63 protein-coding genes and 4 tRNA genes (2 of these 67 only partly in view) are annotated in these 56,497 nt (G+C 52.9%); 28 read left to right on the top strand and 39 right to left on the bottom strand.

The genetic code is table 11. From position 1 onward, the window contains the following. A protein-coding gene (gene pheA / locus J1782_RS23140; RefSeq protein WP_208951528.1) for a bifunctional chorismate mutase/prephenate dehydratase crosses the window boundary here: on the top strand, positions 1-282 show its 3' portion. It extends 873 nt beyond the left edge of the window; the window shows 282 of its 1,155 coding nt (coding positions 874-1,155); the start codon falls outside the window, past its left edge; the stop codon is at positions 280-282. 72 nt (positions 283-354) lie between these two features. Here pheA and tyrA read toward each other — a convergent pair whose 3' ends face one another. From tyrA to J1782_RS23125, 3 genes are all read right to left on the bottom strand, one after another. After that, positions 355-1,476, bottom strand: a complete 1,122-nt coding sequence (gene tyrA, locus J1782_RS23135) for a bifunctional chorismate mutase/prephenate dehydrogenase (protein WP_101078506.1) — start codon at positions 1,474-1,476, stop codon at positions 355-357. Between the two features lie 6 nt (positions 1,477-1,482). Beyond that, positions 1,483-2,559 (bottom strand): 3-deoxy-7-phosphoheptulonate synthase, encoded by a 1,077-nt coding sequence (locus tag J1782_RS23130; protein WP_152323974.1) that lies wholly within the window; start codon positions 2,557-2,559, stop codon positions 1,483-1,485. Between the two features lie 296 nt (positions 2,560-2,855). Next, on the bottom strand, positions 2,856-3,446 hold the full coding sequence (locus J1782_RS23125) for a phage repressor protein CI (protein ID WP_152323975.1): 591 nt from the start codon (positions 3,444-3,446) through the stop codon (positions 2,856-2,858). Positions 3,447-3,646: 200 nt separating this feature from the next. Between J1782_RS23125 and J1782_RS23120 the strand changes: the two genes are divergently transcribed. From J1782_RS23120 to J1782_RS23015, 23 genes are all read left to right on the top strand, one after another. After that, entirely contained in the window at positions 3,647-3,922 is a 276-nt protein-coding gene (locus J1782_RS23120) for a DUF5347 family protein (RefSeq protein ID WP_217153969.1), read from the top strand. Next, entirely contained in the window at positions 3,922-4,146 is a 225-nt protein-coding gene (locus J1782_RS23115; RefSeq protein ID WP_217153968.1) for a TraR/DksA family transcriptional regulator, read from the top strand. Before J1782_RS23120 ends, J1782_RS23115 begins: the two co-directional genes overlap by 1 nt. A gap of 103 nt (positions 4,147-4,249) precedes the next feature. Continuing rightward, a complete protein-coding gene (locus tag J1782_RS23110; protein ID WP_217153967.1) occupies positions 4,250-6,133 on the top strand; it encodes a replication endonuclease in 1,884 nt (627 codons plus the stop codon). Between the two features lie 145 nt (positions 6,134-6,278). Then, entirely contained in the window at positions 6,279-6,473 is a 195-nt protein-coding gene (locus J1782_RS23105; protein WP_217153966.1) for a hypothetical protein, read from the top strand. 201 nt (positions 6,474-6,674) lie between these two features. Beyond that, a complete protein-coding gene (locus J1782_RS23100) occupies positions 6,675-6,878 on the top strand; it encodes a tail protein X (RefSeq protein WP_152323980.1) in 204 nt (67 codons plus the stop codon). Further along, on the top strand, positions 6,869-7,090 hold the full coding sequence (locus J1782_RS23095) for an HP1 family phage holin (RefSeq protein WP_152323981.1): 222 nt from the start codon (positions 6,869-6,871) through the stop codon (positions 7,088-7,090). The genes J1782_RS23100 and J1782_RS23095 overlap by 10 nt, the downstream gene beginning before the upstream one ends. Then, the gene (locus tag J1782_RS23090; protein WP_217153965.1) at positions 7,071-7,583 is read left to right on the top strand and encodes a lysozyme; all 513 of its coding nucleotides are present in this window, start codon (positions 7,071-7,073) and stop codon (positions 7,581-7,583) included. Before J1782_RS23095 ends, J1782_RS23090 begins: the two co-directional genes overlap by 20 nt. Then, positions 7,580-8,005 (top strand): Rz-like lysis system protein LysB, encoded by a 426-nt coding sequence (gene lysB, locus J1782_RS26430; RefSeq protein WP_165061588.1) that lies wholly within the window; start codon positions 7,580-7,582, stop codon positions 8,003-8,005. The genes J1782_RS23090 and lysB overlap by 4 nt, the downstream gene beginning before the upstream one ends. Beyond that, entirely contained in the window at positions 7,896-8,138 is a 243-nt protein-coding gene (gene lysC / locus J1782_RS23085) for an Rz1-like lysis system protein LysC (protein WP_229893707.1), read from the top strand. The genes lysB and lysC overlap by 110 nt, the downstream gene beginning before the upstream one ends. Further along, positions 8,101-8,565: a phage tail protein gene (locus J1782_RS23080; RefSeq protein ID WP_217153963.1), complete on the top strand. Its 465-nt coding sequence runs from the start codon at positions 8,101-8,103 to the stop codon at positions 8,563-8,565. Before lysC ends, J1782_RS23080 begins: the two co-directional genes overlap by 38 nt. A gap of 81 nt (positions 8,566-8,646) precedes the next feature. Continuing rightward, positions 8,647-9,288, top strand: coding sequence for a phage baseplate assembly protein V (locus J1782_RS23075; protein ID WP_165061583.1), 642 nt, complete (start codon positions 8,647-8,649; stop codon positions 9,286-9,288). Further along, on the top strand, positions 9,285-9,635 hold the full coding sequence (locus J1782_RS23070) for a GPW/gp25 family protein (RefSeq protein WP_165061580.1): 351 nt from the start codon (positions 9,285-9,287) through the stop codon (positions 9,633-9,635). Before J1782_RS23075 ends, J1782_RS23070 begins: the two co-directional genes overlap by 4 nt. 4 nt (positions 9,636-9,639) lie before the next feature. Continuing rightward, positions 9,640-10,548, top strand: a complete 909-nt coding sequence (locus J1782_RS23065) for a baseplate assembly protein (protein ID WP_217153962.1) — start codon at positions 9,640-9,642, stop codon at positions 10,546-10,548. Next, on the top strand, positions 10,541-11,155 hold the full coding sequence (locus J1782_RS23060; RefSeq protein WP_217153961.1) for a phage tail protein I: 615 nt from the start codon (positions 10,541-10,543) through the stop codon (positions 11,153-11,155). The genes J1782_RS23065 and J1782_RS23060 overlap by 8 nt, the downstream gene beginning before the upstream one ends. After that, positions 11,145-12,104 carry a phage tail protein gene (locus J1782_RS23055; protein ID WP_217153960.1) on the top strand — a complete coding sequence of 320 codons (960 nt, stop codon included), beginning with the start codon at positions 11,145-11,147 and terminating at the stop codon, positions 12,102-12,104. The genes J1782_RS23060 and J1782_RS23055 overlap by 11 nt, the downstream gene beginning before the upstream one ends. 171 nt (positions 12,105-12,275) lie before the next feature. After that, positions 12,276-13,445 carry a phage tail sheath protein gene (locus J1782_RS23050; protein WP_165061571.1) on the top strand — a complete coding sequence of 390 codons (1,170 nt, stop codon included), beginning with the start codon at positions 12,276-12,278 and terminating at the stop codon, positions 13,443-13,445. Positions 13,446-13,459: 14 nt separating this feature from the next. Further along, a complete protein-coding gene (locus J1782_RS23045; protein WP_152323991.1) occupies positions 13,460-13,969 on the top strand; it encodes a phage major tail tube protein in 510 nt (169 codons plus the stop codon). Between the two features lie 57 nt (positions 13,970-14,026). Further along, positions 14,027-14,308 (top strand): phage tail assembly protein, encoded by a 282-nt coding sequence (locus tag J1782_RS23040; protein ID WP_195816470.1) that lies wholly within the window; start codon positions 14,027-14,029, stop codon positions 14,306-14,308. Positions 14,309-14,340: 32 nt separating this feature from the next. Continuing rightward, entirely contained in the window at positions 14,341-14,463 is a 123-nt protein-coding gene (locus tag J1782_RS26480) for a GpE family phage tail protein (RefSeq protein ID WP_104924478.1), read from the top strand. Further along, positions 14,456-16,087 (top strand): phage tail tape measure protein, encoded by a 1,632-nt coding sequence (locus J1782_RS23030; RefSeq protein WP_217153959.1) that lies wholly within the window; start codon positions 14,456-14,458, stop codon positions 16,085-16,087. The genes J1782_RS26480 and J1782_RS23030 overlap by 8 nt, the downstream gene beginning before the upstream one ends. Continuing rightward, the gene (locus tag J1782_RS23025) at positions 16,084-16,554 is read left to right on the top strand and encodes a phage tail protein (RefSeq protein ID WP_152323994.1); all 471 of its coding nucleotides are present in this window, start codon (positions 16,084-16,086) and stop codon (positions 16,552-16,554) included. The genes J1782_RS23030 and J1782_RS23025 overlap by 4 nt, the downstream gene beginning before the upstream one ends. Positions 16,555-16,556: 2 nt before the next feature. Beyond that, a complete protein-coding gene (locus J1782_RS23020; protein WP_217153958.1) occupies positions 16,557-17,651 on the top strand; it encodes a contractile injection system protein, VgrG/Pvc8 family in 1,095 nt (364 codons plus the stop codon). Between the two features lie 71 nt (positions 17,652-17,722). Next, complete coding sequence (locus J1782_RS23015) at positions 17,723-17,902, top strand: ogr/Delta-like zinc finger family protein (protein ID WP_104924474.1); 180 nt, start codon at positions 17,723-17,725, stop codon at positions 17,900-17,902. Positions 17,903-17,993: 91 nt separating this feature from the next. On the opposite strand, the gene rplS is transcribed toward J1782_RS23015, so the two are convergent. From rplS to ffh, 5 genes are all read right to left on the bottom strand, one after another. Continuing rightward, a complete protein-coding gene (gene rplS, locus J1782_RS23010) occupies positions 17,994-18,341 on the bottom strand; it encodes a 50S ribosomal protein L19 (RefSeq protein WP_013574038.1) in 348 nt (115 codons plus the stop codon). Positions 18,342-18,395: 54 nt separating this feature from the next. After that, positions 18,396-19,163, bottom strand: a complete 768-nt coding sequence (trmD, locus tag J1782_RS23005; protein ID WP_104924473.1) for a tRNA (guanosine(37)-N1)-methyltransferase TrmD — start codon at positions 19,161-19,163, stop codon at positions 18,396-18,398. Positions 19,164-19,230: 67 nt separating this feature from the next. Continuing rightward, positions 19,231-19,779: a ribosome maturation factor RimM gene (gene rimM, locus J1782_RS23000; RefSeq protein ID WP_152323996.1), complete on the bottom strand. Its 549-nt coding sequence runs from the start codon at positions 19,777-19,779 to the stop codon at positions 19,231-19,233. Positions 19,780-19,797: 18 nt separating this feature from the next. Continuing rightward, positions 19,798-20,046 carry a 30S ribosomal protein S16 gene (gene rpsP, locus J1782_RS22995; RefSeq protein ID WP_152324071.1) on the bottom strand — a complete coding sequence of 83 codons (249 nt, stop codon included), beginning with the start codon at positions 20,044-20,046 and terminating at the stop codon, positions 19,798-19,800. A gap of 178 nt (positions 20,047-20,224) precedes the next feature. Continuing rightward, complete coding sequence (gene ffh / locus J1782_RS22990; protein ID WP_152323997.1) at positions 20,225-21,586, bottom strand: signal recognition particle protein; 1,362 nt, start codon at positions 21,584-21,586, stop codon at positions 20,225-20,227. A 164-nt stretch (positions 21,587-21,750) separates the two neighbouring features. Here ffh and J1782_RS22985 point away from each other — a divergent pair, with 164 nt between their 5' ends. Continuing rightward, the gene (locus J1782_RS22985; protein WP_095923501.1) at positions 21,751-22,542 is read left to right on the top strand and encodes an inner membrane protein YpjD; all 792 of its coding nucleotides are present in this window, start codon (positions 21,751-21,753) and stop codon (positions 22,540-22,542) included. A gap of 16 nt (positions 22,543-22,558) precedes the next feature. Continuing rightward, positions 22,559-23,848: an HlyC/CorC family transporter gene (locus tag J1782_RS22980; protein WP_152323998.1), complete on the top strand. Its 1,290-nt coding sequence runs from the start codon at positions 22,559-22,561 to the stop codon at positions 23,846-23,848. Positions 23,849-23,916: 68 nt separating this feature from the next. Here J1782_RS22980 and luxS read toward each other — a convergent pair whose 3' ends face one another. The 14 genes from luxS to mltB all read right to left on the bottom strand — a co-directional run bounded on the left by luxS (position 23,917) and on the right by mltB (position 35,199). Next, entirely contained in the window at positions 23,917-24,432 is a 516-nt protein-coding gene (gene luxS / locus J1782_RS22975; protein WP_152323999.1) for an S-ribosylhomocysteine lyase, read from the bottom strand. Between the two features lie 157 nt (positions 24,433-24,589). Beyond that, positions 24,590-26,164, bottom strand: a complete 1,575-nt coding sequence (gene gshA, locus J1782_RS22970) for a glutamate--cysteine ligase (RefSeq protein ID WP_208951516.1) — start codon at positions 26,162-26,164, stop codon at positions 24,590-24,592. An 85-nt stretch (positions 26,165-26,249) separates the two neighbouring features. Then, on the bottom strand, positions 26,250-26,678 hold the full coding sequence (locus J1782_RS22965; protein WP_217153957.1) for a YqaA family protein: 429 nt from the start codon (positions 26,676-26,678) through the stop codon (positions 26,250-26,252). Beyond that, a complete protein-coding gene (gene yqaB, locus J1782_RS22960) occupies positions 26,675-27,241 on the bottom strand; it encodes a fructose-1-phosphate/6-phosphogluconate phosphatase (RefSeq protein WP_152324002.1) in 567 nt (188 codons plus the stop codon). Before yqaB ends, J1782_RS22965 begins: the two co-directional genes overlap by 4 nt. Positions 27,242-27,477: 236 nt before the next feature. Beyond that, a tRNA-Arg gene (locus tag J1782_RS22955) sits at positions 27,478-27,554 on the bottom strand. Positions 27,555-27,599: 45 nt separating this feature from the next. Next, positions 27,600-27,676, bottom strand: a tRNA-Arg gene (locus J1782_RS22950). A gap of 110 nt (positions 27,677-27,786) precedes the next feature. Beyond that, positions 27,787-27,863 (bottom strand) — tRNA-Arg (locus J1782_RS22945). An 8-nt stretch (positions 27,864-27,871) separates the two neighbouring features. Further along, positions 27,872-27,964: transfer RNA gene (locus tag J1782_RS22940), tRNA-Ser, on the bottom strand. Between the two features lie 325 nt (positions 27,965-28,289). After that, positions 28,290-28,475: a carbon storage regulator CsrA gene (gene csrA, locus J1782_RS22935; protein WP_013574027.1), complete on the bottom strand. Its 186-nt coding sequence runs from the start codon at positions 28,473-28,475 to the stop codon at positions 28,290-28,292. A gap of 254 nt (positions 28,476-28,729) precedes the next feature. Further along, positions 28,730-31,357 (bottom strand): alanine--tRNA ligase, encoded by a 2,628-nt coding sequence (gene alaS, locus J1782_RS22930; protein WP_217153956.1) that lies wholly within the window; start codon positions 31,355-31,357, stop codon positions 28,730-28,732. A 138-nt stretch (positions 31,358-31,495) separates the two neighbouring features. Next, on the bottom strand, positions 31,496-32,062 hold the full coding sequence (recX, locus tag J1782_RS22925) for a recombination regulator RecX (RefSeq protein WP_217153976.1): 567 nt from the start codon (positions 32,060-32,062) through the stop codon (positions 31,496-31,498). Between the two features lie 203 nt (positions 32,063-32,265). Further along, positions 32,266-33,330 carry a recombinase RecA gene (recA, locus tag J1782_RS22920; RefSeq protein WP_152324006.1) on the bottom strand — a complete coding sequence of 355 codons (1,065 nt, stop codon included), beginning with the start codon at positions 33,328-33,330 and terminating at the stop codon, positions 32,266-32,268. Positions 33,331-33,437: 107 nt separating this feature from the next. After that, positions 33,438-33,932 (bottom strand): nicotinamide-nucleotide amidase, encoded by a 495-nt coding sequence (gene pncC, locus J1782_RS22915; protein ID WP_165061545.1) that lies wholly within the window; start codon positions 33,930-33,932, stop codon positions 33,438-33,440. A 163-nt stretch (positions 33,933-34,095) separates the two neighbouring features. Then, positions 34,096-35,199 (bottom strand): lytic murein transglycosylase B, encoded by a 1,104-nt coding sequence (mltB, locus tag J1782_RS22910; RefSeq protein WP_165061542.1) that lies wholly within the window; start codon positions 35,197-35,199, stop codon positions 34,096-34,098. 263 nt (positions 35,200-35,462) lie between these two features. Here mltB and mutS point away from each other — a divergent pair, with 263 nt between their 5' ends. Beyond that, positions 35,463-38,009 carry a DNA mismatch repair protein MutS gene (mutS, locus tag J1782_RS22905; RefSeq protein WP_152324072.1) on the top strand — a complete coding sequence of 849 codons (2,547 nt, stop codon included), beginning with the start codon at positions 35,463-35,465 and terminating at the stop codon, positions 38,007-38,009. Between the two features lie 97 nt (positions 38,010-38,106). On the opposite strand, the gene rpoS is transcribed toward mutS, so the two are convergent. The 13 genes from rpoS to cysG form a co-directional block, all read right to left on the bottom strand. Next, positions 38,107-39,093, bottom strand: coding sequence for an RNA polymerase sigma factor RpoS (rpoS, locus tag J1782_RS22900; protein ID WP_095923512.1), 987 nt, complete (start codon positions 39,091-39,093; stop codon positions 38,107-38,109). Between the two features lie 51 nt (positions 39,094-39,144). Beyond that, positions 39,145-40,164, bottom strand: a complete 1,020-nt coding sequence (gene nlpD, locus J1782_RS22895; protein WP_152324009.1) for a murein hydrolase activator NlpD — start codon at positions 40,162-40,164, stop codon at positions 39,145-39,147. 233 nt (positions 40,165-40,397) lie between these two features. After that, entirely contained in the window at positions 40,398-41,024 is a 627-nt protein-coding gene (locus J1782_RS22890) for a protein-L-isoaspartate(D-aspartate) O-methyltransferase (protein WP_152324010.1), read from the bottom strand. Then, positions 41,014-41,778 carry a 5'/3'-nucleotidase SurE gene (gene surE / locus J1782_RS22885; RefSeq protein ID WP_165061540.1) on the bottom strand — a complete coding sequence of 255 codons (765 nt, stop codon included), beginning with the start codon at positions 41,776-41,778 and terminating at the stop codon, positions 41,014-41,016. Before surE ends, J1782_RS22890 begins: the two co-directional genes overlap by 11 nt. Next, positions 41,759-42,805, bottom strand: a complete 1,047-nt coding sequence (gene truD, locus J1782_RS22880; RefSeq protein ID WP_208952051.1) for a tRNA pseudouridine(13) synthase TruD — start codon at positions 42,803-42,805, stop codon at positions 41,759-41,761. Before truD ends, surE begins: the two co-directional genes overlap by 20 nt. A 22-nt stretch (positions 42,806-42,827) precedes the next feature. Next, the gene (gene ispF, locus J1782_RS22875; protein ID WP_152324012.1) at positions 42,828-43,301 is read right to left on the bottom strand and encodes a 2-C-methyl-D-erythritol 2,4-cyclodiphosphate synthase; all 474 of its coding nucleotides are present in this window, start codon (positions 43,299-43,301) and stop codon (positions 42,828-42,830) included. After that, complete coding sequence (gene ispD / locus J1782_RS22870; RefSeq protein ID WP_217153955.1) at positions 43,301-44,020, bottom strand: 2-C-methyl-D-erythritol 4-phosphate cytidylyltransferase; 720 nt, start codon at positions 44,018-44,020, stop codon at positions 43,301-43,303. The genes ispF and ispD overlap by 1 nt, the downstream gene beginning before the upstream one ends. A 2-nt stretch (positions 44,021-44,022) precedes the next feature. Then, on the bottom strand, positions 44,023-44,343 hold the full coding sequence (ftsB, locus tag J1782_RS22865) for a cell division protein FtsB (protein ID WP_152324014.1): 321 nt from the start codon (positions 44,341-44,343) through the stop codon (positions 44,023-44,025). A 224-nt stretch (positions 44,344-44,567) separates the two neighbouring features. After that, positions 44,568-44,933, bottom strand: coding sequence for a DUF3561 family protein (locus tag J1782_RS22860; protein ID WP_152324015.1), 366 nt, complete (start codon positions 44,931-44,933; stop codon positions 44,568-44,570). A gap of 59 nt (positions 44,934-44,992) precedes the next feature. After that, positions 44,993-45,616 (bottom strand): adenylyl-sulfate kinase, encoded by a 624-nt coding sequence (cysC, locus tag J1782_RS22855; protein WP_152324016.1) that lies wholly within the window; start codon positions 45,614-45,616, stop codon positions 44,993-44,995. A 1-nt stretch (position 45,617) separates the two neighbouring features. Further along, positions 45,618-47,045, bottom strand: coding sequence for a sulfate adenylyltransferase subunit CysN (gene cysN / locus J1782_RS22850; RefSeq protein WP_165061531.1), 1,428 nt, complete (start codon positions 47,043-47,045; stop codon positions 45,618-45,620). A gap of 13 nt (positions 47,046-47,058) precedes the next feature. Further along, on the bottom strand, positions 47,059-47,967 hold the full coding sequence (gene cysD, locus J1782_RS22845; protein ID WP_101078459.1) for a sulfate adenylyltransferase subunit CysD: 909 nt from the start codon (positions 47,965-47,967) through the stop codon (positions 47,059-47,061). A 10-nt stretch (positions 47,968-47,977) separates the two neighbouring features. After that, the gene (gene cysG, locus J1782_RS22840; protein WP_165061528.1) at positions 47,978-49,402 is read right to left on the bottom strand and encodes a siroheme synthase CysG; all 1,425 of its coding nucleotides are present in this window, start codon (positions 49,400-49,402) and stop codon (positions 47,978-47,980) included. Between the two features lie 329 nt (positions 49,403-49,731). On the opposite strand from cysG, the gene J1782_RS22835 reads away from it, so the two are divergent. Further along, positions 49,732-50,769: an aminopeptidase gene (locus J1782_RS22835; protein ID WP_217153954.1), complete on the top strand. Its 1,038-nt coding sequence runs from the start codon at positions 49,732-49,734 to the stop codon at positions 50,767-50,769. A 160-nt stretch (positions 50,770-50,929) separates the two neighbouring features. Here J1782_RS22835 and J1782_RS22830 read toward each other — a convergent pair whose 3' ends face one another. From J1782_RS22830 to J1782_RS22815, 4 genes are all read right to left on the bottom strand, one after another. Continuing rightward, entirely contained in the window at positions 50,930-51,667 is a 738-nt protein-coding gene (locus tag J1782_RS22830; protein ID WP_208952042.1) for a phosphoadenylyl-sulfate reductase, read from the bottom strand. Between the two features lie 24 nt (positions 51,668-51,691). Next, on the bottom strand, positions 51,692-53,428 hold the full coding sequence (gene cysI, locus J1782_RS22825) for an assimilatory sulfite reductase (NADPH) hemoprotein subunit (protein WP_217153953.1): 1,737 nt from the start codon (positions 53,426-53,428) through the stop codon (positions 51,692-51,694). A 39-nt stretch (positions 53,429-53,467) separates the two neighbouring features. Further along, a complete protein-coding gene (gene cysJ / locus J1782_RS22820) occupies positions 53,468-55,270 on the bottom strand; it encodes an NADPH-dependent assimilatory sulfite reductase flavoprotein subunit (RefSeq protein WP_165061629.1) in 1,803 nt (600 codons plus the stop codon). A gap of 345 nt (positions 55,271-55,615) precedes the next feature. After that, positions 55,616-56,497, bottom strand: partial view of an alpha/beta hydrolase-fold protein gene (locus J1782_RS22815; RefSeq protein ID WP_217153952.1) — the 3' portion only. 123 nt of this gene lie beyond the right edge of the window; 882 of the gene's 1,005 nt are visible here — the last part of the coding sequence; its start codon lies off the right edge, out of view — the gene reads right to left on this strand; the stop codon is at positions 55,616-55,618.

The following is a 56,497-nucleotide window of genomic DNA, read 5'->3' as shown; positions in this document are numbered from 1 at the left end:
CAGGTTCCTGCCAAAACCACTCTGATCATGGCGACAGGTCAGCAGGCAGGTGCGCTGGTGAATGCGCTGCTGGTTCTGCGCGATCAGGGCATCATCATGACGAAACTGGAATCTCGCCCGATTAACGGCAATCCGTGGGAAGAGATGTTTTATATCGACGTGCAGGCCAACCTGCGTTCGGAAGAGATGAAAAAAGCGCTGAAGGATCTGGCCCCGATCACACGTTCCCTGAAAGTGCTCGGTTGTTATCCCAGCGAAAACGTCGTGTCTGTCGATCTCTGACCGGTTATTTGAGCCAAAATAAAAGGGCGCTGCATCATGATGCGGCGCCCTTCTTTTTAACTGAATCAGCCGTTACTTACGGTTGTCGTTGGCCTGTCGCAATAACGCACCGCTTTCCTTCAGGAAGCGTGGCGCATAATCGCCAAACCAGTGCTCAACCTTTCTGAATTTGCTGATAAACGCGTCTTTATCACCGCTTTCCAGCAGCGCCAGCGCATCACCAAATCGCTGATAGTAACGCTTTATCAGTGCCAGATTGCTTTCGGAGGACATAATAATGTCTGCATAAAGCTGAGGATCCTGTGCAAACAGTCTCCCGACCATCGCCAGCTCGAGGCGGTAAATCGGCGAAGACAGCGCCAGTAATTGTTCAATCTGAACATTTTCTTCCGACAAATGTAAGCCATACGCGAATGTCGCGAAGTGGCGCAGCGCCTGAATAAATGCCATGTTCTGATCGTGTTCAACCGCACTGATTTTATGCAGCCGCGCGCCCCACACCTGCAACTGCTCCAGTAACCACTGGTATGCCTGCGGTTCGCGGCCATCGCAATACACCACAACCTGTTTTGCCAGGCTGCTGACATCCGGACCAAACATCGGATGCAGGCCAAGCACCGGGCCTTCGTGTACTGCCAGCATCGCCTGAAGCGGACGGTTTTTTACCGACGCCAGATCCACCAGAATGCAGTCATCAGGCAGTTTTGGCAGGCGGGCAATCACCTCTTCGGTCAGATGAATCGGCACGCTGACAATCACCATTCCGGCATCCGCCAGTAATGTTTCCGCCTGCGGCCAGTCTTCCTGCTCCAGAACCTTGACCTGATAACCGGACAACTCCAGCAGACGCGTGAACAAACGCCCCATCTGCCCGTTTCCACCGATAATCACTACCGGACGCAGCGCCGGATGCAACGTTTTAAAGCCTTTATCGTTTTCGCTTGAGTAGGACTCACGCATTACGCGGCGCAATACATCTTCAATCAGATCCGGCGGAACCCCGAGGTTCTGCGCTTCCTGACGGCGGGAGGCCAGCATTGCGGCTTCCCGTTCAGGCACATAAATCGGCAAACCATAACGGCTTTTGACTTCCCCGACTTCTGCCACCAGCGCCAGACGCCGTGATAAGAGATCTAACAACGCTTTATCGACGTCGTCGATCTGATCGCGCAACGCGTTAAGTTCTGCCACCATAAAAACTTACTCTCCTGCGATTCGTGCCGCCAGTGCGTCACCCAGTTCCTGATGCATGGTGCGTAACAGGTTTTCCGTGGTTTCCCAGTTGATACAGGCATCGGTTACCGACACACCGTATTTCATTTCTGAACGCGGTTGTTCAGAAGACTGGCTACCTTCGTTCAGATGGCTTTCCAGCATCAGGCCCGTAATAGAGCGGTTGCCGGCCTTAATCTGATCAATTACGGACTGAGCCACAACGGGCTGGCGACGATAGTCTTTGTTTGAGTTACCGTGACTGCAATCTATCATCAAGGAAGGATGGAGTCCCGCGTCGCTCATCTGTTTTTCACACGCCTGAACGTCCTGCTCGCTGTAATTTGGCGTTTTGCCGCCGCGTAAAATCACGTGACCGTCCGGGTTACCCTGGGTCTGCAACAGACAAACCTGACCGGCCTGATTGATGCCAACAAACCGGTGCGCCATTTCCGCTGCACGCATAGCATTGATTGCCGTGCCCAGACTGCCGTCGGTACCGTTTTTGAAGCCTACCGGCATGGACAAACCTGACGCCATTTCGCGGTGAGTCTGAGATTCTGTCGTACGCGCACCGATTGCCGACCAGCTGAACAAATCGCCTAAGTACTGCGGGCTGTTAGGATCCAGCGCTTCGGTCGCCAGCGGTAATCCCATGCCAACCAGCTGCAACAGCAAATCACGCGCAATGTGCAAACCGGCTTCAACATCAAACGTGCCGTCCATGTGCGGGTCGTTGATCAAACCTTTCCAGCCTACCGTCGTGCGGGGCTTTTCGAAGTAAACACGCATCACGATGTACAGACGGTCGCTCAGTTCCGCTGCCAGCGTTTTCAGGTGACGCGCGTAATCGAGCGCGGCGTCAACGTCATGAATGGAACAAGGGCCACACACCACCAGCAGACGAGGATCACGACCATGCACAATATCAGCGATGGTTTTACGTGCTTCGGAAATGCTGGTTTCGTCACTGACGCTTAAAGGAAAGCGATTCTTCAATTCTTCCGGGGTGATCAGGATTTGTTCGGCAGTGATATGAACATTATTCAGGGCGTCTTTTTGCATGATGGTGTTCCGCTTATCAGGAAAATGGGCTGCCATTGAGGCATCTGCGGACAACATTAACACAGCGCGTAAACTTATCAAGCCTTAGTTGTAAACTTAAAATTACCATTACCAGCCATTAAACCAGAATACGGAAAGTTAAGTTTACAATAATTCTTGAGGGGTTGAACCTGCTGTACCGTGGAAATTACACACAGTGTGAAGGGGTAAGGAAAAGTCAGATTGGGGAGTCAGAAAGATAAGGGGAATTTTACGGGATTTCCCTCAGCGTCCGGGCGGTTGCTGAGGGTGAAGAATTACAGATTGCGATCAAGCGTAATAAAGACCTGCCCTAACGCCGTGACTTCTTCCACGCCGCATTCGAAATGGCTGTCCTGCCGCGTCACTTTAATGCGATTTCCCGGGATACGCGCCACGTCATAGACATCCACATCGCCATCGATATTCAAAAGCCAGCGCCCGTTGCCCGGAATTGTGCTGCCTAAATCGATGATCCAGGAGTGATTGCCTTTAACGATGTAAGCCGGTTCAGCCAGAGAACCGTCCAGTAAAGAAGGATCGACTACCCACATGCCTTCCTCTTCTAAAGCGCCACCTCGCAATCTCAACTTTTTAAGCTGAAGCACACTTGCAGAAGCGGATGATCCTGCGGACGGCGCATCCTGCATATTCCCTTTGCCCGTTGCAAGCCAGCGCAGTGAAACACCGGTATCCAGCGCACAGGCGACAACCACATCACCGGGAAAATAATCTCTTCTTACCCAGGTACTTATCGTTCCAGAGGATAACCCATACAGATCACCAAGTTCTTTCTGCATGCTAAAGCCGTAAGCCTGAAGCATACGCGTCAGAACGGCTTTCCCACCTTCGAGTTCATCTAATTGCATCTGGCGAAAACCCCTGGGCCTGTAAATATCATCTTGACAACTTGCAAATGCAAGTTTAGATTGATTATGTAATGTACCAATAGAAAGCCATGATACCAAATTTACGGCGCAGTGGAGAATCCGCAATGCGTTCCTGAAGCAACAGGCGGCAAAGAGAGGAGGATCTCCTGCTCACGGAATGGGGTCATTGAGGAGGGGTTATGTTTTTAGGCACAGAGCAGCAGCGGCTCACAGGCTTGCGCCAGATCGCGCATTTAAAGGAAACCTATTTTTCTGACAGAAAAAATAAACTGGAAACAATTTTTGATCAGGCTTCGGATAAATTGAAAACCACATTATGTTTCCATGCCGGACTTAAGCGCCGTCATACCTTATTGACGTATTCAGAATTAAAACCCGAGGAGCAATTAAAAATTGCTCAGGCCATATTATCCCTGCGCCATTTTACCGCGCGATATACAGGAGAATTTTACTGATGGCAGACTGGATGGATGAATCCCAGGAATATCAGTTAACTGTTTTACAGGAACAAATCGCCCGCGCAACCCGCACGACGCGTGCCCCGTCTGCATTCTTCTGTGAGGATTGCGGGAGTGTCATTCCGGAAAAGCGCAGAAAGATTATTCCGGGCGTTCAGCGTTGTATTGAGTGTCAGGAGATTAATGAGCTCAGGAAAAAGAATTACCGCCCGTATAAGTAACTTTTCTTTTTCAGTTTTTAATAAATTCATTCTGGAAATATTCCTTTTCCGGGAAGGCATGTTGCTGCCTTTTTTCTGCAAAACCGTTTGGGGGAACTAGTTTATGAAAATTAATTTGCCGGAGATAACATCATCTTCTGCGTTCGCTCCCCTGACCGGAAAAAATGAAGCCGGTCCGTGGTGGTGGAATGCGCCGCGCCCGGCAATAAGCAGCCCGTTGGAAAAACCGCTGAGCCGTGATTTTTGCCAGCGCCAGCAGGCGGCACTTTCTCAGATTGCCGCCCTTCCGCGCTGCCTGCGCGCGCCCCTGCATCAGCGGTATCAGTTTTTACTGGAGACAAAGGGCGTGCATCCGGCATTTCATTTCCTGATGACCGTGTTTGTACAGCGATTATGGCCGCGTATCCAGCGGGTCAGCGCGCGCCACAGACTTTACCGCCAGTATTCGGAAAAGCTGCTGACAGAAGAGGAAACCTTCAACCGCCTGCCCGATCTGAATGATGACGCACTGAAACGGCTGGCAAACACCCTGGCCATTCATATGCAGGATGCTTACGAACATCATTGTGAACGCTGGCTGGAACAGGTGCCTGAACCGGACGTTTTACTGCAAGACAGCACGCAGCGTGAGATTTTCGGGCATCTGTCGGCGATGGCGCGTTCCGTTCGCGTACAGCCACTGTACTGGAATGCATGGCAAAAAGGCCGGATGACCGCGCAAGCGGCGGTCGCCAGTATTTCGCGGCTGGTCAGCGGTGAATGGTGGGAAAGGCAACTGCGTTCGCAGCAGCGTCTGTGGCGCGAAGCGCTGATGATCGCCTGCGGTTATGTAAACCGGTCTACTTCGCCTTATGCCAGCAAAAATGCCATCCGTGACGTGGTTTCCCGCCGCCTCTCCTCGCTCAGTTACCTGAAGCAGTGTGAGCTGGAAAACGTCGAATCCGGTGACAGACTGAGCCTGCTGGATACCGTTTTAGCCAGCATTTCGAACCCTAAACTGCGGCGCATGGAATTGATGACGCTGATTGCCGGCGTCGAAGATGTTGCCTGTCAGCAGCAGGATCGGGGCCTGTTCATCACGATGACGACGCCGTCAAAATACCATCCGATGAAAACTTACAGTCCGCATTCAGCTCCGACGTTCAATCCCAAATGGAATCAGCACGCTTTTACGCCTAAAAATGCGCAGAGATACCTGGTCGCCGTCTGGGCAAAGATCCGCACCACGTTTAAAGATAAAGGCCTGAAAGTGTACGGAGTTCGCGTAGTTGAGCCCCATCACGACGGAACGCCACACTGGCATATGATGTTGTTCACGCCGCCTGAACAGCAGCAAAAAGTGATCGACGTGATGCGCCGTTACGCGCTTGAAGAAGATCCCGACGAACCCGGTGCAGCGGAATCCCGTTTTCACTGCAAACCACTCAACCGCGGAGGCGCTGCCGGGTATATCGCCAAATATGTCGCTAAAAATATCGATGGCTACGCGCTGGAAGGCGAAACCGATCATGATTCTGGCCGGTTGCTGACCGATGTCGCCACCGCCGTCACCGCCTGGGCATCGACCTGGCGGATCCCGCAGTTTCACGCCATTGGCATCCCTTCTGTCGGTGCCTGGCGCGAGTGCCGCCGAATCAGAAACCAGAGCCTCGCCAGCCGGTTTGACGAACGTGTTGAAGAAGTTCGCAGCTCGGCGGATCAGGGAAGCTTTTCCCGTTATATTCAGGCGCAGGGCGGCATCCATATCCGGCGAAAAGATCAGACCGTGCGCGTTGCCCGCAAGATCAGTGAACAGCTCAACGCCTACGATGAACCGCGACAAAAAGTCATCGGCATTTATGCGCCGCATATCGGCGAGTCGCAGATATTCCTGACGCATACCGAACAATGGCGCATTGTCCGTCACCGCCAGCCACGCCCTGAAACTCCGCCTTTTTACTCACCTTGGAGTTCTGTCAATAACTGTGGATCGGTTTCCCTGCCGTGAATGCTGAAATCCATACAAAAACCGCGCCAATAAAAATTTCCGCATTAATTCAATGAATTATATTTTTTAAAATGCTGTGAGTGTTGACGTATTAGATCAATTAAAGAATACTGTATATAAACACAGTATCTGGCGAGGGGAGAAAATGGAAAACCTGACTAAACAACAGCTAACGTTGTCCAGGATACAATTGATCGCAGACATTTCGCAGACAGCGCAATGCAATCCAAAAGAATTTCTTGTCGTGATGTCACTGATTTCTGAACTGGCTGGCCAGGCTCTGACCGGTGAGGATCAGGACGCGCTCTGTTACCACGGGAGCCCAGACGAAGCACACTGAAAACCTGATCTGCGGGCGGTATTTTCCTGTTGTGGCGCTTACTCCTCCGGCTTCTGTTCGGGCTAAGCGCCCCGCCATTTCTCCCTCTTCAATTCCCTGTTGTGCCACACGTTTAACAACCCTCTCAGATTGCTGCCTCCGGCCATATTCCGCAGACTGATTTCACCTCCTGACGATTTCACTCACTTGCGGAGAAAACCGATGAAACTCTATGCAGAACAGGGCGATACCCTCGATTCCATGTGCTGGCGTTATTACGGCCGCACCGCGGTTGTCGTGGAAAAAGTGTACGCCGCCAATAAAGGCATCGCGGACTTAGGCCCGTTATTGCCTCACGGCACCGCCGTTGAAATGCCTGATATCGCTGAACAACCGGTTCAGGAAGCGATCAAGTTATGGGACTGAATACTGAACGCATCAGCTCTGCCTGCGCCTATTTCATTGCCACGTCGCTGACCTGGCTGGCGGGCCTGACATCACAGGATGTGGCCTTTTTAGTCGGCTCCGGCGTGGGCGTCGGGACTTTTCTCGTCAACTGGTATTACCGGCGTAAAAGCTTCCAGCTTCTGGCGCGCAGCAACCTGAATCCGAACACCTATGAAGACCTCAACTCTTAAGCGGTGCAGCGCCGCCGCGGTTCTGGCGCTGATGGCGGCGCTGCCCGGTTATCACGCCTTACAGGTTTCAGATGAAGGGCTGCGGCTGATTACTGACTTTGAAGGTTGCCAGCTGCAACCCTATCAGTGCAGCGCGGGCGTCTGGACCAGCGGCATTGGCCATACGGCAGGCGTGGTTCCCGGAAAAGCGATCAGCGAGCATCAGGCGGCTGAAAACCTGTTGCAGGATATCCAGCAAACCGAGCGCGCCGTCAAAAAGTGCATGCCCGCCGACATGCCGCAGCCGGTCTTTGATGCCGTGGTGTCATTTAGTTTTAACGTCGGTACCGGCGCGGCTTGCAAATCCACGCTGGCGTATTTCATCAACAAACAACAATGGCGGCAGGCCTGCGGACAACTTCCTCGCTGGGTTTATGTGAAAGGCCAGCGCAGCAGCGGGCTGGAACGCCGGAGAAACGCCGAATTCACCGTTTGCCTGAAGGGAATTGAATGAAAGCAATGCTGGCACTTCTGGCAGGAATGGCGCTGTTAATCGTCATCCTGCTGCTTTCCAACCGTTCACTACAGCACGACCTCAACAACGCCGTTCAGCAGCACGACGCGCTGACAGTGCAATTACACCAGCGGGATCAACTGATTACAGAGCTGAATCAGCAAATGCAGCAACGCGCGGACGCCGAACTGGCGTTACGTCAAGACCTGAGCACCGCCGCGCAGGTGATGCAGTCCCGGGAACAGGAACGGCAAAGGAGCCTTCATGACAATCCGCAATCGCGCCAGTGGGCTGACGCTGAGCTGCCTGCTGATGTTAGCCGGCTGCACGACCGGCCAGCCTTCAGCTCCGCCAGCGATTATTTACATTGGCTGTCCGGCGGTCAGTTCCTGCCCGGTTCCGTCCAGCCATCCGCGCACTAACGCGGCGCTGAGCGCCGATATTCTCCAGCTGGAATCCGCCCTGCTGAGCTGCGGCCTGCAGATTGAGACCATCAAAAAGTGTCAGGAGGCACAACATGCAAAAACCACTACAGCTAAAACAACGGCTGATTGAGCAAATCCCCTTTTTCCAATCCGCCCCTGAAAAGCTGGTGATGACCACCGGCGCGGGAAATGTCGTCGCCACCTCGGCCTCTTCACTTTCTTTCGAATATCGCTATCCGCTGACGTTAAGCGTCAGCAGCGACAACGCGCCCGATGAAAGTCTGACTGACCAGATGGTGGTCGCCATCCTCGACTGGCTCCGGATCAATCAGCCTGAGATTCTCGGCAACGCGGCGCACCGGCTGACCAATTTTGCTTTTGTGCAGCCGGGCGCAGCGCTGTCATTCACGCTGCAACTCACTGAGCGGGTTCAGGTCGCCGACGAAAATTTTGTACGGACGATCACTCACCTGCCGGAACCGCCGCTGCCGGAGAACGTCGCGTTGCCGCGCCAGGTTTATCTCAACGGAGAACTGATCAGCAGCTGGACCGAATAACCCGATAACAACTGTTGTGCCATCCGCTGGCAGACGGCCATCAGTTGTCGCTCAACCCTGTGAAACGGCATCCTTAATCCCATGAATACAAACTTTCAACTCAACGACATCATGCGTCTGATTGGCAATCTGGTACGCATCGGAACAGTGTCAGAACTGGATTTACCCAACGCCCGCTGCCGCGTTACGACCGGAAGCAACGTGACGGCGTGGTTGCCGTGGATGACGCACCGCGCGGGCCGGACCCGCAGCTGGTGGGCGCCCTCTCCGGGCGAACAGGTTTTACTGCTGTCGATGGGCGGCGAGCTCAATACCGCATTCGTCTTACCGGCCGTGTTTTCCAATGCCTCACCGGCACCGTCGGCTTCGGCAGATGCCCTGCATCTGGCATTTCCGGACGGCGCGATTTTTGAGTACGAACCGGCGAACGGCGCCCTGAAAGTCAGCGGCATCAAAACGGCGGTGATCGACGCGTCGGAGCAGGTTGATGTCACCGCGCCGGAAATCCGCTGCACCGCCGCCACACGCATCACGCTGGATACGCCGGAAGTCGTCTGCACCCGCAAACTGACCACCGGCTCTCTTGAAGTTAAACAAGGTGGCACGTTGACCGGCAATTTAACCCACAGCGGCGGAAGCCTGACGTCCAACGGCATCGTTGTGCACACCCATCGCCACAGCGGCGTTCAGACTGGCGGCGGTCAAACCGGAGGCCCGCAATGAGTAATCCAAAGTACCTGGGGATGAACAAAAACAACGGCACGGCAATTGAAGATTTCGATCATATCCGCCAGTCCGTCAGCGATATTTTGAACACACCGGTCGGTTCCAGGGTGATGCGCCGGAACTACGGTTCACTGCTTTCATCGCTCATCGACCAGCCGCAAAACGACGCACTGCGCCTGCAAATGATGGCGATCTGCTACACCGCTTTGTTGCACTGGGAACCGCGTATTTCACTCTCGGCCATTACTTTTGACACCAGTTACACCGGCAAAATGGTCGTGGAACTGACCGGAAACCGTAGCGATACGGCAACCGATTTCTCTCTCAATATTCCTGTGAGCTGACACTATGGCAACGATCGATTTGAGCCAGTTACCGGCCCCCGATGTGGTCGAAAAACTGGATTATGAAAGTCTGTTTGAAGAACGTAAAACCACGCTGGTTTCCCTGTATCCCGCCGATCAGCAGGAAGCCATCAGCCGTACGCTGACGCTGGAATCCGAGCCACTGGTCAAACTCTTACAAGAGAATGCCTACCGCGAACTGATCCTGCGCCAGCGGGTAAACGAAGCCGCCCGCGCGGTGATGGTGGCGTATGCCACGGGCAGCGATCTGGATCAGCTGGCAGCGAATTTCAACGTCCAGCGTCTGATTTTACAGCCTGCGGATACCACCACTATTCCGCCAACAGCAGCCATTCTGGAAACCGATAGCGATTTACGTATGCGCATCCCTCAGGCGTTTGAAGGATTAAGCGTGGCCGGTCCGACGGGCGCTTACGAATATCATGCCCGCTCGGCAGACGGACGTATTGCAGATGCATCGGCAATCAGCCCGTCGCCCGCGGTAGTGACAGTGACTATTTTGTCACGTGACAACAACGGCGCTGCCTCCGGTGATTTGCTCATTGCGGTAGAAAACGCCCTGAACGATGAAGATGTCCGTCCGGTTGCCGATCGCGTCACAGTCCAGGCCGCTGAAATTGTGCCTTATCAGATTAATGCCGTGCTCTATGTCTTGCCAACGCCAGAAATTGAGCCTGTCCGCGCAGCTTCTGAAGCGCAACTCAAAACCTATATCAACACGCAAAGCCGGCTAGGTCGGGACATCCGGCTTTCTGCAATCTATGCCGCCTTGCATGTTGAAGGCGTTCAGCGGGTCGAGCTGTCGTCGCCGATGGCGGACATCGTGCTTGATAAAACTCAGGCCTCTTTATGTACGGCCTACTCGCTTACCGTCGGAGGCTCGGATGAATGAGCGGCTCCTTCCCTCTGGCTCAACACAGCTTGAAATTGCCGCGGCTCAGGCGCTTTCTCAAATCGGCAATATCAACGTACCTCTGCGTAAACTTTGGGATCCTGATTCCTGCCCGCTGGAATTATTACCTTATCTGGCCTGGGCATTTTCGGTCGACCGATGGGATGAGAACTGGACCGAACAGGCAAAACGCTCTGCCGTTAGCGCCGCCTGGTTCGTGCATAAACACAAAGGCACCATCGGCGCATTACGCCGGGTTGTTGAACCGCTGGGATATTTAATTCGCGTCACCGAATGGTGGCAGACCAGGGATGCTCCCGGCACTTTTTGCCTCGATGTCGGCGTTCTTGAAACGGGCATTACAGAAGAAATGTATCAGGAACTCGAACGCCTGATCACCGATGCTAAACCCTGTAGCCGCCATCTGATTGGTCTGTCTATCAATCTGGACGTCACGGGAGATTTTTATCTCGCCGCAGCGACTTACGACGGCGAAGAGCTGACGGTTTATCCCTATTTCCCTGAAACCATTACTGCCTCCGGCTCTGTATATAGCGGTTCAGCCATTCATTTAATCGACAACCTGAGAGTTAATTATGACAGCTAAATATTATGCGTTGCTGACCAATCTGGGTGCAGCGAAACTGGCTAATGCGACTGCGCTGGGTACACAACTTAGCCTGACACAAATGGCAGTGGGAGACGGTGGCGGTATTTTGCCAACCCCCGATCCGGCGCAAACAAAATTGATCGGCGAAAAGCGTCGAGCCTCACTCAACTCACTCACAGTTGATCCGGCGAATACTAACCAGATCATCGCAGAACAAATCATTCCTGAAGATCAGGGGGGGTTCTGGATCCGTGAGATTGGCTTATTCGATCAGGACAATACGCTGATTGCCATTGCCAACTGCCCGGAAACTTATAAACCGCAATTGCAGGAAGGCAGCGGCCGGACTCAGACGGTTCGCATGATCTTAGTGGTAAACAGCACAGACGCAGTGACGCTGAAAATTGACCCGTCGGTGGTGCTGGCGACGCGCAAATATGTCGATGATAAAGTCATTGAGGTCAAAGCGTACGCAGACAATGTGATGGCGAACCATGTGGCGGCAGCGAATCCACATCCGCAATACGATCTGCCAGTGGGTATTCCCCTCCCCTGGCCGACAGCAACGCCACCAGCAGGGTGGTTAAAATGTAATGGCGCGGCATTTGATAAGGCAAAGTATCCAAAACTTGCCGCTGTTTACCCTCTGGGTTTGTTGCCTGATTTGCGAGGCGAATTTATTCGTGGCTGGGATGATGGACGAGGGGTTGATGCAGGGCGGGTCATCTATGGCGCTCAGGAACATTCAATTTTGGCTCATACGCATTACGCACCAACTTCCGATGGTTCCGCAATGAATTCCGGTACATACGAGGTTCCTGGACACTTATCAAATAACAGTTATGCGGGTTATGATTATTCTCCCCCGGTCCCAACATCATCTACTGGCGGCAATGAAACCCGTCCCCGCAATATCGCTTTTAATTATATAGTTCGGGCAGCCTGATTCTGATTTAACTTACTAATATTACTTATTATTTTTTAAAGAGATAATTTTCATTATCTCTTTTTTATTCCCCCTCTGTTGTGCCACTCCTGCCACGCCTGCCATCGAATGCGCTTTCTTTTGTGAACCGGCATCCTTGCTTCACCACCCACAACAGAGAGAGTCGACCTGATGGCTGATTATCATCACGGCGTACGCGTCGTCGAAATCAACGACGGCACCCGCGTTATTTCCACCGTTTCAACAGCAATTATCGGCATGGTGTGTACCGCAGAAGATGCGGATGCCACTTTATTTCCCCTCAACACGCCGGTTCTGATCACCGACGTTCTGGCCGCCAGCGGTAAAGCGGGCACTTCCGGTACGCTGCGTGCAGCACTGCTGGCGATTGCCGATCAATGTAAACCGGTCACCGTCGTAGTACGCGTCGCGACAGGTGAAGATGAAGCAGAAACGACCACCAATATTATTGGCGGTTCCGATGCCAATGGCCGCTACACCGGCATGAAAGCGCTGCTTTCCGCACAGGCAGAACTTGGCGTGAAACCGCGTATTTTGGGCGTTCCGGGGCTGGATAATCAGGCCGTTGCCACGGCACTGGCAGGCGTTTGCCAGCAGCTGCGCGCTTTCGGCTATGTCGGCGTGTATGGCGCAAAAAATATTTCCGATGCCATCAAGTATCGCGATAACTTCAGCCAGCGCGAACTGATGCTGATCTGGCCTGATTTCGTGAACTGGAATACTGCCACCAGCCAGCCTGACGTTGCTTATGCCACCGCAAGAGCCCTGGGCCTGCGCGCCAAAATTGACCAGGAAACCGGCTGGCACAAAACGTTATCCAACGTGGGCGTCAACGGGGTTACCGGCCTTTCTGCCAGCGTCTTCTGGGATTTGCAGGCTAGTGGCACTGACGCCGATCTGCTGAACGAAGCCTGCGTCACCACACTGGTGCGCAAAGACGGCTTCCGTTTCTGGGGCAACCGTACCTGTAGCGATGACACCCTGTTCCTGTTTGAAAACTATACCCGCACGGCGCAGGTTCTGGCGGACACGATGGCTGAAGCACATATGTGGGCAGTCGATAAGCCAATGACCCCGACGCTGGTTCGCGACATGATCGACGGCATTAAAGCCAAAATGCGTGAAATGAAATCAGCGGGTTACATCATCGACGGCGACTGCTGGTACGACGAAACCGCGAACACCGCTGAAACCCTGAAAGCCGGGAAATTGTTTATCGATTACGACTACACCCCGGTTCCTCCACTGGAAGATCTGACCCTGCGCCAGCGCATCACCGACTCTTATCTGGTGAATTTTGCCGCGTCCATTAACAGCTAAGGAGACAATGACTCATGGCACTTCCTAAGAAATTGAAATACCTGAACCTGTTCAACGATGGGAACAGCTATCTGGGCCTGGTCTCTTCCCTGACCCTGCCGAAACTGACCCGCAAGCTGGAGAATTATCGCGGCGGCGGCATGAGCGGTTCGGTCGCCGTGGACTTCGGTCTGGACGACGACGCGCTGACCCTGGAATGGTCTATCGGCGGCCTGGATGAGCTGGTTTTACAGCAATGGGGCAGCACGTCGGATATTCCGCTGCGCTTTGCCGGTTCACTGCAACGCGACGACACCGGTGACGTTTCCGCAGTCGAAGTGATGATGCGTGGCCGCCACAAAGAGTTTGATTTCGGCGAATACAAACAGGGCGAAGACACTGAAACCAAAGTCACCACGCAGTGTACTTACTTCAAGCTGACCATCGACGGCAAAGAGCTGATTGAGATCGACACCGTCAATATGGTGGAAATCGTCAATGGCGTTGACCGCCTGGCGGAACACCGCACCGCGCTCGGCCTGTAACCCCTTCCCTGAGCCGGCAGAACCTTGCCGGCTTCCTCTCCTTTAACAGGAAAAATCATGAGCCAGACTGAAAACAACACCGTCATTTTGGATGTTCCGCTAAAACGCGGTGAAACCGAAATCACCGAAATCCAGGTCACTAAACCGACCGCGGGCAGCCTGCGCGGTATCGGCCTTGCGGCACTGGCCAATGCGGATGTTGACGCGTTAATCACTATTTTGCCGCGCATCACGATGCCCAACCTGACCAAAGAAGAATGCGCGCGCCTTGAATTGCCGGACCTGATTGCGCTGGCAGGCAAGGTGATTGGTTTTTTATCACCGAAACCGGAGGCGTAAAAATCGCGTCCCGTCTCACCGTCGATGATCTGATGGCAGACATCGCGGTAATCTTCCACTGGCCGCCGTCAGAAATGGGCGGCATGTCGCTGACGGAGCTCCTGAACTGGCGGCATAAGGCTTTGCAACGCAGCGGAGTAAAAACAGATGAGTAATCTCGAACAATTACCCACGACGCTGGGAAAAATGAACGACGAACTGGCGTCGCTGCGCAAGGCGACGGCCAACGTCTGGCAGACCTACATGACCGTGCCCGACAAGAATTTATTCAGCACGATGTCGCAAGATATTACTGATGCTTCTTTATCGCTGCGCGAGTCGATTTTCGAGCCGGATAAAACGGCAGAAAAACAGACCTATCGCGGCGTAAAAACAGCCGCAAAAGAACAGCCCGGGGAACAACGCCGCCAGCAACGACCGATGTTGATAGAACAAAAAGGGCTGGAAATCGGGCAGCAATTCAAGACGCGTGAACAGCAAACCGGGCAGCTCAAAAGCGCGGCTTCGTCGGCCCTCGCTTTTGCACAGCCGAAACTCGAGCAGGCCAAAAGCGTTCTCAAACCCGGCGCAGATTTTGAGGCCGGGATTTCAGAGGTTCAGTCTCTCCTCCGCCTGAAAAATGGCGATCCGCGTATTGCTGCACTGCGTCAGCAAGGGCTTACCATGGCAGCTTCCGGCCATGCGCCTTCTGAAGTCGTGGCGAAACAAAAAGATCTGGCTGCAAAAGGCATGAATGCCGATCAGGTTCTGACGCAAACACCTGGCGAACTGAATGGTGTCACGCCGGAGGCGCAAATGGCCGTGACGGTGAAAGGCGACAATCTGGATGGTGACGTCAAAAAGCTGTTCGCAGGTTGGGACACGCTGCGCATAAACCTGTTCGAAGGTCAGAATTCTGCGCTGCGCGAGCTGACGCAGACAGCTTCCGGATGGCTAAACACGCTTAATACCTGGATCACCGATAATCCGCAGCTGGTGAGTTCACTGCTCGGGCTGGCATTAGGCGTCACCGGGATTGTTGGCGGGTTGGGCTCGCTGGGCATGGTCATTGCGCCGGTTCTGAGCGGTGTAAACATGCTGATCGCCGGTGCCGGTCTGTTAGGCACCATTTTTACCGGCACGGGCGGCGCGATTGCCGCGGCTTTCGCCGCCATCGGGCTTCCACTTCTGCCCGTCATCGCGCTGATAGCCGGTATTGGCATTGCCGTGGTGAAACTCTGGGAGCCGATCAGTGCCGTTGTTGGCGGCATAATTGAAGGCTTCAGTTCCGTGATGGGGCCGGTCAGTGAAGCGTTTGCGCCTTTCAAAAGCGCGCTGGGCTGGATCACGGATTTGTTCGAACCGATAAAATTCAGTCAGGACGAACTGAGTGGCTTCACCAATATAGGTAAAGAAGTCGGCATCGCAATCGGTGAAGTTTTTGTCACGCTGAACAAGGCGGTTTCCCAGATCGGCGAAATCTTTAGCTGGGCTAAAAAAGGGTGGGATTCTATTTTCGGCGGCGACGAACCTGGCGCTGCCCCGGATATGTCAACGCCGCCAGTGGAGAGCATTTCCCCTACGGGCGGCATTCTGGGCATGTATCAGCCGGCCAAAAACAGTGTGGCGAATAACCTGACCGACAACCGCGCAACCACCGTCAATGTCAGTTTCACCGCCACGCCGGACACCGATCAGAATCAAATTCGTGAGCTTATCGCAAACACCATGAACGAGCGGGAATGGAACGCCACCAACGCCGGGTACAGCCAGTTTACTAACGGAGGGTTTTACGGATGATGATGTCACTGGGTTTGTTCGTTTTTAAACTAAATACCCTTCCCTATCAGACGCTTCACCGGGAAGTAAATTACAACTGGCAGGAAAACACCCGTATCGGGCAACGTCCGGTTTCCCAGTTTCTGGGGCTGGGGAAAGAGTCGATGAAACTCAGCGGGCTGCTTTTGCCGGAAGTTACCGGTGGAATAAGCTATTTGCAAGTTTTAGAAGGTATGGCCGAGTCCGGGCGGGCGTGGCCATTGATCGAAGGCAGCGGAACCATCTACGGTATGTTTATTATTGAGAACATGACACACGATAACACCGAAATTAATTCGAACGGTCAGGCACGGAGCATCAGCTTTTCGGTCAGTTTAAAACGCGTCGATGAATCTCAGGCAGCCATGTTTGGCGATCTGCTGGCTCAGGCTGAAGGGCTATTTAACAAGGCCAGTTCGGCAGTCAGCAACTTCGTTCAGGGAGTCTGACTATGATTACCGATTATCAGTTACCGGCTGGCGCACGCATTGCGCCGGAGTTTACCCTGACGGTAAAAAACAAAGTCCTGGAAGAGAATATTTCCAGCCGTATCATCAGCTTATCCGTTACAGATAACAGCGGTTTTGTGGCGGATACTCTGAACCTGACCTTCGACGACAGCGATGGTAGGTTGCAGATGCCTGCCCGGGGAACCGTTTTGCATTTGCATCTCGGGTGGTCGAAGCTGGCGTTATATGACTGCGGCTATTTTATTGTCGATACGGTGACATATTCCGGCGCACCGGACATCATCACCGTCACTGCCCGCAGTGCAGACCTGAGTGGTTCCTTTGATACCAAACTCAGCCAGTCGTATGACGATTACACGCTGGGCGCGATCGTTCGTATCATTTCTGCGCGGAATAAACTCACCCTTCCGGTGATCCCGGCGGAGCTGGATAGCATCAAGATCTCGCACATCGATCAGACGAACGAAGCTGACAGCTATTTCCTGACACGGCTGGCGCAAATTTACGGCGCTCAGGTAACAGTCAAAAACGGTTCGATCATTTTCTACAAAGCCAGCGTAGGACGTACCGCGTCCGGTCAGGCATTGCCGTGGAGAACCATCGAGCGCAGTGATGGGGATAAATACGCCTTTAAACTGGTTGATCAACTGGCGTATGGCGGTGTGAAAGCGCAATGGCATGACGTCAAAACGGCGACCACCAGCAATGTCGATCTCACACGAACCGCTGGCCAGAACAAAGGGGACGCAGACAACAGCTATATCGCGGGTAAAAATCAAAACCCTCTTCAGCTGAGTAAAATTTATCCTGATGAGGAAACGGCAAAACGTGCGGCTGATTCTGTTTTTAACCAAATCCAGAACGACTCGTCTTCCTTCACTATTCAGCTGGCACTTGGGCGGGCAGACCTGAGTGCGCAAACGCCGGTCAATGTACAAGGTTTTAAGGAGGTTATTGATAATGAGAATTGGGTCATTAACTCGGCAAAACATGACATCAATGCCAAAGGGTTTACCACGACATTGGATTTGAAGATTTATATTGCAGACATCACCTATCAATCTTCAATATCATAATTATAACTTGCTTTTGCAAGTTATGAGTTTCATAATGACTCCATCGCTTACCTGTCATGCCGGAGGTTTTTATGATGCATTGCCCGCTGTGTGGAAAAGTCGCTCATACCCGTTCAAGCCGCTATCTGAGTGAATCAACTAAAGAACGTTATCATCAGTGCCAGAATATTGAATGCAGCTGTACGTTTGCCACCCACGAATCCGTCGCCCGGGTCATCTCAAAACCCGGCAGCCAGCGCCCTGCTGCGTAGTCAATTTGCCGCCACTGAACACAAAAAAGGGGTTAGCCGATGGCTAACCCCTTGTTCTCTATTAACTAGTCGATGTCGCGTTAGCGATACCTTAGTTAAGACGCTCTTTGATACGAGCTGACTTACCAGTACGCTCACGCAGGTAGTACAGTTTAGCTTTACGAACGGCACCACGACGTTTAACAGTAATGCTGTCGATTACTGGGGAGTGAGTCTGGAATACACGCTCAACACCTTCGCCGTTAGAAATTTTGCGAACAGTGAATGCAGAGTGCAGACCGCGGTTACGAATAGCGATAACCACGCCCTCGAATGCCTGCAGACGCTTTTTAGAACCTTCAACGACCCATACCTTAATTTCCAGGGAATCACCTGGACGGAATGCAGGTACGTCTTGCTTCATCTGCTCTTGTTCGATTTGTTTAATGATATTGCTCATAATATGTCTCTTACCCTAGGTAAACTGATATATCGGGAGGGCTTAGCGTAACGCTTAAGCGTTCCCTTCATAGTTTTGTTGACTGAGCCGATGTTCCTTTTGGAACTCTCTCAGCAACACCTCTTGCTCGTCAGTCAGAGCTAGGTTTTCCAGAAGTTCAGGTCTTCTAAGCCAGGTTCGACCCAGCGACTGTTTCAGGCGCCAGCGACGTATATCAGCGTGGTTTCCCGACAGTAAAACTGGCGGAACTTCCATGCCTTCCAACACTTCAGGGCGGGTATAGTGGGGGCAATCGAGCAATCCGTCAGCGAAAGAATCTTCTTCTGCTGAAGCCTGACGACCCAGAACGCCCGGTATAAAGCGGGAAACTGAATCAATCAGCGTCATTGCCGGTAACTCTCCACCACTGAGAACATAATCGCCAATTGACCATTCTTCATCAATTTCGGTTTTGATTACGCGCTCATCAATCCCTTCGTAACGACCACAAACCAGAATAATTTTCTGATGGGCCGCCAGTTCACACACACCGGTTTGATCCAGCTTGCGTCCCTGAGGTGAAAGATAAATCACTTTCACACCTTCGCCTGCCGCTGCTTTTGCTGCATGAATAGCTTCCCGTAAAGGTTGCACCATCATCAGCATGCCGGGACCACCGCCGTAAGGGCGCTCGTCCACGGTACGATGTCGGTCGTATGCGAAGTCACGAGGACTCCAGCAATTTACGCTCAACAGGCCATTTTTAACTGCCCGGCCAGTTACCCCGTAATCGGTGATTGCGCGGAACATCTCAGGAAACAGGCTAATTATACCAATCCACATAGCCTACCCCTTTCGAATGCTTTATCGCTCAACCCATCGTTGTTTACATCAGTAAACGTTACGGAGGTCAAAAACCAGGATCCCAATCTACTTCAACAGTGCGAGTAGTGAGATCGACTTTCTTGATAACCTGCCCATCGAGGAACGGAATCAACCGCTCCTTGAGTCCGAAGGCATCTTTCAGGTTGGCTTTGACTACCATCACATCGTTAGAACCGGTTTCCATCATATCGATGATTTTTCCCAGTTCGTAACCGGAAGTGGTCACTACCTGGCAACCAAAAAGGTCTTTCCAGTAGTAGTCGCCGTCTTCCAGTGGAGGTAGCTGCTTTGAATCAACAACAATTTCGCAATTGGTCAGGAGATTCGCTGCATCCCTGTCATCAACGCCTTTGACTTTGATAATCAGGTCCTGAGTGTGGCGTTTCCAGCCTTCCAGCTCGACAACTTGCCACTTACCGGCACGCTGGATAAACCAGGGCTGGTATTCGAAGATGCTTTCAGCGTCTTCGGTGGATGAAAACACTCTGAGCCAACCACGAATGCCGTATGTTGAACCCATTTTGCCGAGTACTAACGGCTCAGCGGGTACCACTGGATTGGATTGCTTGCTCATTGCCACCACCGCGACAGATTAAGCTGCTTTCTTAGCGTCTTTGATCAGCGAAGAAACGCGATCAGAAACGGTTGCACCCAGCTCTACCCAATGGGTAATACGATCCAGGTCCAGACGCAGTGCTTCAGCCTGGCCAGAAGCCAATGGGTTGAAGAAACCTACGCGTTCGATGAAACGACCGTCACGAGCGTTGCGGCTGTCGGTCACTACTACTTGATAAAACGGACGCTTTTTTGCGCCGCCACGTGCTAAACGAATTGTTACCATAACATCCTCTTTAGTTAATAAAACAACCAGACCCCATCGGGGAACGGGGTCTGGTTGCAATATAAAAAGCCCGAAAATTTTACTCATTTTGGCGCAAAAAGCAATCTAAAGCGTAAAGAGCGCAGACCGCATTTTGCATGAGCCGCCTATGTGGCTGATATATAGACAGTGATGTCGATTAACGGCCCGGGAAACCTGGTGGCATCATACCCTTCATGCCACGCATCATTTTCGCCATGCCGCCATTCTTCATTTTCTTCATCATGCGCTGCATATCGTCGAACTGCTTGAGTAAGCGGTTAACGTCCTGCACCTGCATGCCGGAACCCAGCGCGATACGGCGCTTGCGGGAACCTTTAATAATTTCTGGTTTAGCGCGTTCTTTCATCGTCATCGAGTTGATGATCGCTTCCATCCGCACCAGAACCTTGTCATCCATCTGAGATTTGACGTTGTCAGGCAACTGACCCACGCCCGGCAATTTGCTCATCATGCTCGCCATGCCGCCCATATTGCGCATTTGCTTGAGCTGCTCGAGGAAGTCGGTCAGGTCAAAACCATCGCCTTTCTTGAGCTTGTTGGCCAGTTTCTCAGCCTGTGCACGGTCAACTTTGCTCTCAATATCTTCGATAAGAGAAAGCACGTCGCCCATGCCCAAAATGCGGGACGCGATACGATCCGGGTGGAACGGCTCCAGTGCATCGGTTTTTTCACCCATACCCAGGAATTTAATCGGTTTGCCAGTGATGTGGCGGATCGACAGCGCAGCACCACCACGGGCGTCACCGTCGACTTTCGTCAGGATCACACCGGTCAGCGGCAGCGCTTCGTTGAACGCTTTCGCGGTATTCGCCGCATCCTGGCCGGTCATGGCATCGACCACAAACAGCGTTTCTACCGGATTAATCGCGGCATGAACCTGTTTGATTTCGTCCATCATCGCTTCGTCGACGTGTAAACGGCCGGCGGTATCGACAATCAGAACGTCGTAGAATTTCAGTTTCGCCTGTTGCAGGGCGCGGGTGACGATATCCACCGGCTTTTCCTGCGCATCGGATGCAAAGAAATCCACGTCAACTTGCTGCGCCAGGGTTTCCAGCTGTTTGATCGCCGCAGGGCGATAAACGTCGGCGGAGACCACCAGCACTTTTTTCTTTTTCTTTTCTTTCAGGAATTTCGCCAGTTTACCGACGCTGGTGGTTTTACCAGCACCTTGTAAACCCGCCATCAGAACAACAGCCGGTGGCTGCGCCGCTAAGTTGAGCTCGGTATTAGCCTCGCCCATCGCGGTTTCCAGTTCTTTCTGGACAATTTTGACGAATTCCTGACCCGGCGTCAGACTCTTATTGACCTCATGGCCAACAGCGCTCTCTTTCACCCGGTTGATGAAGTCGCGAACGACCGGCAGCGCAACGTCCGCTTCCAGTAACGCCATACGCACTTCACGTAATGTCTCTTTGATATTTTCTTCGGTCAGCCGCCCGCGGCCGCTGATATTGCGCAGTGTGCGCGACAATCGATCGCTTAAATTCTCAAACATCGTCTCTTGCTCAACGTAATGACAGGCCGCTCTTGCGACGTAATTGCGGGATTATAACACGAAGCGCGGACGATCTCTGCTTTGGCATCTCAGATAGGTTGGAGCGTGACGCCGGTAACGTTATACTGCGGTTCTCATTCACTTTTCGATGCTACTGAAACGCTATGTCAGTTTTTGCTCTCGTCGCCATGTTGGCCTATCTGCTCAGCCTTGCACTGATCATTCCGAGCATCATCCGGAAGAACAGCGCATACCGGCGTTTAGCACTGATTTCTGTTGTGGTAGCGCTTATTTGCCACGCTGTGGCATTACAGCAACGCATATTTGATGTCAGCACCGGCCAGAACCTGAGTCTGGTGAACATCGGTTCAGTGGTCAGTTTAATCATCGGTACGGTGATGACTATTGTTGCCTCACGTAATCGCGGCTGGTTTGTCTTACCGATCGTTTACAGCTTCTCGCTGATCAATCTGGCGTTCGTCACTTTCCTTCCGGGCGAATTCATCACGCATCTGGAAGAAAGCAAAGGCTTGCTGGTACACATCGGCCTGGCGTTATTCTCCTATGCTACGCTGATGATCGCAGCGCTTTACGCCTTGCAACTGGCGTGGCTTGATTACCAGTTGAAGAACAAACGCCTGACATTTACTGCCGATATGCCACCGCTGATGAGCATTGAACGTAAACTGTTTCACATCACCCAGATTGGCGTCATTTTACTGACGCTGACGCTGTGCACCGGATTACTGTATCTGAACAACCTGTTCAGCCCGGAGAATATCGACAAGGCTGTCTTATCGATACTGGCATGGTTCGTTTATATCGTCCTGCTGTGGGGCCATTATCACGAAGGCTGGCGTGGCCGCCGCGTGGTATGGTTCAGCATGGCAGGCGCCATTCTTCTGACTCTTGCCTATTTTGGCAGTCGCCTGATCCAGCAAATCATGGTTCATTAATTAAAAGGAATACCCGTTGGAGCACGTCTCGACAACAACCCTGATCATCACATTGATCATCATGGTGGTGGTTTCGGCTTATTTTTCAGCCTCCGAAACCGGTATGATGACACTCAACCGTTACCGGTTACGTCACCTGGCCAAACAGGGTAACCGCGCGGCGCGTCGCGTCGAAAAGCTGTTAAAACGCCCGGACCAGTTGATCAGCCTCGTGCTTATCGGCAATAACCTGGTCAACATTCTTGCTTCCGCTCTGGCAACCATTGTGGGTATCCGCTTGTATGGCGATGCCGGGGTCGCGATTGCCACCGGTGTGCTGACTTTCGTGGTTCTGCTGTTTGCTGAAGTTCTGCCGAAAACCTTCGCAGCCCTCAATCCTGAACGCATTGCTTTTCCGAGCAGCATTTTGTTGCGTCCGCTGCAAAAAATCATGATGCCACTGGTGTGGATCCTGAACAGCCTCTCGCGTCTGCTGATGCGTATGTTTGGTATCAAAACCACCGCCAGCCTGAGTGATGCTGTGAGCAAAGAAGAGCTGCGTACTATCGTGAATGAATCGCGCTCGCAAATCTCACGCCGTAATCAGGACATGCTACTTTCCGTTCTGGATCTCGAAAAAGTATCCGTTGATGACATCATGGTGCCGCGCAATGAAATCGTCGGCATCGACATTAACGACGACTGGAAGTCCATCATCCGCCAGCTCACGCACTCACCGCATGGCCGAATCGTGCTCTACCGCGACTCGCTTGATGATGCGATCGGCATGCTGCGTTTACGCGAAGCGTATCGCCTGATGACCGAGAAGAAAGAATTCACCAAAGAAAACCTGCTGCGCGCTGCGGACGAGATTTACTACATTCCGGAAGGTACGCCGCTGAACATTCAGCTGGTGAAATTCCAGCGCAATAAAAAGAAAGTGGGCATTGTGGTCGATGAATACGGTGACATTCAGGGGCTGGTGACGGTCGAAGATATTCTTGAAGAGATCGTCGGTGATTTTACCACGTCGATGTCACCTACTCTGGCTGAAGAAGTGACACCGCAAAGCGACGGTTCTGTACTGATTGAAGGCAGCGCGAACGTCCGTGAGCTGAACAAAGCGTTTAACTGGCATCTTCCTGCCGACGGGCCGCGAACCATCAACGGCATGCTTCTGGAAGTGCTGGAAGATATCCCGACTATCGGCACCAGTTTGCGCATTGAAGATTACGAAGTCGAAATTCTCGACGTGCAGGACAATATGATCAAACAGGTACAGGTTCGCCCGTTACAGCCCTTGCAAACCAGCGTAAATCAACGCTAATCCGCTGAATAACAGACATAAAAAAGACGCGATGAACGCGTCTTTTTTTTACCTGCAACACGCTACAACTAGATGTGCAGTTCGGACAGTTTTTCTTTTGGCAGAGCCAGATCGTCGTTACGGTTCACAACTACGTCGTGATCGAGAATATGTTGCGCGATTTCCTGAGCTTCTTTCAGGGAATGCATCTCGTAAGTACCGCACTGATATTCATTCAGCTCAGGGATTTGACGCTGTTCTTTCACTTTCAGAACATCTGCCATCGCCGCTTTCCAGGCATCAGCAACAAATTGCTCTTCCGGTACACCGATCAGGCTCATGTAGAAACCCGTACGGCAGCCCATTGGGGAAATATCAATGATCTCCACGCCGTTGCCATTCAGATGGTTACGCATGAAACCTGCGAACAGGTGTTCCAGCGTATGAATACCGCGTTCAGGCATCACTTCAATATTCGGGCGGCAGAAACGCAGATCGAACACAGTGATGGTATCCCCGTGCGGGGTTTTCATGGTTTTTGCGACGCGAACAGCAGGTGCTGCCATACGGGTATGGTCTACGGTAAAGCTATCCAACAGTGGCATATCGTCACCTCTCCTAAATAAATTAATTTTTTTTACGAACTCAGGAAACCTTTTCCCAGCATGCGGGTCTTAATTAGTGAAAGACGCGCATTTGTTATCATCATCCCTGTAAACAGAGATGTTTATTTGGCCACATTGATTGTGGCCTTTTTCTTTTCTACTCATCGCTACTGCCTGCGTTCGCAGCCAGATATTCTTCAAAGCTTAGCGTATCACCCGCTTCCAGTGTGCGCTGACGTTGCCATGAACCGTCCTGCTCTGCCATTAATGCACTGGCATCTAAAACTTCCAGCGGTTCACTCACCAGCATCTGGCGATACTTTTCTGCCAGTTCCAGCCCAAGACTGCCCACGCCGCCCTGCTGTTTCAGATCTTTAAGGATCCGCGCAGAATACGTCAGTTCAGGATCATCAAACGCAGCAACCAGCTCTTTGCAGACATCCTGATAAAGGTGATCGCCGTTCTGCTCGTCCATAACCTGCGCCACACGGCTCAAATCATCAAACAACGCATTCCCGACGCTGACCAGCGGCTTGCGCTCATCGTTGCAACCAATACCAATCGTCTGGCCTGGTTTGCGGCCTTCGAGGATCACCCGATTCCAGTTTTTGCGCGTACAAAGCAGCTCATCACTGTTCATTTCCGGTGCGTCCGCTAAGGCACACCATACCAAAAACAAATCCAGGAAACGCGCCTGAGTCGCATCAATACCCACAGGTGAGAACGGATTGACGTCCAGCGAGCGGACTTCAATGTATTCGATCCCGCTGCGCATCAGTGCATCAGAAGGGCTTTCACCTGATTTGGTGACCCGCTTTGGACGGATTGGCGCATAAAGTTCGTTCTCAATCTGTAACACATTGGTGTTCAGTTGCAGATATTTACCGTCTTTCTTTACACCCATTTCCGCGTATTCCGCAGACGGGGTGCGAATCGCTTTCTTCACGCCTTGAACGTACGTTTCCAGATCGTTAAACGTGATCCCCAGATTGCTCTGTGATTTGTTGGTATAGCCCAAATCACTCAGACGCAACGAGGTGGCGTACGGCAGATAGCACAATCCGGAATCGGTATATTCAAATGGCAGATCTGTTTCACGCCCTTTCAGGAAGGATTTACAGATCGCAGGTGACGCACCAAACAGATACGGGATCACCCAGCCAAAGCGGTAATAATTGCGGATCAGCTTAAAGTAGCCCGCTGAAATCGCTTCTTTCCCGCTTTCAACATCCGTAACACCCAGACGTTCCTGCCAGAAAGACAGCGGCAGCGAGAAATTATAGTGGATGCCGGAAATCACCTGCATCAGCGCGCCATAACGGTTTTTCAATCCTTCACGGTAAAGCGTTTTAAAGCGCCCGACGTTAGATGAACCGTACTGTGCCAGCTCGATATCCTGTCCGGACTCGATAAAGCACGGCATGCTGAATGGCCACATCCGCTCGTCACCAAGTTCACGAGCCACGTGACGATGGATATCACGCAGAAACGCCATCAGATGCTCAATATTGTCATCGACGGGCGTAATGAATTCTAATAAAGCTTCAGCAAAATCGGTGGTTATCCAGCGGTGCGTCAGTGCAGCCCCTAAAGATTCCGGGTGTCCGGTCGTCGCTAATGAACCATCGGGATTGACCCGCAGCGTTTCACGTTCAATACCGCGACGAATACCTTTTAATGCCTGAGGATGGGCTTCCAACCAGGAAAGCGCCTGAGATACATCCGGGATCAAATTGACCTCCCGCTCGGTGAAACCATTAATTTGCAAGCATACTGAATCTGCATAGATGTGACCATAATTGATAACTGATGCCAATCTAACCTAACCATGAAAGCCCCTGTAACGTCACAACAGCCAAAACGATGTAACGCACTGCTTTTCCAATCAACATGAAAAAGACCACCGGACCCCATGGCATTCGCAGCCAACCTGCTAACACGCACAACATATCGCCAATCACCGGCAGCCAGCTTAGCAATAATGCCGCCGGTCCAAAACGCTTCAGCCAGTTCTGTGCAACATCAAGTCCACGTTGCGGTTTGGGCTGCGGCACAAAGCGTCCGATGATGACGTTGGTTATGCCTCCTAAGGTATTGCCAACAGTTGCAGACAAAACCAGTGCCGCTGGCATTGCGCTGCCAGCTGACAATAAAGCGACTAATAAGACTTCTGAATTTCCGGGCAATAATGTCGCGCTGAGAAAACTGCTGCCAAATAATGAAGCCAGCGCCACAACGCTACTCACAGCGTTCGCACGTCCACAAAATCCATATTGGCGCGCCGGGCCGCCTCAATACCGAAATCTGCGTCTTCAAAGACAACGCATTTTTCAGGAGGCACGCCGATTAACTCAGCGCAGCGTAAAAAGGTGTCGGGTGCCGGTTTGTGGTTTTGTACATCATTTGCACCCACGATCGCATCAAAGCAATCGCGCAGCCCAAGATGACGCAATAACGCATCAGCCATCCAGTGCTCACTGCCCGTCCCTACCGCCATTGGCCGGCGGCCATGATAAGCCTTCACAACATCAATTAATGGCAAAGGACGTACAGTATCAAGCAACATTTCCTGCACAGCAGCGGTTTTCTCTGCGGCAAGGAGATGGGGATCCATTTCGACGTTATTGCTGTCGATAACAAACCGGGCAATATGCCAGGTTGGAGAACCATTCAGAGCGACCATGGATTCGACATCATAATGCATACTGTATTTGGTCAATACCTGATGCCATGCCTTACGGTGCGTAGGTTCGGTATCCAATATGGTGCCATCCATATCAAATATTAGCCCTTCGTATCGATCGTACATCGAATGCTCCATGATCACGAAAAAACAGGAAAACTACTTTATCGCAAAGTCTGGCGAAAGTCGCATTTTGTCCACACCTACAGCACATCCGAACACGTCAGAAAAATCAGGGAAATGAAAAAGAAGGGAGGAAAATCAGAGAGGAAAAGCAGAAAGCAAAAAACCCGCCAAAGCGGGTTTTTCTAACATGCCGGAGGACTCTATATGAAAGTCGTCGCTCAGACATGTTTGGAATATGGTGCACCCAGGAAGATTCGAACTTCCGACCGCTCGGTTCGTAGCCGAGTACTCTATCCAGCTGAGCTATGGGTGCATTAGGGTCGTGCTGAGTTTTTTCGGAAAATACTAAGAGGAAGAATGGTGCACCCAGGAAGATTCGAACTTCCGACCGCTCGGTTCGTAGCCGAGTACTCTATCCAGCTGAGCTATGGGTGCATTTTGATTCTTACTGCAGATTTACCTGACCATTTTTCCGCACTACATCAGCTTTCGCCTTTGCCCGTCACGCTCATTTGATTGCAAATCAACATACGCTCAGGAAAGTATGGTGCACCCAGGAAGATTCGAACTTCCGACCGCTCGGTTCGTAGCCGAGTACTCTATCCAGCTGAGCTATGGGTGCATTTTAAATGGCGGTGAGGCGGGGATTCGAACCCCGGATGCAGCTTTTGACCGCATACTCCCTTAGCAGGGGAGCGCCTTCAGCCTCTCGGCCACCTCACCATACGCCTCTTGCGAGTGTGCTGACTAACTTTGTTTAAGCTCATCGGCACTGCGTGGCGCACATATTACTTTCTGGCCCTTATAAGTCAAACCCTTTTTTCCTAACAATCACCCGTTTGGACATTTCACGCACAACCTGAGCAGTTTGAAGGCAATAAAGGGGCTCAGTGGTCAGAAAAAAGGCTTAGCTTTTAAAAAATGACAGGTCTGGAAGAAGCCGCAGAAGGAAAATAAAAACCGGGGAGGCAGTAAATTAAGGGGAGAAAAATCAAAAAAGAGCAAAAAGGAAGTTCAGCGCCTCGTCATCGACGAGACGCCTCGTAAATCAGTAACTCGTCTGTTGAGACTTTTCAGCCTGGATACGCTGATAAATCTCTTCACGGTGAACAGAAACCTCTTTCGGCGCATTCACACCAATACGCACCTGATTACCTTTAACACCTAAAACGGTAACAGTAACCTCATCGCCAATCATGAGGGTTTCACCAACTCGGCGAGTTAGAATAAGCATTCTTTGCTCCTTGAATAATTAAAAGAGTCGGGTCTCTCAGTTTCCCGGCCATTATCTATCATAAGCAGGTAAAACGTAAGCCATGACCCCTACGTAAACTGTAAGCGGCCCGCAACTCAAGCCATAGTACTTTAAGTTTAGCCGATATCATCATTGTCGCGACTTTTATCGCGAGGCCTACCCTGCCATTAAGACCGAAAACGCCATATTGCACAATACATTATGGCGCTTCCTGGTTAGCTATTTATTTCTTATTACAGCCGGGATTCAACCCAGGCTTCTACTGTTGCCAGTGCAGCCGGTAATGCCTGAACGTCACTTCCCCCTGCCTGCGCCATATCAGGACGACCACCGCCTTTACCGCCCACCTGCTGGGCAACAGAAGCAATCAGATCCCCTGCTTTGACGCGTTCCGTCAGATCTTTCGTGACGCCCGCAATCAGGCTGACTTTATCGTCAGCGATGGTTGCCAGAACAATAATCACTGAACCCAACTGATTTTTCAGGTCATCAACCATCGTACGCAGAATTTTAGGCTCTACGTTATCCAGCTGACGGACCAACAGCTTAACGCCTTTCACTTCTTTCGCCTGGCTGGAAAGTGAAGCACTCTCCTGCGCAGCTTGTTGCCCTTTCACCTGCTGAAGTTCTTTTTCCAGCACACGGGAACGTTCAATCAGAGTACGGATTTTATCAGTAATGCTGTTCACATCACCTTTCACCATGTGCGCAACATCTTGCAGCAAATCACTTTGCTGATGGAGTGCATTAATGGCGTTTTCACCGGTAATCGCTTCGATACGACGAACACCTGCTGCCGTGCCTGACTCACTCTGAATACGGAACAGGCCGATATCACCCGTACGGCTGGCGTGAGTCCCCCCGCACAGCTCGGTGGAAAAATCACCCATGGTCAGCACGCGCACGCTGTCTTCGTATTTTTCACCAAAGAGCGCCATCGCACCTTTTTCTTTCGCTTCATCCAAATCCATGATGGTGGTCTGAATTGGCAAGTTACGACGGATTTGCGCATTCACCAGATCTTCGACCTGACGAATCTCTTCCGGCTTCATCGCTTCGAAATGCGAGAAGTCGAAACGCAGATAGTTATCGTTTACCAGCGAGCCTTTCTGAGCAACGTGCTTGCCCAGTACCTGACGCAGTGCAGCGTGCAGCAAGTGAGTCGCGGAATGATTCAGACGAATACGTTCGCGACGCTCAACGTCAACTTCGGCTTCAACGCTGTCACCAACGCTCAGTTTGCCTGCGCTCAGCGAGCCCTGATGACCAATGGCCTTGCCATATTTTTGGGTATCAGAAACGTCGAACGTGCCGGCAGCCGTTTTCAGGATGCCTTTATCGCCAACCTGTCCGCCGGACTCGCCGTAGAATGGTGTGTCATCCAGAACGACGATAGCGTTATCGCCCGCCTGAATTTCATTTACTGGCTGACCATTGATGAACAGCGCCACAACTTTGGAATGACGTTGCAGATGCTCATAACCGGAGAACTGCGTAACGCCGTCAACACGCACCATGCTGTTGTAGTCCGCGCTGAAACCACTGGACTCACGTGCGCGACGACGCTGAACTTCCATCGCTTTTTCAAAACCGACTTCGTCAACTTTCAGATTGCGTTCGCGGCACACGTCCGCAGTCAGATCCAGCGGGAAACCGAAGGTGTCGTACAAACGGAAAGCAATCTCACCGTCCAGCGTATCGCCTTGCAGAGAAGATAATTCATCGTCCAACAGCGCCAGACCACGCTCCAGTGTACGGGCAAACTGCTCTTCTTCAGTCTTCAGCAACTGCTCAACCATGGCTTGCTGTTCTTTCAGCTCAGCCGCAGCCGGGCCCATCACGTCAATTAACGGAGCAACCAGTTTGTAGAAGAAGGTCTCTTTCGCGCCCAGCATATTGCCGTGACGGATCGCACGACGAATGATACGACGCAGCACGTAGCCACGGTTTTCATTCGATGGGATCACGCCGTCTGCAATCAGGAAAGCGCAAGAGCGAATATGGTCAGCGATAACGCGCAGAGATTTGCTGGTCAGATCGGTCGCGCCAGTGACGTCAGCAACGGCGGCGATCAGTTTCTGGAACAGGTCGATGTCATAGTTTGAGTTCACATGCTGCATAACAGCGGTGATACGCTCAAGCCCCATCCCGGTATCGACGGAAGGTTTAGGCAGTGGCAGCATGGTGCCGTCAGACTGACGGTTGAACTGCATGAAAACGATGTTCCAGATTTCGATGTAACGGTCGCCATCTTCTTCAGCAGAACCCGGAGGGCCGCCCCAGATATGGTCGCCATGATCGTAAAAAATTTCGGTGCAAGGACCGCAAGGACCGGTATCACCCATCTGCCAGAAGTTGTCAGAAGCGTAAGCGCCGCCTTTATTATCGCCAATGCGGATAATACGTTCTTTTGGAACGCCGACTTCTTTTTCCCAGATTTCAAACGCTTCGTCGTCAGTCTCATAGACGGTGACCCAAAGCTTTTCTTTCGGCAGATTAAACCAGTTTTCGCCGGTCAGTAATTCCCAAGCGTAATTGATTGCGTCGTGCTTGAAGTAATCGCCGAAGCTGAAGTTGCCCAGCATTTCGAAGAAGGTGTGGTGACGGGCGGTATAGCCGACGTTTTCGAGGTCGTTGTGTTTACCACCTGCACGCACACAACGCTGAGATGTGGTGGCACGGCTGTAGTCGCGTTTATCCAGACCGAGGAAAACGTCTTTAAATTGGTTCATCCCGGCATTGGTAAACAACAGTGTCGGATCGTTTGTCGGGACAAGCGAACTGCTTGAAACAACGTTGTGTCCCTTACTATGGAAGAAATCGAGAAACGCTTGACGGATCTCAGCGGTGCTCTTGCTCATAAATATCCCGGAATCATGCTGGAAGAACGGCTCTTGAGCCGGATAACGCTGCATATGGCAGCAATCTGTACAGCTCACGAACGAAAAAGTGCGGATAAGATAAAATTTCTGCGCAGGGAAGTAAAATACCGTATGCGGTCAATCGTCAAAATCGCGATAAATCGACTGTATTTCTTCCTGAAAGAAGCCTCGGTAAAGCAAATAACGCAGAACTTTCGATTTTTCTTTCCAGTCTTTCGGTAAATTTTCTCCAAACTTTCTGACGGCAATATCCCGCGCCAGAACACACCAGTCAACCTCCGTTTCCTCCAGTGCCGTCGATATGATTTCTTTATCGACACCTTTTTGCAGTAATTCCGAACGAATGCGTTGTGCCCCGTAGCCTTTATTGCTGCGACCGGAAATATAGCGACTGGCAAATTTGGCATCATCAAGCCAGTGATGCTGGTAGCAATAGTCGATAACTGCCTGTACATGTTCCTCTGGGATCTCTTCCGGCACCGGGCGTGTTTCCGGGCGCGCCTTTACCGCATTATCTTCATCAAAGGCATTTTCGTCTGGTCGTTTACGTGAAGACCAGCGGCTTTGTTTATTTTGGGGTTTTACAAAGGGGACTGGCGGGATAAGCAGTTTGCGGCGCAGTTCAGCTTCACCGTGATCACGCTGAGACAGCAGACGCATCGCGCGGCTGATCAGTGTATTAATTTTCGCCGCATTGGCGTCTTTTTCCTGAGGCGCAAACAATGTGGATTCATTGTTTTGTTCAACTTCTTCAAGAAGTCGTTTCAGATCGATGACATTTTGATTCGGTGCTTTTTCAGTGGACATCGGAGTCCCTCAGATATGCAAAATGCCAGCCTGAAACCAGGCTGGCATTTTATCGACTGTGACGTCAGACAACCGCGAAATTAAAACTCTTCGCTGGTTTCCATGTTGTCGTCAGCGTCTTCAGCTGTCGTGGCAACGCTCAGCTCGCCGGTGCCGCTCAGCAGCAGGTCACGCAGTTTTTTGTCCAGCTCAGCAGCTACTTTCGGGTTTTCTTTCAGGAAGTTGCAGGAGTTTGCTTTACCCTGACCAATCTTCTCACCGTTGTAGCTGTACCATGCGCCGGCTTTCTCAATCATCTTGTGCTTAACGCCAAGGTCGATCAGCTCGCCGTTGATGTTGATGCCTTCGCCGTACATGATCTGGAATTCGGCTTGTTTGAATGGTGCAGCAATTTTGTTCTTCACCACTTTCACACGCGTTTCGCTACCGACAACCACATCACCTTCTTTGATAGCGCCGATACGACGGATATCCAGACGAACAGAAGCATAGAATTTCAGTGCGTTACCGCCGGTTGTGGTTTCCGGGTTACCGAACATCACACCGATTTTCATACGGATCTGGTTGATGAAGATCAGCAAGGTGTTGGCGTTTTTCAGGTTACCCGCGAGTTTACGCATTGCCTGGCTCATCATACGTGCCGCGAGGCCCATGTGTGAGTCGCCGATTTCGCCTTCGATTTCAGCTTTCGGTGTCAGAGCTGCGACGGAGTCAACGATGATAACGTCAACCGCACCTGAACGTGTCAGCGCATCACAAATTTCCAGCGCCTGCTCACCGGTATCCGGCTGAGAACACAGCAGGTTATCGATATCCACGCCCAATTTCTTAGCGTAGATAGGATCCAGTGCGTGTTCCGCATCGATAAACGCACAGGTTTTGCCTTCACGTTGTGCAGCAGCGATAACCTGCAAGGTCAGCGTCGTTTTACCGGAAGATTCCGGCCCGTAGATTTCCACGATACGACCCATTGGCAAACCGCCAGCGCCTAACGCGATATCCAGAGACAAAGAGCCGGTAGAGATCGTTTCCACGTCCATAGAGCGATCTTCACCCAGACGCATGATGGAGCCTTTACCGAATTGCTTTTCAATCTGGCCCAGTGCTGCAGCTAACGCTTTTTGCTTGTTCTCATCAATAGCCATTTTTACTCCTCGTCTGATACAGGGGAACATCCCGCCTGCATCACTGAATATAATTTATGTACAGGTAATTGGCAGTAATTATACTGTATGCTCATACAGTATCAAGCCTAATTTTGCAGAAACTCAGATAACGCAGTTTGTAGCGAAAAAACAGCAGCTTGCAAACGTACTGCTTCTCGATCGCCAGAAAATTGTTGTTTTGTCGTCACGACACGCCCGTCTTTACCGGCGAAGCCAAACCAGACCGTGCCGACAGGTTTTTCTGCTGAGCCGCCGTCAGGCCCGGCGATGCCGCTGACCGAAAGGGCCACATCCGCACCCGCGGCGTGCAATACACCCTGCGCCATTTCATGCACTACCTGCTCACTCACCGCGCCATATTGCTCAAGCGTACTTTCAGACACGCCGAGCAATTCATGCTTGGCCGCATTGCTGTAAGTAACAAATCCGCGATCAAACCAGGCCGAGCTTCCGGCAATGTCCGTAATGGCCTTGGCAATTAATCCGCCCGTGCAAGATTCCGCGCAGGTGATCCACAATCCCTGAGATTTAAGCTCAGTGCCGATTTCTGCACTCAATTCATGTAAACGTTTTTCGTCCATATTCCATCCTGGCGGGTCAGCTGAATTCAACCTGATGTTAGCATTTCTCTTTCGCTGTGTGAGTCCCGTCGGTGCGTTTTGCGCGATGTATTCAGAATTGGAATAAAAGGCAAAAAGAAGGGCCACAACAAGCGGCCCTCCGTGATAAAGCAGGAAATCAGGTTCAGCGCGCCGCTTTCACCGCTTCACCCAACTGCCATACCGCCATCGCATAATGCACGCTGTGGTTGTAACGGGTGATGGTGTAGAAGTTTGGCAGCCCGTACCAGTACTGGTAACTGGTGCCCATATCCAGACGCAACAGGCTCGCTTCCTGATAACCCCCCAGAGAACCCAGCGGGCTAAGACCCGCCGCCGTCAGCGTATAAAGTGGATATTTTGTCTTGAAGCCATTCTCCAGCAACGGTGCCTGCCCGGCGGCTGGCACCGCAATGGGTGCGCCTTTCGTCCATCCGTGCGCCTTGAAGTAATTGGCTACGCTGCCGATAGCATCAATCGGATCCCACAGATTGGCATGGCCGTCGCCGTTAAAGTCCACGGCATAATCTTTATAAGAAGATGGCATGAACTGACCGTAACCCATCGCACCCGCAAACGAACCGCGCAGGCTCAGCGGATCGTCCCCCTCACGACGGGACATCAGCAGAAAGGTTTCCAGCTCGCCGGAGAAGTAATCCGCCCGGCGCGGATAGGCAAAGGATAAGGTCGCCAGCGCATCGATAATGCGGGTTTTACCCATGACGCGGCCCCAACGGGTTTCGACGCCGATAATACCGACAATGATTTCCGGCGGTACGCCGTAAACCTGCTCCGCACGCTGCAAGGCATCCTGATACTGATTCCAGAACACGACACCATTCTGGACGTTATCCGGCGTAATAAATTTGCTGCGATAACGGTTCCAGGCACCATTTGGCACGGTTGACGGCGGGCCAGATGGCGCTTGCTGATCCATCAGACGTAAAACGAAGCCCAGTCGTTTCGTTTGCGCCAGCACATCATGCAGTTGCTGGCGATCAAAACCATGCTCGCTGACCATTTTGTCCACAAACCGGTTCATGGCCGGATCGTACGCGAAATCACCGGACTGCACTGCGCCAGTATGTTCGGGTTGCAACAGAAAGCCCCCGCTGGGAACCGAATTGCCGCTGGCATTTCTTCCGTCAGAGAAAGGATTGCGCGGGCCTTCAGGCTGAGCCGGAGGCTTATTACTGCTACAAGCAGAAAGTGTTAAAACCAGGGGAATAATGACTGCCAGGAGGCGCATCGGATATCCGTAACCATGCAATAAAAGAGGTGGGGGATATGGTAGAGCATTATCAGGGCCGAAAAAACTGAAAATAAACGTCTTTACAACGATGCACGAAGATCCTGATCCACGGTGATTTGCGGAGCATTACGCAACTTCAAAACGCATCGTGGTTTTTTACCTCTACTCACGTTAGGATCCGTTGTAAAGTCGTTGCCCCGGGCGGTACGAGCCAACAGGATGATTTAAAATTGAATGAAATCAAGAATAAAGGTAGTGATATGAGCGGGCTGGATGCTCACACCCCCATGATGCAGCAGTACCTGCGTCTTAAGGCGGAGAACCCGGAAGTTCTGCTGTTTTATCGTATGGGGGACTTCTACGAACTGTTTTATGACGATGCAAAACGTGCGTCTCAGCTGATGGATATTTCCCTGACCAAACGTGGCGCTTCGGCGGGCGAACCGATTCCGATGGCCGGTGTGCCTTATCACGCCGTTGAAGGCTATCTGGCCAAGCTGGTGCAACTGGGCGAATCCGTCGCCATCGCTGAGCAGATTGGCGATCCGGCGCTGAGCAAAGGGCCGGTTGAGCGCAAAATTGTGCGGATCGTGACGCCAGGCACGGTCAGTGATGAAGCCTTATTGAGTGAGCGTCATGACAACCTTCTCGCGGCCATCTGGCAAGACGGACGTGGCTTTGGCTATGCGACGCTGGATATCAGCTCCGGTCGTTTCCGTGTCGCTCAGCCAGACGATCTGGAAACCATGGCCGCTGAATTACAGCGTACAAATCCGGCAGAACTTCTGTATCCGGAAAGCTTTGAAGCCATGCCGCTTATTGCTTCCCGCCGCGGCCTGCGCCGTCGTCCGATGTGGGAATTTGAGCTCGAAACCGCAAAGCAACAGCTGAATCTCCAGTTCGGCACCCGCGATCTGAGCGGGTTTGGTGTGGAACAGGCCACTCAGGCACTCCGCGCCGCCGGTTGCCTGCTGCAATATGTAAAAGATACCCAGCGCACCGCCCTGCCGCATATTCGTGGCGTGACGATGGAGCGCCAGCAGGACGGCATCATTATGGATGCGGCGACGCGCCGTAATCTGGAGCTGACACAAAATCTGGCAGGTGGTGTGGAAAATACGCTGGCGGCAGTCCTGGATCAGGCCGTCACACCGATGGGCAGCCGTATGCTCAAACGCTGGATCCACATGCCAAGCCGCGACATCAAAATGCTGACCCATCGTCAGCAGGCAATCGGAGCATTACAGGATCTGACCGCCGACTTGCAACCCGTGCTGCGTCAGGTCGGCGATCTCGAACGTATTCTGGCGCGCCTTGCCTTGCGCAGCGCACGGCCACGCGATCTCGCCCGTATGCGCCATGCGTTACAGCAACTGCCCGAAATCCGGGGGATTTTGCAAGATGCTGATGCCGCGCATGTCGCTACACTGGTGGAGCAAACCGGTGAATTTACAGAGCTGGTCGAACTACTTGAACGTGCGGTTGTTGAAGCTCCGCCAGTTCTGGTGCGTGACGGCGGTGTGATTTCGCCAGGCTATAACGCGGAACTGGACGAATGGCGCGCACTGGCTGACGGCGCAACAGACTATCTTGACCGCTTAGAAATTCGCGAACGCGAGAAGCTGGGCCTGGAAACGCTGAAGGTCGGATTTAACGGTGTACATGGTTATTACATCGAAGTGAGCCGCCGCCAGAGCCATCTCGTTCCTATTCATTATGTCCGCCGTCAGACGCTCAAAAACGCCGAGCGTTACATCATACCGGAACTGAAAGAGTATGAAGATAAGGTTCTGACCTCCAAAGGCAAAGCCCTGTCGCTGGAGAAAGCGCTGTACGAAGAGCTGTTTGATTTGCTGATGCCGCACCTGCCCGCTTTGCAGCAAAGCGCCAGTGCGCTGGCCGAGTTGGATGTTCTGAGTAATCTCGCAGAACGTGCCTACACGCTCAGTTATACCTGCCCGACGATGAGCGAGAAACCCGGCATCAACATCACCGGTGGCCGCCATCCGGTCGTGGAACAGGTACTGAAAGAACCGTTTATTTCCAACCCGCTGAACATGTCTCCGGTGCGCCGGATGCTGATCATCACCGGCCCGAATATGGGCGGTAAAAGTACCTATATGCGTCAGGCGGCGCTGATTGTTCTGATGGCGCATATTGGCAGCTACGTTCCTGCGGATACCGCGGTTATCGGCCCCGTAGACCGGATATTCACCCGCGTCGGCGCCGCAGATGATCTGGCTTCTGGCCGTTCAACGTTTATGGTGGAAATGACCGAAACCGCGAATATTCTGCATAACGCCACGGAAAATAGCCTGGTGCTGATGGATGAAATCGGGCGCGGCACATCGACCTACGACGGTTTATCGCTTGCGTGGGCGTGCGCCGAGAATCTGGCCAGCCGCATTAAAGCTATGACGTTGTTCGCGACCCATTATTTCGAGCTGACGACGCTGCCGGAAAAAATGGAAGGAACGGTCAATGTTCACCTGGATGCCATAGAACACGGCGATACCATTGCGTTTATGCACAGCGTGCAGGATGGCGCTGCCAGCAAAAGTTACGGTCTGGCCGTCGCGGCGCTGGCGGGTGTCCCGCGTGATGTCATTAAACGTGCTCGCCAGAAACTGAAAGAGCTGGAAACGTTGTCCAGCAACGCCGCCGCCAGCAAAGTGGATGGTCCGCAACTGACGCTGCTGGCAGAAGAGGTGTCGCCTGCAGTAGAAGCGCTGGAATCTCTGGACGCGGATTCTCTCTCGCCACGTCAGGCGCTGGAATGGATTTACCGTCTGAAAGATATGGTGTAGAAGCCGCGGCGGCAGAAATGAAAAACGGTGGGGATTAACCCACCGTTTTTTTGATATCGAACTGTCTTTCCGGCGAACAGTTTTTCTTAACGAAAAGTTATTCGCGGAACAGTGCTTCGATGCTCAGCCCTTGCCCCTGCAGAATTTCACGCAGGCGACGCAGACCTTCTACCTGAATCTGACGAACACGTTCACGTGTCAGGCCAATCTCACGACCCACATCTTCCAGCGTCGCAGCTTCATAACCTAACAGGCCGAAACGACGTGCCAGAACTTCACGCTGTTTTGCATTCAACTCGAATAACCACTTCACGATACTCTGTTTCATATCGTCGTCTTGCGTGGTGTCTTCAGGGCCGTTGTCTTTTTCATCTGCCAGAATATCTAACAGCGCTTTCTCTGAGTCACCACCCAACGGGGTATCTACAGAGGTAATACGCTCATTCAGGCGTAACATACGGCTGACGTCATGCACCGGTTTGTCGAGTTGCTCAGCAATCTCTTCGGCACTCGGTTCATGGTCCAGTTTGTGTGCAAGTTCGCGTGCGGTACGCAGATAAACGTTCAGTTCTTTAACGATGTGAATTGGCAAACGAATGGTACGGGTTTGATTCATGATCGCCCGTTCAATCGTCTGACGGATCCACCATGTTGCATAGGTAGAGAAACGGAAGCCCCGCTCAGGGTCAAATTTTTCAACCGCACGGATCAGACCCAGGTTGCCTTCCTCGATCAAATCCAGCAGTGCCAGACCGCGATTACTGTAGCGGCGGGCAATTTTAACCACCAAACGCAGGTTACTTTCAATCATACGGCGGCGGGAAGGCACATCTCCCCGCAACGCGCGTCGTGCAAAATAAACTTCCTCTTCTGCGGTCAGCAGAGGGGAATAACCGATTTCACCGAGGTACAGTTGAGTTGCGTCCAGCACTCGTTGGCTTACAGCCTGCGACAACAATTCTTCTTCAGCATCGTTGTCGGCAGTCTCTTCGACTATTGCTTTCTCGTCAAAGGCTTCAGCGCTGTTCTCATCGAAATCTACATCATCATGTAACTCGTTAACTTTCAGCGTATTCTGACTCATAAGCTGCTCCTACCCGTGGTCCCGAGGGCAGAATCGATGCTCTGCCCGGATTTATCGCTGCGGAAGATAACGCAGCGGGTTTACGGATTTCCCCTTGTAACGAATTTCAAAATGCAATCTTACTGAACTGGTTCCGGTGCTACCCATCGTCGCTATTTTTTGTCCCGCCTGCACTTCTTGTTGTTCCCGGACCAGCATTGTATCGTTATGTGCATAGGCGCTCAGGTAATCATCATTGTGTTTGATGATGATTAGATTACCGTAACCGCGAAGAGCATTACCGGCATAAACAACGCGCCCCGAGGCAGTTGCTACGACAGCTTGTCCACGCGAACCAGCGATATCGATCCCCTTATTTCCCCCTTCAGCAGCTGAGAAATTATCGATAATTTTCCCGTCAGTCGGCCATTTCCAGGAGGAAACCGGACCGCCATTATTCGTTGAGGTGGCGACGGGAGTGCTGGCTACAGCAACAGGTGTTGTGGTGGTGACTGCACCTGATGTAGGCAACATCTTACCTACATTCTGTTTACCAGAAGATTCAGAATACGTGGTAGTTGGTTGAGATGCAACCACAGAACCTGTGAGCATTCCCCCAGTAGGAACTTTCGGAACACCGCTATTTGTGGCGTCGGTGACGGCCGTCGTACTGCTCGTGCTGGCGGCAGAAGAAACGTTATTTATCTGGACTGTTTGACCCACTTCGAGGCTGTACGGAGCAGGGATATTATTGCGCGCAGCAAGGTCCCGGAAGTCATTGCCGGTGATCCATGCGATGTAGAATAAGGTGTCTCCGCGCTTCACCTGATAGGTGCTTCCGCTGTAACTTCCCTTAGGGATCGAGTTATAGCTGCGGTTGTACACAATGTGTCCGCCTGGGCCGACGGCAGGCGCCATTTGCGGAGGGGAATTCAGAGTATTCTGACTGCTACTGCCGCTGTTTCCGCCGCCATTAACGCTGCTGATCGGCGCGGATGTGTTGGAATTGTTCGAACATCCTGCCATCCAGGCACTGATAAATGTACACACTGCAATGCGGCTTAGTGTTTTTATTGGGCTTCCCGTGCTCATATTTTCCCCCGTTACGGCAATCTCAGAATATCTCTTTATCCGCGCACACCGCGCCAACTGGCGCATTTCGTGTCATCAGACACTGTACGCGCAGGCAACATGCCCGTTCAGGTTTTCCCCCGGAACGGACCGTGCCATAAAAAACTGTAGTGGATGCTATCAACATCGCCAGTACAGCACCATATAACAGTTGTATTTAAATTTTAAGGGGTTAGTCCTGCGCGCGTCAGGGTTCAGGCCAGTTCGCCTTTCACCAGCGGCACAAAACGGACAGCTTCTACGGTCTCCGCAACAAAATCATCACCACGTCGGGTGACTCGCTGGAGAGTCTGGCTTTCTTCGCCGACGGGCAACACCATCACGCCTCCCTCCTCGAGTTGTTGCAGTAAATCTTGAGGTATTTCAGGCGGTGCAGCGGTAACAATGATGGCATCAAACGGGCCACGTGAAGGCCAACCCTGCCAGCCATCGCCGTGACGCGTGGAGACGTTATGCAAATCGAGCTGCTTGAGACGTCTTTTGGCCTGCCACTGCAACCCTTTGATACGCTCAACCGAGTACACATGTTCAACCAGATGCGCCAGAATGGCCGTCTGGTAGCCCGATCCGGTACCGATCTCCAGCACGCGGGATGTCGGCGTCAGGCGCAGTAATTCCGTCATTCTCGCCACGGTATAAGGCTGAGAAATGGTCTGGCCTGAGCCAATCGGCAACGCGGTATTTTCGTAAGCTTTATGCTGAAACGCCTCATCCACAAAGCGCTCACGCGGTACGGACTCGATGGCATGCAGCAGTTTTTCATCATGAATGCCCTGCAGCCGGAGTTGCTCCAGCAGGTTATACATCGGCTTATTCACCATTCGCGCTCACCCCGGCCTTTTCCAACCATGAGACCACGACATCCTGAGCCGCGTAGGCGGTCAAATCCACCTGCAATGGCGTCACGGAAACATAACCTTGCGCGACCGCCGCAAAATCGGTGTCAGGTGCGACGTCAAACTTATCGCCCGGCGGACCAATCCAGTACAAGTCTTGTCCGCGCGGATCCTGCTGACAAAATACCTGCTCAGCAGGATGGCGGCTACCGCAACGCGTCACCTTAATCCCTTTGATTTCGGAAAGTGGCAGGTCCGGAACGTTAATATTCAGAATTTTGCCAGTACGGAGAGGTTCGCGCGCCAGCGCCCTGAGCAGCTGGCAGGTAATAATCGCTGCCGTGTCATAATGCTGATGACCGTCGAGTGAAACCGCCAGCGCAGGAAATCCCAGATGACGCCCTTCCATAGCCGCCGCGACGGTGCCGGAATAAATCACATCGTCGCCCAGATTCGGGCCTGCATTGATGCCGGAAACGACAATATCCGGCTTCGGGCGCATCAGCGAATTGACGCCGAGATACACGCAATCGGTCGGTGTACCGTTGATGACTGCGGTATCGCCGTTCGGATAGGACTGAATACGTAACGGACCGTCGAGCGTCAGCGCGTTTGACGCGCCGCTCCGGTTACGGTCAGGGGCGACCAGCTTTACATCCGCAAATTCACGTAGCGCGCAGGCCAGTGCCTGAATGCCGGGAGCCAGTACGCCGTCGTCGTTACTCAGTAATATCCGCATTCATTTCATCCAGATGCATCAGTTCACGCACTACGCTGGTGGCATAACTGCCCGCCGGTAGCCAGAATTTAAGTTCCAGAGTGACGTCATCCCAGCGCTGCCATTTCATCTGCAAAGGCTGGAGCATAATGGCTCGACGCGCAGGTTCAACACGCTCGCGTTTGAGCAGTGAAAGCAAATCTTCCTGCCCGGCCAGACAAGCCAGCTCAAAGACTTCGGCCTCTTCTGACGTGCCTAACGGCCCGTCACCCGGCAACGGCGCCGTCACCAGCAGTTCTCCGCTTTCGACACGCGGTTGCAGCGATTCAAACTCTTCCGCTTTCGCCACAAACCAGCTTCCGCGGCCACTGAGTTGCAACGCATCGCCCAGTATTGCCTGACGGACGGTGCCTTCCGCCAGACGCTGACTGGCGACAATGTTAAACATCGCACTGCGGCTGGCGGATAAATAGAAACTACGTTTGGCGCGCTCTTTAGGGCGTGCTTCATTGGTTGCCCAGCGTTTCGCCTGCACCAGATTATTGCCGCCGCGGCCAAAACGCTGCGTGCCGAAGTAGTTCGGTACGCCCTGCTCAACAATTTTCGCCAGACGTTCTTCGACATTATCGATGTCACTTATCTGTCGCAAAACCAGCGTAAACGCATTGCCTTTCAAGGTTCCGATACGCATTTTCTTGCGATGTCGCGAGGCGCGGATCACTTCACAACCTTCGAGATTGAACTGGCTCAAATCAGGATCTGCTTTACCGGGCAGATGCAGGCAAAACCACTGTTCCGTTACCGCGTGCCGGTCTTTAAGCCCTGCGTAGCTGACATCGCGTGGATGCACTTTGGCAAAACGCGCCAGCTGCTCGGCAACAAACTGCGTGTTGCAGCCATTTTTACGGATCCGCACTAAGAGATGTTCACCTTCGCCATCCGGTTCAAAACCCAAATCCTCTTCGACGATAAAGTCTTCCGGATTGGCTTTCAGCAGGCCGGTGGCGGTGGGTTCACCCAGCAACCAGGTGAGACGGGACATATCTATCATGCGGTAATCTTCCACAACATCATTCCTTAATCAGCAGTGCAACGGCTTCGCAGGCGATACCTTCGCCGCGGCCGGTGAAGCCCAGTTGTTCAGTTGTGGTCGCCTTGACGTTGACGTCGTCCATATGGCACTGCAAATCTTCGGCCAGGAATACGCGCATTTGCGGGATGTGCGGCGCCATTTTCGGTGCCTGAGCGATGATCGTGATATCGAGATTGCCCAGCTTGTAGCCTTTTGCACGAATGCGACGCCAGGCTTCACGCAGCAGTTCACGGCTGTCCGCGCCTTTGTAGGCCGGGTCGGTGTCCGGGAAAAGCTTGCCGATATCACCCAGCGCCGCCGCGCCCAGCAGTGCGTCAGTGGCCGCATGCAGCGCAACGTCGCCGTCGGAATGCGCCAGTAACCCCTGCGGATAAGGAATACGCACACCACCGATCACCAGCGGGCCTTCGCCGCCAAACTTATGTACATCAAAACCGTGACCGATACGCATTATGCGTTCTCCTCCTGATACAAGCGGGTTAAGTAGAATTCAGCCAGTGCCAGATCTTCTGGTCTGGTGACTTTAATATTATCGGCCCGCGCCGGGATCAGCATAGGATGAAAACCACAATATTCCATTGCGGAAGCTTCATCAGTGACCACAGCGCCTTCATTCAGTGCGCGGCGCAGGCAGGTTTTCAATAATTCGAGAGGGAAGAATTGCGGCGTGAGCGCATGCCAGAGTTCCTGACGATCCACCGTATGGGCGATCGCATGCGCGCCGGGCTCACCACGTTTCATGGTGTCACGAACTGGTGCGGCGAGGATCCCGCCAGTTTTGCTGACCGCAGAAATGGCCAGAAGGTTTGTCAGATCATCGGGATGCAGACAAGGACGCGCCGCGTCATGCACCAGCACCCAGCCATGATCGCCCGCGGCCTCAAGGCCTGCCATCACAGATTCGGCGCGCTCATTTCCGCCGGTAACCAGCTGGATCCGTGGATCGCTGGCGACGGGTAACTGCCGGAACTGAGTGTCATGCGGGCTCAGCGCCACGATAACTTTGGTGACGTTGCTGCTGTGCAACAAGGCACGGATCGAGTGTTCTATCAGCGTCTTACCACCGATAGTCAGGTATTGCTTGGGGCATTCGGCCTGCATACGGCTGCCGATTCCGGCAGCCGGTAACACGGCAATGACCTTTGGAAGGGAAACTGCAGTATGGCTCATGGCTATTGATTCGGGTTGCTTTGCGATACGGTGCTGCCCGGCGCTCGTTTGTTGTCAGGCACCAGGCGATAGAAAGTCTCACCGGGCTTGATCATGCTCAGTTCGTTGCGTGCGCGTTCTTCGATCGCTTCCTGACCGCCGTTCAAATCGTCGATTTCTGCGAAAAGTTGATCATTACGTGATTTCAGTTTGCCGTTATTAACTTGTTGCACCTGAACGTCATCGTTTACACGAACGTAGTCGTGAATACCATTCTTGCCCAGCCACAGTGAATACTGTAGCCAGCCAAGTAAAATCAGTAAAAGCAGTGTTAGTTTGCCCATCCCCGCCCCCTAAAAAAGCCGGACAATCATCCCACAACTTTCCCTCTGACTCCACTGTGGCAGGGTAAATGCCTGCGAGAATCAGACTTACGCACTCAATTATGGGTGAGAATGACACAATGGGTTACATCGTGAAGGAGAATTGCAGGGAAAACCGCCTGAAAAACGCAGGGCCGTCGGACGACATCACCGAAGAAAAGGAACCGGAAAAGAGTCTGCCTGACTCACCAGCCCGATAGAAATGAGAAGACCGTCCAGAACATGCTGATAACGCAGATTGCGCTGGTAACCGACGTTTTAAACCAGCCACCACGAAAGAACATACTGAGCGCAATGCCAATAAGGACGGATACAGGCATGAGCGCCAGAAAGAAAGGCCAGGTGTAGAGCAGGAAAAACAGGGTATTGGAGCCGTAGACCATAAAAGGGATTGCAAAGGCCAGCCAGTAAAAGACGAAACCAATGAACCCGCCCTGCATAGAGTAGGACGGCTCGTCGATGTCTGAACTGTCTGTGACCTGCGCCAGCCTCTGATAGCGGGTGTTTTCGACCCGGATCCGGCTGACAAGTCTGCTGAGTAAAGCCTGCATAGATGATCCCTGTATTCAGTGTAAACCGGCACGCTCTCTGGCGTTTGGCCGGCAAACATTCAGGGATTGATAATAGCGCGCTGACGCATCACATCTAATAATTGGGGAACCAAATGTGTTACCAATTGTTCACCATTAAGATGCACATCCGGCACTTCCGGCGGCTGATATTCAGAGTCAATTCCGGTGAAATTCTTCAGTTCACCCGCGCGCGCTTTCTTGTATAAACCTTTAGGATCACGTGCCTCGCAAATCGCCAGCGGCGTATCAACGAACACTTCAATAAACTGCCCTTCCCCGAGCAAATTACGCACCATGTCCCGCTCAGCGCGATGAGGAGAAATGAAGGCGGTCAGCACGACCAGACCGGCATCCACCATCAGTTTTGCCACTTCACCAACGCGCCGGATGTTTTCGCGACGGTCGTCATCCGTAAACCCTAAATCACGGCAAAGCCCGTGGCGGACGTTGTCGCCATCAAGCAGATACGTGCTGATACCCTGCGCATGCAGCGCCTGTTCCAGTGCACCCGCCACCGTGGATTTCCCCGAGCCCGAAAGCCCGGTGAACCACAGAACTGCGCCACGATGACCATGCTGTTTCTCGCGATCCGCGCGCGTCACCGCGTGCGGATGCCAGACAACATTGTCGTCTTTTAAGAAGGAGCCGTTATGCAACGCCATCTTATTTTCCACCCAGCAAATCGCGCGCGCCCCAGTGCGGGAAGTGGCGGCGAACAAGGCTGTTCAGTTCCAGCTCAAACGCGCTGTATTTATCCGCTTCCTGATAAACTTCTTCCAGCGCTTCGCGAACCAGACCAGCGCCCACGGTCACGTTCGTCAGGCGATCGATAAAGATCATCCCGCCAGTCACCGCGTTGCTCTGGTAATTATCCAGCACCAGCGGTTCGTCAAAGGTCAGTTCGACCAGGCCGATACCGTTGAGCGGCAGGTTTTCCACCACGCGCTGAGTCAGTGAGTTGATCTCGACCTGATACTCAATATTTTCCACGCGCGCACGGGCTTTCTTGCCACCAACTTTGATGTCATAGCTCTGGCCGACGCTAAGCGGTTGCTCGGCCATCCACACCACGTCCACTTTCGCATTCTGCACCGGTTTAACGGTTTCATCCGCATCCACCAGCGTATCGCCGCGGCTGATATCACGTTCATCGGCCAGCACCAGCGTGATCGCCTCGCCTGCCCAGGCTTCCTGCAAATCACCGTCAAAGGTCACGATGCGTGCCACGGTAGATTCCACACCTGACGGCAGAACTTTTACTTTCTGACCGACGCGGACAGACCCCGACGCCAGCGTACCGGCATAACCACGGAAATCGAGGTTTGGACGGTTCACATACTGCACCGGAAAACGCATCGGTTGCTGTTCGCGAATGTTAATAATGTTGACCGTTTCCAGCACGTCGAGCAGCGTTGGTCCGGTATACCAGCCCATTTTTTCGCTTGGCGTCGCCACGTTATCGCCTTCCAGTGCGGAAAGCGGTACAAATTTGATGTCCAGATCGGTCGGCAGCTGCTGAGCGAAATCCAGATAATCCTGTTTAAATTGCTCGTACACAGACTCGCTGAAATCGACCAGATCCATTTTGTTCACAGCCACAACCAGATGGCGGATCCCCAGCAAAGTGGCGATAAAGCTGTGGCGACGGGTTTGATCCAGCACACCTTTACGGGCGTCGATCAGCAGGATCGCCAGATCGCAGGTCGATGCACCGGTCGCCATATTACGGGTGTACTGTTCGTGTCCCGGCGTATCCGCGATGATGAACTTACGCTTTTCAGTGGAGAAATAACGGTAAGCCACATCGATGGTAATACCCTGTTCGCGTTCCGCTTGCAGGCCATCAACCAGTAAAGCCAGATCCAGTTTTTCGCCCTGCGTGCCGTGACGCTTGCTGTCATTGTGCAGCGAGGACAGCTGGTCTTCGTAAATCTGGCGGGTATCGTGAAGCAGACGCCCGATCAGCGTACTTTTGCCATCATCGACGCTGCCACAAGTCAGGAAGCGCAGAAGGCTTTTGTGTTGCTGAGCGTGCAGGTAAGCTTCGACGCCGCCCTGCTCCGCGATTTGTTGTGCAATTGCATTATTCATTAGCTGCGGCTCCTCAGAAGTACCCTTGACGCTTTTTCAGTTCCATCGAACCGGCCTGATCGCGGTCGATCGCCCGTCCCTGACGCTCACTGGTCGTGGAAACCAGCATCTCTTCGATGATTTCCGGCAGCGTTTGCGCTTCGGATTCCACGGCACCGGTCAGCGGCCAGCACCCCAGCGTACGGAAGCGCACCATTTTCTTCTCGATCACTTCGCCCGGCTGGAGATCAATACGATCGTCATCCACCATCAGCAGCATGCCGTCACGCTCGAGAACCGGGCGCGGCGCAGCCAGGTAGAGCGGAACGATTTCAATATTTTCCAGATAGATGTACTGCCAGATATCCAGTTCAGTCCAGTTGGAGAGCGGAAACACGCGGATACTTTCGCCTTTGTTAATCTGGCCGTTGTAGTTATGCCACAACTCCGGACGCTGGTTTTTCGGATCCCAGCGGTGAAAACGGTCACGGAACGAGTAAATACGTTCTTTGGCACGGGATTTTTCTTCGTCACGGCGTGCGCCGCCGAAAGCCGCGTCAAAACCGTATTTGTTCAGCGCCTGTTTCAGTCCTTCGGTTTTCATGATGTCAGTGTGTTTGGCACTGCCGTGAACGAACGGGTTAATGCCCATCGCCACGCCTTCCGGGTTTTTATGCACCAGCAGCTCGAAACCGTAGTTTTTCGCCGTACGGTCACGGAATTCGTACATTTCGCGGAATTTCCAGCCGGTGTCCACATGCAACAGCGGGAACGGCAGCGTGCCCGGGAAGAAAGCTTTGCGAGCCAGGTGCAGCATCACCGAGGAGTCTTTCCCAATGGAATACATCATCACCGGGTTGGCGAATTCAGCAGCCACTTCACGGATGATATGGATACTCTCCGCCTCCAGTTGCCGCAAATGAGTCAGTCGTTTTTCGTCCATAACAGATCCTTTAAGCCAAATTCACAACCGACGGACGTTGAGTCCCGTCAGTTTCAGGATGATGCCCAAACCACGCCAGTTGCTGATGAAGTGCCACCACTTCACCAATCACCAGCAGCGCCGGTACCGGCGCCTTTTGAGCCAGATGTTCAAGATTATCGAGCGTTCCGGTCAGCACCTGCTGATCGGCTCGCGTTCCCCGTCCGATGACCGCGACAGGTGTCGTTGCTGCACGTCCGTGAGCGATCAGCTGCTGGCTGATTTCAGCCGCTTTGAGCGTGCCCATGTAAATCGCCAGCGTTTGTTTTCCTTTGGCGAGCGTCTCCCACTGCACGCCGTTATCATCAGAGCGGCAATGCCCTGTCACAAACATCACGCTCTGCGCGTAATCACGGTGCGTCAGAGGGATGCCGGCATACGCCGTTGCGCCAGCGGCAGCGGTGACACCCGGAACGACCTGGAAAGGAATTCCGGCCGCTTTCACCGCCTGTAGTTCTTCACCGCCACGTCCGAAGATGAACGGGTCGCCGCCTTTCAGGCGCACGACTTTTTTCCCCTGCTGAGCCAGTTCGACCAGCAGACGGTTGGTTTCTTCCTGCGACACCGAGTGGCTGCCCGCTCGTTTGCCGACACAAATTCTGTCCGCGTCACGGCGGACTAAATCCAGCACGTCGTCGCTGACCAGATAGTCGTACAACACCACATCAGCCTGCTGCATAACCTGCAAACCGCGTAAGGTAAGCAATCCTGCATCACCCGGCCCGGCACCGACCAGCGTGACATTGCCGTTTTGCGCGATGTCTTCCGCACTTTCTAACTGTTCTTGCAACGCTTTCTCCGCCTGTGCGAGTTTCCCCGCAGAAGCCAGACTGGCGAAGCGACCGGCAAAGGCCTGCTCCCAGAACCGACGGCGTGCACGCATGGAACTGAACTGCGCTTTGACCCTGCCGCGCCAGCGACCGGCGATTTCCGCCATTTGCCCCAGGCTGTTTGGCAGCAACGTTTCGAGTTTTTCACGCAACATTCTTGCCAGCACCGGCGCTTTACCCCCGGAGGAAACCGCGACCACAATCGGCGTGCGGTCAACTATCGAAGGAAAGATAAAGGAACACTTAGGCTGATCGTCGACGACGTTCGCCAGAAGATGACGCTGACTGGCCTGTTCGAACACTTCCGCATTCAGCGCGGCGTCATCAGTGGCAGCAATCACCAGAAACACATCATTGAGCTGCTCTGGCAGAAATGCCTGCGCCAGCCAGCTGACTTCATTGGCATGTTCACGTTGTTCCAGCTCGGGGGAAAGTGCCTGTGCAACTATCCGAACTTGTGCACCCGCCCGCAGGAGAAGATCTATTTTGCGGGCAGCGACTTCACCACCACCAACAACCAGCACCGGGCGTTGTTTGAGGTCGGCAAATATTGGTAGATAGTCCACAAAGGCCTTTATTGATTGTCAGGATTAATCATCAAACTATACGTGCAGGCAATAATTGATCTGAAATGACGAAAAGGAATGATTAGTTACTAAATGGAATATAGCGCGCCGTCAGGGGGCTGCTTTTTTTATACTCCGGCCAGCCTGAATATTTTTCATGAACTCTTCCGGCCGTTCCGGGCGACAAAAAGAGCGGTTTGAGATAACGGGAAATTGTCTATTAGCGCGGACAATCGCATACTATATCGCCCACAAAGACCGCCACACGCGGCCTGTCAGGTGTAGTGCCCTTTCCGGTCATTTTGACCCGCAAACAAGGATTTTTGGCTATGTTTTCTTTTTTACGCATGAAGCGGACGCTGCTCGCCATCGGGTTGAGCGGCGTCTTAATGAGTCATGCGGTGGCTGCTTCGTCGCCACTTCCGGCGATGGGTGAAATCGCCAGTCAGCAAATTCGTCATATCGCAACCTATTTTCCGGGACGCATGGCAGGCAGCCCTGCTGAACTTATCGCGGCAGATTATCTGAATCAGCAATTCAATAAATTAGGGTATAAAAGCGATCTGCGCGGATTCGATACCCGCTATCTGTACACCAGCAACGACGGCAAAAAAAACTGGCAGAATATTCACGCCACGTCCGTTATTGCCGCGCGCCCCGGCGACGTTCCGCAGCAGATTATTGTGATGGCGCACTTTGATACTTATGTGCCGCAAAGCGACAGCGACACCAACCATAATCTCGGCGGCCTGACCTTGCAGGGTGTGGATGATAACGCGTCAGGCGTCGGTGTGATGCTTGAGCTGGCCGAACGCATGCAGGCCATTCCCACACATTACAGTCTGCGCTTTGTGGCGCTGAGTGCCGAAGAAACCGGTGCGAAAGGTGCGGAGGATTTTGTGAACCGCATGAGCGCTGAAGAGAAGAAAAACACACTGCTGGTGATCAATCTGAATTCACTGATTACCGGCGACCGGTTGTATTTCAACAGCGGCTTGAATACCTCTGCGGCGGTGGCAAAACTAACCCGCGTCCGCGCCATCAAGATTGCGCACAGTCTGGGGATCCCGGCGGAAAGCCATGACAATACGCATTGCTGCGACGGCATCGGCGCACTGGATGAAGCGCGATTACCGCTGCTGAACGTGACGGCCACGAATTATGCATTAGGCAAGAAAGATGGCGAGCAACAACGCGCCGTCAGCAGCCACTTCCCGCTGGGCACAACCCGCTATCAGAGCCAGTTCGATAACCTGCAATATCTCGATACCGCGCTGCCGGGCCGCATTGAAAAACGCTCGCGGGATACCGTGAAAGTGTTGTTCCCGCTGCTCAGGGATCTGGCGAAACCGGCGAAACACGCCTGATTTAAAGAAGAGTCGCAGAGACGCTAATAACAGGAATCCCCTAAATAATTCGGGTTGCAGGAAGGCGGCAAGTAAACGCATCCCCTTGAGCATAGATAACCATGTGACCGGGGTAAGTGCACGCAGCCAACGCATCTGCAACTCGAAGTATGACGGGGATTTACTCGTGCAGGCCGCACTCTCGTTTAAGCCCAAAGAAACGCGTTTCTTCTTCCTTCATCCCTTCTTCCCACTTTTTCGTGGTATGGGTATCGCCGACGGAAAGATAGCCCTGATCCCACAGTGGATGGTAGCTGAGGCCATGTTCTTTCAGGTACTGGAAGACCTGACGGTTATCCCAGTCAATGATCGGCAGGATTTTAAACACACCACGCTGAACCGCCAGAACCGGGAGATGCGCACGGCTGCCGGACTGTTCGCGACGCAGACCGGCGAACCAGGTCTGCACGCCGAGCGTCTGAATCGCACGATTCATCGGCTCAACTTTATTGAGGTGGTTGTACTTCTCAATGCCTTCGACGCCCTGCTCCCACAGTTTGCCGTAACGCGCTTCCTGCCAGGCAGGCGATTGCTCCGCACGGAAGATCTGCAAGTTCAGGCTGAGCTGCTCAGTTAACGAATCAATGAACTGGTAGGTTTCCGGGAACAAATAACCGGTATCCGTGAGGATCACCGGAATGTCCGGTTTCTGCTGCGTCACCAGATGCAGGCTCACGGCCGCCTGAATACCAAAGCTGGAGGACAACGCAAATTCACCGGGCATATTCTCCAGTGCCCACTGCACACGCTCCTGTGCAGACAGTTTTTCAAGGCTGACGTTAATTTCCGCCAGCGCCAGGGCCTGTCCGGACTTCGGCATGTCGTTCAGTTCGGCCAGAGTCAGATTCAATGAACTCATGGTGCCTCCTGTCAGTCGTAACGGTTAATCGTAGAAATCACGGGCCGGATCAAGCACCGGTCTGATGATCCCCGCGCGGATCACGAAATCACCAAAACCTTCGCCAGTTTCGCGCTCTTTTGCCCAGCGCCCTACCAGTTCGTCGATGATTGTCAGGATCTCTGCGTCTGAAATATTTTCGCGGTACATCCGCGGAATGCGCGTCCCGGCGCGGTTACCGCCGAGGTGCAGGTTATAACGGTTGAGGGCTTTGCCCACCAGACCAATTTCCGCCAGCAGTGCACGGCCACAACCGTTCGGGCAGCCCGTCACGCGCAGAACGATGTGTTCATCGCCTACGCCATGACCGTGCATGATGCCTTCCACTTTGGTCACAAACTCCGGCAGGAAACGTTCAGCTTCCGCCATCGCCAGCGGACACGTCGGGTAAGACACGCAGGCCATTGAATTTTTACGCTGCTCTGTAACACCGTCGTCGATCAGGCCGTGATTACGCGCCAGCGTTTCTATCGCGTCTTTGTCTTTTTCGGCGACACCGGCCACGATCAGGTTCTGGTTAGCAGTTAGCCTGAAATCGCCTTTGTGGATCTTAGCAATTTCTGCCAGACCGGTTTTCAGCGGCTTGCCCGGATAATCCAGAATACGGCCATTTTCGATAAACAGGGTCAGGTGCCACTGTTTGTCGATGCCTTTCACCCAGCCGATACGATCGCCGCGGCCGGTGAATTCGTAAGGGCGGATTTCAGCGAACTGAATTCCCGCGCGCTTTTCCACTTCAGCTTTGAATACCGGCACGCCAACGCGTTCCAGCGTGTATTTCGTTTTGGCGTTTTTACGGTTGGTACGGTTACCCCAGTCCCGCTGCGTGGTCACCACGGCTTCGGCTACGGCCAGCGTTTTCTCCAGCGGGATAAAGCCCAGCTCGCTGGCGGTACGGGCGTAAGTCGCTTTATCGCCGTGTGCGATAGAAAGACCGCCGCCGACCAGTACGTTAAAACCGATCAGTTTACCGTTGTCAGCAATCGCCACGAAGTTCAGATCGTTCGCATGAAGATCAACATCGTTTTGCGGCGGGATCACCACGGTGGTTTTGAATTTACGTGGCAGATAAGTCGCGCCCAGAATCGGCTCTTCGTCAGTGGTTTCGACTTTTTCCTGATCGAGCCAGACTTCGGCGTAAGCACGGGTGCGCGGCAGCAGATGTTCGGAGATTTTCTTCGCCCACTGATACGCTTCCTGATGCAGTTCAGACTCCACCGGATTCGACGTACATAGCACGTTACGGTTAACGTCGTTGGCGGTCGCCAGTGCATCCAGGCCGAGTTTATTCAGCAACTGATGCACCGGTTTTACGTTCGGTTTCAGAATGCCGTGGAACTGGAATGTCTGACGGTTAGTAATACGGATGCTGCCGTAGATCGTGCTGTCTTCGGCAAATTTGTCGATGCCAAGCCATTGCGAAGGCGTCATCACCCCGCCCGGCAGACGGCAACGCAGCATCATGGCGTGACGCGGCTCCAGCTTTTGCTCAGCACGTTCAGCACGAATATCGCGGTCGTCCTGCTGGTACATGCCGTGGAAACGGATCAACAGGAAATTGTCACCGTTGAAACCGCCGGTCAGGCCGTCTTTTAAATCATCGGCAATGGTTCCGCGCAGGAAATGACTTTCCTTTTTCAGGCGTTCGGCGTCGGCCAGAGGCACATCGACAATCAGCGGACCGGGGCCGGGATTGAGTTCACTCCACAACTTTTTGCTCATAAGTTTTTACTCATCGCTCTAATTTTTATAAACGCCAGATTAGTAAACGTCACGCTGATAGCGGCGATCCAGACGCAACTCGCTGAGATATTCGTCGGCGGTTTCCAGATCCATCACGCCATATTCGGCAATAATCTCCAGCAGCGCCTGCTCTACGTCTTTCGCCATACGGTTGGCGTCGCCGCAAACATAGACGTGCGCGCCTTCCTGCAACCATTGCCAGACTTCAGCGCCGCTCTCGCGCAGCTTGTCCTGTACGTAAACTTTTTCCGCCTGGTCACGCGACCACGCCAGACTGATGTGGGTCAGCAGGCCGTCTTTCACGTAGCGCTGCCATTCCACCTGATAAAGGAAATCGTCGGTGAAGTGCGGATTGCCGAAGAACAGCCAGTTTTTGCCGCTGGCCCCGTCGTTATCACGCTGCTGGATGAACGCGCGGAACGGCGCAATCCCGGTGCCCGGCCCGATCATAATGACCGGCGTTTCAGGATTAGCTGGCAGACGGAAATTGTCGTTGTGCTCGATGAAGACTTTCACCTCGCCGTCTTCTTCCAGACGGTCAGCCAGATAACCTGATGCTCCACCGGAACGCGGACGGCCATCAATGTCATAACGCACAACGCCAACGGTGATATGCACCTCGGATTCGGTTTCGGCCTGTGACGAGGCAATCGAATACAGGCGCGGCGTCAGCGGACGCAGTAAATCCACCAGTTGCTGAGCGTCGAGTTCAGTCGGTGCCCGGCGCACCATGTCAACAAACGGCACGGTTTGCGCGTATTGCAAAAGCGCAGGTTTGTCGGCCAGCAATCCGGTCAGATGCTCATCGCGGCAAAGCGCGGCGTATTTCTCAATGATTGGCGTGGTGTTTTGCGTCAGCTCGATATGATGCTGGAGGGCTTCAGACAGCGGCATTGATTTGCCGTTGATGCCGACCGTCTCATCGCCTTTCAGCCACAGCAGTTCCACGACTTCCTGCACCAGCTGCGGATCGTTTTCAAACCAGATCCCCAGCGCATCGCCCGGCTGGTAACGCAGACCAGAATCACCGAGATCGATTTCCAGATGACGCACATCTTTATCCGAATCGCGGCCGGTGATTTTCTGGTTCACCGCAAGCGTCGCCGTCAGCGGTGCTTCTTTCGTATACGGGCTGCTGTCGATCTGATTTACACTGCCCGCCAGCGTCGGCGCGGCATGCGCGGAAGTGTCTGCTGGTACGCGCTGTTTCAGCACTTCAACTATGCGCTTGCGCCATCCGGCGGCAGTCTCTTTATATTCAACGTCCGCATCTACGCGGTCTAACAGACGCTCCGCGCCCAGTTCGCCCAGACGCGTATCGAAGTCTTTACCGGCCTGGCAGAAGAACTCATAAGAGGTATCGCCAAGCGCGAACACCGCAAAAGCCGTGTCCGTGAATTTTGGGGCTTTTTTGGATTGCAGGAATTTATGCAGCGCGACGGCTTCTTCCGCCTGCTCGCCTTCGCCCTGCGTCGACGCCACAATCAGCAGCAGTTTTTCCTGCGCGATTTGCTTGAATTTGTAATCACCGGCATTCACCAGATTCACATTCAGTTTTGCGGCAATCAGGTCATCACGTAACTGTTCGGCCACGCGGCGGGCATTGCCGGTTTGCGAGGCAGAAATCAAGGTAATCGATGCTGCTGCCGGCACCGGTGCCGGCGCGGCCACAGCGCCCGGTTGCTGGTTAACCATCCCCCAGAAATAACCGGAAAGCCAGGCCATCTGAGTCGGTGAATAATCACTCGTTGCCGATTGAAGTCGTGCCAGTTGCTCGGGGGTCAGCGGGAGCAGTGAAATTGGAGGAGCCTGAGTCGTCATCGCAGTACGAATTCCCTTATGCATAAGCCAGTCATCAATCCGGCCTTCAGCGGCTTTCAGGGGATACCTACGCGCGGAAAAGACCTTCAGAAAGTGTAAGGTTAACGAGCCGGATAATAACAATTAAAGAAGTGATGGAAATAATAAATAACCAAAATGACTAAGAGGATTTAGCGGTAAGTTCTATCTGAAAAAGTGGTAAAGGGAGTTTTTTATCGTACTGAAATCGCTATGAAATTTCCCACACACTTCGCGGGCATTTTCAAAGTGACGGAAAGTAAAAGAAAAACCCCGCCGGAGCGGGGTGATGAAATTTTTTCAGAACACGGCTTTTACGCTCAAGTCTCAGAGATGGAAGGCGTTATGCTGCTCGAACCACGCAAACTGGCCGGCGGCAAAGACCGACATTTTACTGCCGCTGTGGCCGATGTCAGAGAGGTCCATAAAGTGCCAGTTGAACGGCGTATTGTTCTGTTCGGCACGCTGCTGGGATGTGGTGAAATAGCTTTCTGCACGTTCCGGCCGGTTGGTCCCCTGCGCCATCGCCTGTTTGGATTTACGCAGCAGATGATTTTCCGGATCGTCATCTTCAGCGCCCACGGCAATCAGCACCGGTTTCGCAAAATAATCATTGAGCTGTTGCTGGTTTACCGCCACTGGCGCTTCACGCAAACCATACGGCCAGCGCTGATCGGTATCCGGCAATGTCCACCAGCCTGCCGCAGCGCAGACGGCAGCTTTGACATTCGGCTCAGGCAATAACGTCAGCATGCGGTGAACGAACTGGCAGCCCGCGCTGTTCCCGAACAAATAGTATTGCTTCTGGCCAGTCACGCCCTGCTTTTGCAACGTCGTAAACAGATTATCGACCATGCTGAACGCCCACTGAGATTTAGGCAGACGGCGGTGCGTTTTGCTGTCCACCAGATTTCCAAGGTTGTACCCCGCCGCGCCCGGGAATTCCTGTTCGCTGAAATGCGGCACGATAACGCGCAAATGATACTGATCTGCAACGGTTATCCAGTCATTACGGTAGGTTGCCGCGTTGCGGTCAACGCCGGTCATGACCATCACTACCGGCGTATTTTCATCAGCCTCTGCGGGCTGGTAGGTGAAGACTTCCAGCGTCTTTTTACTCTGAGCCAGAGGAACATGCATGACACCGGCACCCGGCGGGAATATCAGCGGAGCTTTCGGTATAGCCGTTTTGGCGACCGGTGGCACTTT

The organism is Rahnella sp. BCC 1045 (assembly GCF_019049615.1).
Lineage (GTDB): Bacteria > Pseudomonadota > Gammaproteobacteria > Enterobacterales > Enterobacteriaceae > Rahnella > Rahnella contaminans.
Note: the sequence above shows the minus strand (reverse complement) of the source record. Positions and strands in the feature narration are given on the sequence as shown.

Excerpts from the sequence above, each read along its gene's own strand:
- J1782_RS22890 (WP_152324010.1), bottom strand. The coding sequence starts at position 41,024 with ATGGTGAATAAGCCGATGTATAACCTGCTGGAGCAACTCCGGCTGCAG.
- J1782_RS22985 (WP_095923501.1), top strand. The coding sequence starts at position 21,751 with ATGTCAGTTTTTGCTCTCGTCGCCATGTTGGCCTATCTGCTCAGCCTT.
- rimM (WP_152323996.1), bottom strand. The coding sequence starts at position 19,779 with ATGAGCAAGCAATCCAATCCAGTGGTACCCGCTGAGCCGTTAGTACTC.
- csrA (WP_013574027.1), bottom strand. The coding sequence starts at position 28,475 with ATGCTTATTCTAACTCGCCGAGTTGGTGAAACCCTCATGATTGGCGAT.
- J1782_RS23070 (WP_165061580.1), top strand. The coding sequence starts at position 9,285 with ATGAGTAATCCAAAGTACCTGGGGATGAACAAAAACAACGGCACGGCA.
- cysJ (WP_165061629.1), bottom strand. The coding sequence starts at position 55,270 with ATGACGACTCAGGCTCCTCCAATTTCACTGCTCCCGCTGACCCCCGAG.
- J1782_RS23025 (WP_152323994.1), top strand. The coding sequence starts at position 16,084 with ATGATGATGTCACTGGGTTTGTTCGTTTTTAAACTAAATACCCTTCCC.
- mutS (WP_152324072.1), top strand. The coding sequence starts at position 35,463 with ATGAGCGGGCTGGATGCTCACACCCCCATGATGCAGCAGTACCTGCGT.
- J1782_RS23130 (WP_152323974.1), bottom strand. The coding sequence starts at position 2,559 with ATGCAAAAAGACGCCCTGAATAATGTTCATATCACTGCCGAACAAATC.
- J1782_RS23045 (WP_152323991.1), top strand. The coding sequence starts at position 13,460 with ATGGCACTTCCTAAGAAATTGAAATACCTGAACCTGTTCAACGATGGG.
- J1782_RS22835 (WP_217153954.1), top strand. The coding sequence starts at position 49,732 with ATGTTTTCTTTTTTACGCATGAAGCGGACGCTGCTCGCCATCGGGTTG.
- J1782_RS23115 (WP_217153968.1), top strand. The coding sequence starts at position 3,922 with ATGGCAGACTGGATGGATGAATCCCAGGAATATCAGTTAACTGTTTTA.
- J1782_RS22830 (WP_208952042.1), bottom strand. The coding sequence starts at position 51,667 with ATGAGTTCATTGAATCTGACTCTGGCCGAACTGAACGACATGCCGAAG.
- J1782_RS23075 (WP_165061583.1), top strand. The coding sequence starts at position 8,647 with ATGAATACAAACTTTCAACTCAACGACATCATGCGTCTGATTGGCAAT.
- surE (WP_165061540.1), bottom strand. The coding sequence starts at position 41,778 with ATGCGGATATTACTGAGTAACGACGACGGCGTACTGGCTCCCGGCATT.
- J1782_RS23080 (WP_217153963.1), top strand. The coding sequence starts at position 8,101 with ATGCAAAAACCACTACAGCTAAAACAACGGCTGATTGAGCAAATCCCC.
- mltB (WP_165061542.1), bottom strand. The coding sequence starts at position 35,199 with ATGCGCCTCCTGGCAGTCATTATTCCCCTGGTTTTAACACTTTCTGCT.
- J1782_RS23095 (WP_152323981.1), top strand. The coding sequence starts at position 6,869 with ATGGGACTGAATACTGAACGCATCAGCTCTGCCTGCGCCTATTTCATT.
- yqaB (WP_152324002.1), bottom strand. The coding sequence starts at position 27,241 with ATGTACGATCGATACGAAGGGCTAATATTTGATATGGATGGCACCATA.
- luxS (WP_152323999.1), bottom strand. The coding sequence starts at position 24,432 with ATGCCACTGTTGGATAGCTTTACCGTAGACCATACCCGTATGGCAGCA.
- cysI (WP_217153953.1), bottom strand. The coding sequence starts at position 53,428 with ATGAGCAAAAAGTTGTGGAGTGAACTCAATCCCGGCCCCGGTCCGCTG.
- J1782_RS23050 (WP_165061571.1), top strand. The coding sequence starts at position 12,276 with ATGGCTGATTATCATCACGGCGTACGCGTCGTCGAAATCAACGACGGC.
- J1782_RS23105 (WP_217153966.1), top strand. The coding sequence starts at position 6,279 with ATGGAAAACCTGACTAAACAACAGCTAACGTTGTCCAGGATACAATTG.
- J1782_RS23100 (WP_152323980.1), top strand. The coding sequence starts at position 6,675 with ATGAAACTCTATGCAGAACAGGGCGATACCCTCGATTCCATGTGCTGG.
- J1782_RS23110 (WP_217153967.1), top strand. The coding sequence starts at position 4,250 with ATGAAAATTAATTTGCCGGAGATAACATCATCTTCTGCGTTCGCTCCC.
- cysC (WP_152324016.1), bottom strand. The coding sequence starts at position 45,616 with ATGGCGTTGCATAACGGCTCCTTCTTAAAAGACGACAATGTTGTCTGG.
- ftsB (WP_152324014.1), bottom strand. The coding sequence starts at position 44,343 with ATGGGCAAACTAACACTGCTTTTACTGATTTTACTTGGCTGGCTACAG.
- ffh (WP_152323997.1), bottom strand. The coding sequence starts at position 21,586 with ATGTTTGAGAATTTAAGCGATCGATTGTCGCGCACACTGCGCAATATC.
- rplS (WP_013574038.1), bottom strand. The coding sequence starts at position 18,341 with ATGAGCAATATCATTAAACAAATCGAACAAGAGCAGATGAAGCAAGAC.
- J1782_RS23015 (WP_104924474.1), top strand. The coding sequence starts at position 17,723 with ATGATGCATTGCCCGCTGTGTGGAAAAGTCGCTCATACCCGTTCAAGC.
- rpoS (WP_095923512.1), bottom strand. The coding sequence starts at position 39,093 with ATGAGTCAGAATACGCTGAAAGTTAACGAGTTACATGATGATGTAGAT.
- J1782_RS23065 (WP_217153962.1), top strand. The coding sequence starts at position 9,640 with ATGGCAACGATCGATTTGAGCCAGTTACCGGCCCCCGATGTGGTCGAA.
- pncC (WP_165061545.1), bottom strand. The coding sequence starts at position 33,932 with ATGGACGAAAAACGTTTACATGAATTGAGTGCAGAAATCGGCACTGAG.
- J1782_RS22860 (WP_152324015.1), bottom strand. The coding sequence starts at position 44,933 with ATGCAGGCTTTACTCAGCAGACTTGTCAGCCGGATCCGGGTCGAAAAC.
- rpsP (WP_152324071.1), bottom strand. The coding sequence starts at position 20,046 with ATGGTAACAATTCGTTTAGCACGTGGCGGCGCAAAAAAGCGTCCGTTT.
- cysN (WP_165061531.1), bottom strand. The coding sequence starts at position 47,045 with ATGAATAATGCAATTGCACAACAAATCGCGGAGCAGGGCGGCGTCGAA.
- J1782_RS23030 (WP_217153959.1), top strand. The coding sequence starts at position 14,456 with ATGAGTAATCTCGAACAATTACCCACGACGCTGGGAAAAATGAACGAC.
- recA (WP_152324006.1), bottom strand. The coding sequence starts at position 33,330 with ATGGCTATTGATGAGAACAAGCAAAAAGCGTTAGCTGCAGCACTGGGC.
- ispF (WP_152324012.1), bottom strand. The coding sequence starts at position 43,301 with ATGCGTATCGGTCACGGTTTTGATGTACATAAGTTTGGCGGCGAAGGC.
- J1782_RS26480 (WP_104924478.1), top strand. The coding sequence starts at position 14,341 with ATGGCAGACATCGCGGTAATCTTCCACTGGCCGCCGTCAGAAATGGGC.
- trmD (WP_104924473.1), bottom strand. The coding sequence starts at position 19,163 with ATGTGGATTGGTATAATTAGCCTGTTTCCTGAGATGTTCCGCGCAATC.
- nlpD (WP_152324009.1), bottom strand. The coding sequence starts at position 40,164 with ATGAGCACGGGAAGCCCAATAAAAACACTAAGCCGCATTGCAGTGTGT.
- J1782_RS23020 (WP_217153958.1), top strand. The coding sequence starts at position 16,557 with ATGATTACCGATTATCAGTTACCGGCTGGCGCACGCATTGCGCCGGAG.
- lysC (WP_229893707.1), top strand. The coding sequence starts at position 7,896 with ATGTTAGCCGGCTGCACGACCGGCCAGCCTTCAGCTCCGCCAGCGATT.
- cysD (WP_101078459.1), bottom strand. The coding sequence starts at position 47,967 with ATGGACGAAAAACGACTGACTCATTTGCGGCAACTGGAGGCGGAGAGT.
- J1782_RS23060 (WP_217153961.1), top strand. The coding sequence starts at position 10,541 with ATGAATGAGCGGCTCCTTCCCTCTGGCTCAACACAGCTTGAAATTGCC.
- J1782_RS23090 (WP_217153965.1), top strand. The coding sequence starts at position 7,071 with ATGAAGACCTCAACTCTTAAGCGGTGCAGCGCCGCCGCGGTTCTGGCG.
- J1782_RS23040 (WP_195816470.1), top strand. The coding sequence starts at position 14,027 with ATGAGCCAGACTGAAAACAACACCGTCATTTTGGATGTTCCGCTAAAA.
- tyrA (WP_101078506.1), bottom strand. The coding sequence starts at position 1,476 with ATGGTGGCAGAACTTAACGCGTTGCGCGATCAGATCGACGACGTCGAT.
- J1782_RS23055 (WP_217153960.1), top strand. The coding sequence starts at position 11,145 with ATGACAGCTAAATATTATGCGTTGCTGACCAATCTGGGTGCAGCGAAA.
- ispD (WP_217153955.1), bottom strand. The coding sequence starts at position 44,020 with ATGAGCCATACTGCAGTTTCCCTTCCAAAGGTCATTGCCGTGTTACCG.
- J1782_RS23125 (WP_152323975.1), bottom strand. The coding sequence starts at position 3,446 with ATGCAATTAGATGAACTCGAAGGTGGGAAAGCCGTTCTGACGCGTATG.
- J1782_RS23120 (WP_217153969.1), top strand. The coding sequence starts at position 3,647 with ATGTTTTTAGGCACAGAGCAGCAGCGGCTCACAGGCTTGCGCCAGATC.
- lysB (WP_165061588.1), top strand. The coding sequence starts at position 7,580 with ATGAAAGCAATGCTGGCACTTCTGGCAGGAATGGCGCTGTTAATCGTC.
- alaS (WP_217153956.1), bottom strand. The coding sequence starts at position 31,357 with ATGAGCAAGAGCACCGCTGAGATCCGTCAAGCGTTTCTCGATTTCTTC.